The sequence below is a fragment of the Micromonospora sp. NPDC005163 genome (assembly GCF_053599835.1).
Genome location: NZ_JBSFYP010000034.1, coordinates 1 through 57671, shown reverse-complemented (window position 1 = coordinate 57671; position 57671 = coordinate 1). Strand labels below are relative to the sequence as shown.

Below are 57671 nucleotides of genomic sequence, written 5' to 3'. Positions count from 1 at the left end.
ACGACAATGGCGCAGGGCCTTCGCGGCGACAGCATCGCCGCGAAGGCCCTGTTGCGTGCACCCGCCGGCTCGCCGCCGCAGGATCGGGAGCGAAGGGTCAGACGACGGAGACGGCGACCAGGGCGACGGCGGATCCGGCGAACACCACCGTGTTGCGGAGGTAGGTCTGGGCGCGCACCCAGCGCGGGAAGGCGCCCTCGGCGGCCGCGAGGAAGGGCTCGACCTGGATGCGGGTCAGCTCCGGGTCGCCCTTGCGGCGGAAGGCGGCCTGGACGGACTTCACGGCGGTGCGGTTGCTGTAGACGATCACCACGTTCATCAGCATGACCAGCGAGGAGAAGATCCAGGTCAGCAGCTGGGCCGGGTCGGCGCCGGCGAGGTTCAGGGCCGCGGTGGCGGTCATCACCGCGGCGACGGCCACCGGGGCGGCGGTCTCGTGGCCACCGGCGTCGAACCGGAGCCTGTTCTCCTCCAGGATCCCCGGGCGGACGTTCTGGCGGCGGAGCTCGGCCTCCGCGGCGGCCTTCGCGACCGGGCCGAAGCGGTGACGGACCAGCGGGATGCTGACGAAGGCTGCGGCGACGAGCAGTTGCATCACGGCGGCGAGGGTGTTCACGGGGGCCTCCCTTGAGTTGCACATTGTTCAAGTAGCTGGCGGTGATGACGGTAGCGGACGACTTGAACAATGTGCAAGACGGTCGTTGAACTTTGTGCAAGCGAGTGCGTACCGTGAGGGGCATGGCACGCGACACCCTCACCCGAGACCAGATCGTCCGCACCGCCGTCGAACTCCTCGACGACGAGGGCCTCGAAGGCCTGAACATGCGCGCCCTGGGCAAACGCCTCGACTCGGCTGCCACGGCCATGTACTGGCACGTCAAGAACAAGGACAACCTCGTGCTTCTCGCCACCGACCGGGTGTGGGGCGAGCTCACGCTGCCCGACCTGGACGCGGTCGACTGGCGGACCGCGGCCACCGCCATGGCCGTCGACCTGTACGAAATGTTCACCCGGCACCCCTGGCTGGTGCAGGCCTTCGCCGCACACGTCCTCTACGGGGAGGGCAAGGCACGGCACGACGACCACACGCTCGCCGTCTACGAGGCCGCCGGCTTCCGCGGCGCCCAGGCCGACCAGGCCGCCTCCACGGTCTTCACCTACGCCCTCGGCAACGCGGCCGGCGCCGCCGCGACCGCCTCGCTCACCCGGAAACTCGCCCGGGACGACACCACCGCCGAGGAACAGTTCCAGGACGCCATGACCAGGGCCCAGGAGATCGCCATGCGCTATCCCCGCCTGCGCGCGCGCCTGGAGACCCCGGCGGCGGCCACCTATGCCGCCGCTCCCGACCGGGCCTTCGAGTTCGGTCTCCAGGCCCTCCTCGACGGCCTGGAGCGGCAACGGGCTGGGAGTTGAACAAGGCCCAGACGCGACCTCGCCGGCCGGTTTTTCCAGCGTGTCCCCACGACCGTGGGCCAGCAGGCGCCCAGTGCCGCCGTCGTCCGACGGCTACTCGGCCGCGCCGGTCGTCCGGGCGAGTCCGGACGTCGGCACCGGGTCTCCCTCGTACAGCGCGACGTACCGCCGGCGCAGGTCGGATCCGTCGGTGCCGAGCGCGCCGAGGTCCAGCACGTCGTGGCGGACGCCCAACGACTCCGGCAGTTCGCAGACCCGCAGTGGGATCGCGTTCGCCTCGGCGATCCGGGCCGGCACCGTCACCGCCGCACGCCGGTCCACCACCCCGTCGAGGGGACTGATCGCGACCGCCGCGGTCAGCAGACCGGTCCGTCGTGGTGGGCGCGGGAAATCGCGCGCGATCGCCAGGTACTGCGCGACCGCGGACAGGGAGTAGCCGCGCGAGGTGACACGGTCGGGCAGGATGCGGCGCCCGTACAGCAGGATGAGCGGCTTGACGGCGAACGCCGGCGCCTGACGCGGGTCAGGGCCGAAGAACGGCGACAGCAGCAGCAGACGCCGCACGACGTCGCCGCGGACCTGGGCCAACCAGGCGGCCAGAACCCCGCCGCCGGAGATCCCCACGACACCGACCTCGTCCCCGAGACCCGCCGCGACGGTCAGCGCCTCGGCGGCGTACGCGGTCAGGTCACCGGCCTCGACCTGATGATGGGCCCGCCGGTCCACCGTGCCGTGGTGGGGAGCGCGCGGAACCCAGACGTTGTAACCACGGGCGAAGAACTCCTCGGCCATCTCGTCGAACTGGTCCGGCGCGTGGGTGTATCCGTGCAGCAGCAGCACCGCCCGGTCGGTACGGGAGCCGTGGCTCAGCAACCGGCTGCGCGACTCCGGCCGGAGCAGCGGATCCGCGGCCTCGGCCGAGACGATGGTCTCGGCGACGCGGGTGGCGGCGGCGAAGTCGAGCGCGTCCGCGGGCGCGCTACGCGGCTCACGGCGGCGCGACGGCCAGAGAAGGCGCCCGACGACTGCCGCCACGACGAGCGTCAGCCCGTCGCCGATGAGCGCGACCCAGTAGTCGAGGAAGGTGTGGTGCCCACCGAACAGGTCCATCGACGTCAGGCCTGGTGGCAGGGGTTGACAACGATCTTGGACACGGCCAGATCCTCCCACCGGCCGTTCGGTCGATGCGGCGGTGGGTAGGGGTACGCCCTGGTGGCGCCAGGGCGTACCCCCGGTCGGTCAGCCCAGGCGGCCGGCGGCGGCGACCGCCGGATCGGGCGGCGTGCCGGTCGCCGGCGCGAAGAGGACCCGCGAGCGCAGCTGTCGGAACCCGGTCCGTTCCAACTCCGCCAGCACCGCCACCCGGTGGGCGTCCACGTCGGCGATCACCTCCCGCGCGCCACCGGCTGCCAGCACCCGGACCGCCTCGACCAGCAGCTCACTCCGGACGGCCTCGTCGAGCAGACCGAGGTAGGCGATGAGCGGGTAACAGGCGTCGCCCGCTGGTCCGACAAGCCCGACCGGCACGCCGTCGTCCAGCGCGACCCGCCAGTCCCCCGCCGGACCCCGCAGCCAGGCCAGCGGGTCGGTGGCCAGGTCGACGCCGCCGACCGCCCGCGCTATCTCCACACCGGTCAGCACGTCCGGCTCGGCGATCCGGGCGACCAGTGCGTTGATCTCGGTCGGGTCGGCGGCCGGGCGGAAGGCGTACCGCCCGGAGGTGGCCGGCAACGGCGTGCCCGTCCAGGAGCATCTCAGCCGCTCCCCCCGCTCGACCAGCCCGGCGAGCCGAGCCGCCGCCATCGGCGCCTCCACCACGGCCAGCACCTCGGGCCGCCGCCGCCAGTGCGCCGGCATGGCGGCGAAGTACAGGCCGGGACCGCCCAGCGCCTCGTGGGCGGCGCGCAGCAGTGCCGCGCCCACCTCCGGCTCGGCGTCCAGGTCGAACCGCTCCAACCAGGGCGCACCGACGGCACCCGGCGGAAGGAGCCAGGCCGCCCGGGCGACCACCCGGCCGCTTCGGAGGGCGACCCAGGTGGTCTCGGGTCGGTAGCCGCCGCCGGCGATCCCGTCGGCGTAGCCGACCTTGCGCAGTTGGGGCAGCGGATCGGGCATGGAGTCGAACATGTGTTCCTCGCCCGCGACGAGCGGACGGATGACCAGGTCGGTCATAGGTTGATCCTCCGGAAAGCGAGCGCCCCGGGTCAGATCCGCGTGGACGCCGGGGCGCGGAGGGGGCGCAGAACATCGGACATTGTTCTGACCTCCTCCCGGCTCGACGGCGTGCCCCAGAACCTATCCGAGGTTCTCGCCGGCGGCAAGACGCGCTCGGGCTGCCGTGCCCGCGCGGAGAGGTGTACCCCGAGGCCGGCTACAGCTGCGGATTGGTTTCCGGTCCGCGCCGGTGGGCGAACCCGTCGGAGATGGCGATCCCGGCCAGGATCGACCCGGCGGTGACAACCGCCGCGATCGGCGGAAGGAACACCATCGGCGGCGCGGCCACGACCAGCGCCAGCGCCCCGAGCAACAGCACCCGGCAGCGCGCCCCGGTGCGGGACAGTTGCTCCAGGTAGGTCCGCCCGATCAGGAACAGCGCCGGGCCGCCGAAGATGACGACCACCAGGGCCCAGTCGATCGGCGGATCCGGGTCCTCCATGATCTGTCCGAAGCCGACCGCGAGGCAGATGATGCCGCCGACGATGAGCAGCAGGCTGAAGCTCGCCCACCGGGACAGTTGCATCCCCTCCCCGGCCGAGCTGGCGGTCGTGTCCCGACCCGGGCCCGCGTGGTAGAAGTAGATCCGCCAGAACGCCACCACCGCCACGAACGCGGCGACAAGGGTGATGGTCCGCAGGGTCGAGAAGCCCGGGAAACTGATGGTGAGGCCGGCTTCGAGCACCACCTCGGCGAGCGCGATCATGAAGAACTGGTTGTACCGCTCGGCGAGGTGCATGTAGGAGACCCCGGACAGGGCGTTGCGGCGTGCCCCGGCAATCCCGAGGGCGGGCCAGTTGGTGGCCGCCCCGACGACCTCGATGGAGAGGGCGACGGTCCAGAAGACGCCGCGGCCGAGCCCTCCGCTGATGCCGCCGCCGATCCACAGCACGCCGGACACCGCGTGCCAGCTCAGCACCCGGGCCGAGACCTCCCGTATCGGATGGCCTCGCAGGGCCCACGTCAGGTAGAGCGGGCGGCCGACCTGAATGAGGACGTACGCGCACGCGAAGATCACACCGCGCTGCCCGAACGCCTGGGGCAGGGTGACCGACAACACCAGCGTGCCGAACATCGTCGCGAGCAGGAGGATCTGGATGTCGGTTCGGCGCGGGTCGTAGGTGCTCGCCATCAGGGCGTTCAGCGACCAGATCATCCACATCGCCGCGAAGAACAGCAGCGTCTGACCCGCCTCCGACAGCAGCGAGTGCCGGACGATGGTCAGGTCGTCGGCGACCCGTCCGGCGAGACGGGCGAGCGCGAAGACGTAGACGATGTCGAAGAGCAACTCCAGGACGGTTGCCCGTTGCGGGCTCCTGCTGTCCCCGAGCCCTCGGAACGCCGCGCCCGTCAGCACGGAGGGGTTCAGCTACCGGCCAGGGCCGCCGGCACGGGCACCGGGACGTCCAGCTTCCAAGCCTGGTGGCGATGCTCGGTGCTCTGCCCCGCCGCCATCGCCCCCGCGCCTCCTCGCCGACCGGTCCAGCCTCATCTGTGATGAGGCATTTTATCCCGGTATTTACCCCGCCTTGACGGTTATCGCGAATACGCCTTCGGTGACGGTCCAGCCCCCTCACCGCGCTGCGCGAGGGGCCGGGGTCGGTTCGACCCGGTCCGTCGCGCGGCCCTCGGCGGTACGCCGGATCATGCGGGTCGTCACCCTCCGGTAGGAGCGCGGGTCGACGGGCAACAGCCACTGTCGGGCCCGTGCCAACCGGCCGAGGTTGAGCCCCAGCTCATCGAGCACCTCGTCGATGTTGTGCATCGAGAACGGGATGACGTTCGTGCCCCGGGCGTGCCGCCCGCTGGTCCGCGCCGCCATCCAGGCCACCCGCGTGCGAACCTCCTCGCGCATCCGCTCCCGGGGCGGCAGTGCGATCCCGCCCCGCAGGTGGGCGGCGGTCCAGACCGCGGCCATCTCCGCGCTCAGCGGACTGAAGAACGAGGAGTTGTAGCCGGCGAAGGTCAGGCGTGGGACGTCGATCGGCAGGATCTGCCGGTAGAGCATGAAGTTGCCGGCGGCGTCCTGGAGCCGGGCGTGCAGCGCGTCATCGAAGAACGGAACGTGCTGCCGGAAACCGGTGCCACAGATCACCAGGTCCGCGGCGAGCACCGTGCCGTCGTCGAGGCGGGCGGCCGGTCGACCGTCGTCGACCAGGAGTTCTCTGATCGTCCGGTCCCGGTGGACGGTGATGTGGCCGTCCGCGACGCGCTCGAAGAAGCCCTCCGTCGCGAGGCTGACGGTGCTGCGGGCGATGTCCTGGAAGGTGCCGTTCGGCACGAGGCCCAGCTCGCGCAGCTTGAGCTGCCTGGTCGCGACCGACCCGACGCTGTCGAGCATGGTACGGCGCAGACCGTCTCCCGGACCGTGCAGGAACCGCTCGACGCCCTTCAGGCTGAGGTAGCGGAACAGCGCCTCACCCATCCTGGTGAGCAGGAGGTACTTGTAGTTGAGTAAGTTGCCGAGCTTCCTGGGCATCTTCCAGAGCAGCTCGCGGGCGACGAGGTGGGTCTGGGCGGCGACGTCGCTCAGCGGGACCGCCACGTCGCAGGAGGACTTGCCGTAGCCGACGACGAGGACGTTCTTTCCCCGGGCCGCCGCGAGGTCGTGGAAATCGCCCGCGGCCAGGACCCGTCCTCCGGCGGCGGTGAAGTCCTCGCGTCCGTCGAAGGACGGGACGAGAGGATCGGAGAAGATGCCGTTGGCGACGATGAGGTGGTCGTACCGCTCCACGGTCACCGGGTCCTGACCCGTCGGGCGCGACGCGAGCAGCCACCCGGTCTCGTCGTCCAGGAGTGCCGCGGAGACGACCTCCGTGGAGAGACGCAGGACAGCGTCGAGCCCGAACATCTCCACGTAGCTTTCCAGGTACTGCTGGACCTGCTCGCCCGTCGGCCACTGCGGGTAGTGCGCGGGCATGGGGAGGTCGGAGAGGTGGTAGGTGCCCTTGTCGTTCTGGGTACGAAGGCCGGGATACCGACGGGTACGGCTCCACACTCCGCCGACGTCGGGCGCCTTCTCGAACACGGTGACGTCGAAGCCACTCTGCCGCAGCACCTTCGCTGCGCTCAGGCCGGCGAATCCAGCGCCGACGACGGCGATCCTCATGGCAGCCTCCGGAGAGTGTGTGTGACCCGCTGGCGAGGTACCGCGGCAGCAGAGGCGCTGGCGGTGTCAGCACGCTAACGGGCACGGCGGACGGGCCGCTATCCGCCGTGCGCGAGGTGTGTCCGCCGCGCGCAGCCGGCACCCGAGCCGTTCCTTGTCGGGTCGGCGGCTTTCCCGTGCTGCCCGCCCGGGTCGCGTCCTAGGGTCAGCGCAGCGGGACGCCCGGGAGGTGTCGGATGGATGCCGTGACGGTCAGGACCGACGACGTCGAGCACGCTCGTGCCGAGGTGGGTCGCGTCTTCTGCCCGCACCGGCTCACACCACAGGCGGGTGTCCGCGACGTTCGACTGCGGATGGCGGCCCGTCGCGCGGGAGGCGTGGGCGTCATCGACCTCGACTACGGCCAGGCGGTCCGGATCCAACCCGGCCCGCTGGAGACCTTCTACCTCGTGCAGATCCCCCGCAGCGGCAGCACGATGGTGCGGCACGCCGGCCATAGCGTGACCTCGACGCCCGACGTCGCCTCCGTCCTCTCCCCCTACGACGCGTCCGACATGCACTGGTCCGCGGGTTCGCCGCACCGGATCTTCTACGCCGACCGGCGCACCGTCGACCGGGAACTCGCCCGCCTGCTGGGCCGGCCGGTGGACGGCCCGGTCCGCTTCGACATCGGCATGACCATGACCACGGCCGCCGCGATGGCGTGGGCACGCGGTGTGGACTTCCTCGCCGACGAGCTGTCGCAGCCGATGGACGCCTCCCTGCTCGACCACCCTCAGGTCGCCGCTCGGTTCCAGCAGGGACTCATCGGCAAGTTGTTGCTGGCCCACCGGCACACCCATTCCGACCAGCTCGCCGAGCCGGCACACCACACGGCCGCCGGGCGCCTCGTGCGCCGGGCCTGCGCCCTGATCGCGGACCACCACGGCGAGGCGCTGACGGTCGGGGATGTCGCGGAGGCGCTCCGGGTGAGCGTACGAACGCTGCAGGACTGCTTCCGCCGCGAGTTGCAGACGACGCCGACGGCGTACCTGCGCGCATGCCGGCTCGATGCGGTCCACCGTGCGCTGCGCGCGGCCGGCCCCGGCGCGTCCGTGACGACCGTTGCCCTGCACCACGGGTTCGTCCATCTTGGCCGCTTTGCCGGCGACTACCGGGTGCGCTTCGGCGAGTCGCCGTCCACGACCCTGCGCGGCTGAGGTCTCCGGCTGCCGGGTCGCTCGGCCGTCAGCGGTGCATGTGCAGGCGGATCGTGGTGGCACCCGGCACGGTGTGGACGCGCACGAGATCGCAGAGCTGGTTGACCAGGAGGAGCCCGCGGCTGCCGGGCTGCTGCGGCGGCACCGGGATCCGGCCGGCGAGTGGATTCGTGATGTGCCCGGTGTCGGTGAGCTGGCAGACCAGCCGGGTGTCGTCGGTCCAGACCGCGAGGGTGCCGCCGCCGGCGGTGTGCTTGATCGTGTTCGCGGCCAGTTCGCTGACCGCCAGGGTGAGGTCGGAGACCCGGTCGGGGGGCAGGCCGGCCGCGGTGGCCTCGGCGGTCACCACCCGACGGATGGCCGAGAGGGCGTGCAGGTCGATGGTGATGGTGGTCGCCTGGGCGGGCGGGTCCTGCAGCGGCAGATTGAACCCCGCGGCCACCGCGACCGGGTCGGCGTAGTGCGGGCTCTCCCGCACCACGCTGCCCAGCTGGACGACGGGATGGGTGCGGTGGGCGTCGTCGAGCCAGCGTCGGTCCAGGTGACGGGTGTCGTAGGGGCAGAGGATGGTGGCCGGCCGGCCGGCGAACGCGGCGTTGATCAGTGCCTCGTGCTGGGCGCAGGCGGGGTACTCGGTCGCGGTACGGCCGGCCCAGATCGGTTCGCCGATGATGCGCACCCGCTTCCCGGCGTGGGCGGCGGCGAAGGCGAGCAGGACACCCGGAATGATCCGGCCCGGGTTGCGCCCGGCCACGCTCATGTCGTGCAGCTGCACCCTGCCCGCGTCGGTGCCGAGCGCGGCGCGGATGTGGTCGAGGTTGTCCCCCGGGACGGCGACCATGACCGGCTCGTCGGCGGCGAGGCCGGCCTGGATGAACGGCAGCGTGCCGGCCAGGTAGTCATCGCGGTAGGCGTAGAAGAGAGCGGGGTGCGCGAAGCTGTCGGTCCTGGTGGCGACGGAGATACTCAAGCTGCGGCCTCCGAGGTGCGTGATCCGGCCGCCGCGTCGGCTCCGGCAGGATCAGTCCGGGGACCTGCGTGGCACCGGTCAGGTGCACTGTATGGGCGACAGCTCTGGAACAGCCGGTCAGAGTCGTTCACGGGACACGTCTGTTGGCCGAGTGGATGGCGAGCAGGGCGATGTCGTCGGTGGCCTGCTCGCCGGCGAGTGTGGTCATGACACGGGCGCAGACTTCCTCGGCGAGACCTGGTTCAACGGCTGCACAGAGCCGGTCGATGCCGACGTCGATGACCTCGCCGCGGCGTTCGACGAGCCCATCGGTGTAGCAGATCAGCAGGGCGTCGGAGGGGAACGCGACGTCGGTGCACCGGCGGGCCGGCTGACGTGAGCCGACACCCAGGGGAAGATCGACGGGAATCTGCAGCGTCTCGGCGGGGTGTCCTGGCCCGGCCAGGACGGGTTGCAGGTGGCCGGCGAGGGAAACCCGGATGACGGTGCGGTCCGGGGAAATCATGGCGTAGAGGACCGTGGCGAGGTTGCCGGTCTCGAAATGCTGGATCTTGCGGTCGAGCAGGGTCAACGCAGTGGCCGGGTCGTCGCAGACCAGCGCGTAGGCGCGCAGTGCGCTGCGGAGACGCCCCATGACGACCGCCGAGCGCAGGCCGTGCCCGGACACGTCGCCGATGACGACACCCAGCCAACCGGAGGGCAGGGTGAACACGTCGTACCAGTCGCCGCCGACGCCGGCGTCGTGGCCGGGCACGTAGCGGGCTGCCATGTCCACACCTGGCGCGTCGGGCAGGTGGGTGGGTAGCAGGCTTCGTTGCAGTGCGAGGGCGGCGCTGCGGTCGAGGCCACTGGCCCGGGTCCGGCTGGCGAGGCTCGCCCGGTCGGCGGTGAGTTGCAGCAACTGCACGTCGTCACCGGTGAATTGGTGCCGCCGCAGGCAGCCGACATGCAGGACGCCGATCAGCTCGCCGCCGGCGAACATCGGCACACCCAACAACGAGCGGACTCCGCGACCGAACAGAGCCGGGTCGTCCGCGGCGGTGACGTTCTCCACCAGGACGGGCTGCTTCTCCTGGGCGATCCGGCCGGCGAAGCCGCTGCCGACGGGGATCCGCGCACCTTCGCGGACGTCGTCCCCCAGGCCCTTCGTCGCGGTGGTCACCAACTGCTGGGCGTGCAGGTCCAGCAGCAGGATGGCCGCGGTGTCAACGCCCAGCACCTCGCGGATACGATCAACCAGCTCTTCCAGAAGGTCGTTGACGTCGAGCTGGGACAGCGCGGCGTCGGTAACCGCCTCGATGCGACGCAGCCGCTCGTCGCTCCCGCTCCCCTGCACGTCAATCACGGCAGGAAGCCTAACCCTTGCCCGGCCAGGAGCAGGTCATGAGGACGTCCCGTATCGGTCCGGCCCGTCGAGCGCCCATCAGTCACCCTGGGAGACGGAACTGACCCACCGGGTCGATCATCACGACCATTTGACGCTTTTCACCGTTTTTGACCGATGCCTGGTACGCCGAGAGCCGCCCCGGCCCACGTCAGCCGCACCGGCGCACGTCAGATGGCCGCTGCCTTGGCCACCTTCCACTCCCCGTCCACCGGGACCAGGGTGAGCACCACCCGGTTCTGGTCGACCTTCTCCCCGGCCGTGTTCACGTTGCGCCGGTACTGGTTGAGGTAGACGAGCAACTCGACCCGTTCGGCGGTCGCGGTCACCACGCCCGTCGCGGACACCTCCGCCGCCACGATCGCCTGCTGGGTGGCCGCGGTCTGCTTCAACGCCGTCGTGGTCTGCTCGTACTCCGTGCCGAACTGTCCGGTGGCGAAGGCGCGGCCGTTGGTGACGCTGTCGTCGAACGTGCGGTAGTCGTAGGAGAAGATCGCTTTGGCGGCGGCGGGCGCCGTGGCCAGCGCCTGGCGTACGGCGCTGTCCCGCCGCTCGGCGCGGTGGTCGCCCCACCAGCCGGCGCCGGCGACGGCGGCCGCGAGCACGATCGCGACGACCAGCGCCGGGACGAGCCGGATCCGGGTGGGGCGCAGCCGAGGAACGCGCGGCCGTCGCGGGAATCGGACCAGGGTACGCACGTGTCCTCCCTCTCTCATCCGACGAACTGCAGCCGCGACACGAGCCACCGCCCGGAGGCCTTGTCGTGGACGATGTCCAGCTGGATCCGGTAGTGCGACGGCCGTCCCTCGGGTGCCTTGATGTTCTTGACGGTGGCGTCGACGGCGACCAGTACGACCGCTCGACGGCGATCTCCAGAGACCAGCCCGGCCCGCAGCACCGTTCCGCGCGAGTCGACCTTGTTCTCCACGACCGCGGCGCGGACCTGCGACTGACCTCGGGTGAACTCGTCCTTGAAGTCGCCGGTGGCTCCGGCGGTGATCCGCTGGATGTCCCGGTCGACGCTGGCCGCGCTGACCGAGACAAAGTTGACGCTGGCCTGTTTGGCGGCGGCGAGGGCCTGCTGCCGGGCCTGGTCCGTCGCCCGGTCGACGTACCAGCGGTGCCCGGTCACGCCGCCGGCCACGACCGTGGCGGCGAGCACGGCCACGAGCAGGATGATCAGCGACCGTCGCCGGGGCGCCGACGGAGCCCGCTCGCCCGTGCGACGGTCGCCCGAGCTGTCCTCCGGCGAGCTGTCCGCGCTCGCGGGGTCGTCTCCTCTCGCCGGGTCCGCGGCATCCGCCGGGTCCTCGACCGGCTCCTGGTCGAGCCGCTTCAGCAGGTCCTCGATCGGCTCGACCGGTCGGGGGAACTGGCGGGGCACGATCCGGCGCTGCGACGCGCGGCCGGGCACCCCGGGCTTCGCCCCCTTGATGACTTTCAGCGTGTGGTCCCTCCGGGCCCGCATCTGCGCCTCCTTCTTCGCGTCGCTCACGGCGTCACCCCGGCCAGCAGCAACTGCTTCCACGACTGGTCCCCGGCCGTCCGGGACTGGCCCCCGGTGCCGCCGAACTGCAACGGCCGGCCGTCCGAGCCGAGCACCAGGCCGGTCGTCGGGTCGTACCCGGCGGTCGCGGCCCCGGCGGTCGGGGCGCCGCCGGACCGCCCCGGGTCGGGAGCTGGCTCCCGGCCGCCCGGTCGGGGGGCGTTGGCCGCGCCGCGCACGCTGGCGCCGGCCGCCCGCTCCCCCGCGTCGCAGGTGGTTCGCCCCCCGTAAACGCAGGACGGCGGATCGTCGACGTTGAGGACCAGGCCGAGGTGGGCGGTGCCGTCGCCCGGGGTGACGGTGAAACCGCCGGCGACGGCGATCGGGTACACCACCAGCAGTTGCTCGATGCCGGGCAGCCGCCGGGCGGCGATGCCGTTGACGGTCACCAGGTTGCCGAGCAGGGCGCCGACCGTCGGTTCCAGCCCCCGCAGCAACGCGACCAGTTCCCGACCGGCGGGAGGCCCGGCGGCGAGCAGCCGCCGCAGGTCGGGGTCGGCGGCGCGGACGGTGGCCGCCAACTGGGCAAGGCCCGCCGCCCACCGGCGCAGCGCCTGCGCCGACTCGGCCTGGGTGGTGAGCACGGTTCGCCCGTCGTTGATCAGCGCGAGGGTCTCTGGCAGGCGGGTGGTCGCATCGGTCAGCAGCGCGTCCCCGTCGTTCAGGATCCGGGCCAGGGCCAGCTCGTTGCCCTCGAACGCGGCGCCGAGTTCGGTGATCAGGACGGTGAGATCCTCCGGCCCGACGGAGCGCACCAGGGCGTCGAGGTTGCTCAGCAGGACCTCCGGCGCGAGCGGGACACCGGTCCGCTCGACCGGGATCACCGCGCCGTCGGTGAGGTACGGCCCGCTGTCGCGCTCCGGACGCAGGTCCACGTACTGCTCGCCGACGGCGGAGCGGTGCGCCACCACGGCCCGCAGGTCGTCCGGTACCCGGACGTCGCGCTGCAACCGTAGGTCGGCCCGGACCCCGTCACCGCGCAGGGCGACCGCGGCGACCCGGCCGACGGGCACGCCACGGTAGGTGACCGGGGCGTTGGGGAAGATGCCGCCCGCCCGGGCGAGGTCCAGGTGGACGACGTAGCTTCCGCCGAGCAGTCGGTCGCCCAGCCCGACGTAGCCGACGCCGACGTAGCTGACGCCGAGCACGCTCACCAGCAGGAACGCCAGCACCTGCACCTTCGCGGTACGTCCGATCATGGCTTCAACCCTTCGGACAGCAGGTCCGGCAGGGTACCGATCTGTCCGATCACCGCGCCGGTCAGCGGCAGGATGCACTGTGCCGCCAGGACCGTGCCGGCGGGCAGTTCGGTCCCGACGGGAAAGACCGTGCCCGGTGGCACGAGGCCCTTCGGCAGGATCAGCCCGCCGATGGGCACCTTCGAGCCGGGCTTGAGCAGGACGCAGCCCTCCGGCAGCAGACAGTCCTTCGGCGGCGTCCAGGTCGCGGGGAAGTTGAGCGGGTCGGGCAGGCACTTGAGGATCGGCAGGTCGGGCAGCGGGCGGGACCCGCCGCCGGGCCGCGGCACGGTCGGTGCGGCGCCACCGGCAGCCGGTGCCCCGCCGTGGGTGGCCCCCTTTGCCGGTGTGCGCGAACGGGCCGGCGCGGTGGGGGCGGCGGCGACCAGGTTCGCCAGGATCGACGCCGAGTCGAGGTCGGCGGTCATGGAGAGATTGACGAAGTCGCCGACGATCGCGCCGGTGACATTGGGTGGGAACGGGAACGACAGCATGAAGTCCAGCGACTTCGGCAGGTCGTTCCCGGCACGTGTCAGCTGCTCCAGGATCGGTTGCAGCGCCCGTACGTCGGCCAGCGTGTCGTCGCGGCTCCGGTTGACCACCCGGGTGCCGACGTCGCCCAACCGGTCCAGTGCGGTCAGCGCCCGGGTCAGTTGGGCGCGCTGCCCGGCCAGCACGGTCAGGCCCGGGGCGAGGGAGTCCACGGCATCGCCGAGCACCTGCTTCTGACGATCGAGCCGGCCGCTGAGCCGGTCCAGGGCGTCGAGGGCGCGGACCAGGTCGGCCTTCTGCTTGTCCAGCCCGCCAATGAACGTGTCCAGCTCGTCCAGCGCGTCCCGGACGGCGGGCTCCCGTCCGTCGAGTGCGGCGCCGAGCTCCTGGTTGATGGTTCTCAGCTGCGCCAGACCACCTCCGTTGAGCAGCAGCCCGAGGGCGGCGAGGACCTCCTCCACCTCGGCACCGCGAGCGGTCCGCGACAGCGGGATGAGGTCACCGTCGGCGAGTCGACCGGCGGCGGCGCCGGTGGGCGGCGGCGCGACCGTCACGTACTTCTCGCCCAGCAGACTGCTCTGCCGGACGGCGGCTGTCGCGTTGGACGGCAGATGGACGTCTGCGCCGATGCGCAGGGTGACCCGGGCGGTCCAGCCGGCCAGGGAGATCTTCTCCACGCTGCCGACCGTCACGTCGTCGACCTTCACGGCGGCCTGCGGCACCAGGTCGAGCACGTCGCTGAACTCGGCGGTGACGGCGTACCCGTCGCCCCTGGGGGCGCCGCCGGGCAGCGGCAGGTCGGCGAGGTCGGGCAGGCCGCACCCGGCCGGCAGGATCACCACCACGATCGCGCACGCCAGGGTCCGCAGGATGCGTGCGCTCATGACACACCCCGCAGGATGCCGCCGAGGGTGGGGTCGCTGGTGATGCCGGGGCCGCCCGGCGCCTGGTCGGGGATCGGCGCACCGGGGGAACTGAGGGGAGGTTTCCCCGGTGAGGACCCGCCGGTCGCCGGGGCGCCGGGCGGCAGCTTGAGGAGCTTGCGGAGTTGGTCGGTCATGGGCAGCCCGCGGGAGTGCAGGGTCTGCGCGAGTGCCCGGCACTTGGCGGGCACCTGCGCCCCGGGGAGCTGGTCCACTATCAGCGAGCAGGCGAAACCGGCGGGGTCGTAGGGACCCATCACGTTGTCGCGGGTGTCCAGGGTGCCGGAACGCGGGTTGTAGGCCAGGTTGAGGTTGTTCAGGGCCAGCGGGGCGACGTCGAGGATGTCGATGACGGCCTGTTGCTGGCGGACCAGGATGCCGGTGATGTCCGCCAGCGCGGCGACGTTGGACGTCAACGCGTCGCGGTTCTGCCGCACGAACGTGGTCACGTCGGCCAGCGCGGTGGAGAGGTTGCGCAGCGCGGCGGCCAGTTCGTCACGCTCCCCGGCCAGTTGTTGGGCGACGTCGGCCAACTGCTGGTTGAAGGTGCGCACCTCCCGGTCGCTGCGGGCCAGCGCGGTGGTGAAGCGCTGCAGGTTGGCGACCGAACCGAAGAGGTCCTGCCGCCCGTCAGAGAGGGTGGCCAGTGCCCGGGACAGGCCGTCGAGGGTGTCGTGCAGGTTCTGGCCGTTGCCCTCAAGGTTGGCGCGGCCGGTGGCGACCAGGTCGGACAGAGCGCCGTCGCGGTTGGCGCCCTCCGGGCCGAGGGTGCGGTTGAAGTCGTCGAGCGCCTGGTAGATGTCGTCGATCTCCATCGGAGCGGCGGTCCGCTCCAGCGGGATCTCGGCCCTGTCGGCCAGGGCTGCGCCGCCAGCGTAGGCGGGAGTGAGCTGGACGTAGCGGTCGCTGACCACGCTGGGCGGCACGATGAGCGCCTGCGCGTCGGCGGGAACCGTGATCCCCGGGTCGTAGGACATGGTCACCTGGACGGTGCGGCCCTGCGGGGTCACCGCGACCACTTCCCCGACGCGGACGCCCAGCACCCGGACGTCCGATCCGGGGTACACGCCGACGGCGCGGGTGAAGTGGGCGACGACCCGCCGTGTGGGTGTGCCGTCGCGGAGAACGACCACGCCGCCGGCGACGGCTACCAGGAGGGCGGTGGTGACGGCGATCGGCCGTCGCCGCCGCTGGATGGGACCGGGCATCAGCGGCCTCCCGTGGGCTGGTACGGCTGGAGCAGACCGGAGACGTACGAGTCGAACCAGCGGCCGTTGCCCACCACGTTGGCGAACGCGGTCACGAACGGCCCCATCCGCTGGATGGTCTTCTCCAGGTCGTCCCGGTTGCGTTGCAGGATGGCGACGACCTCCCGCAGCTTGTGCAGCGCGGGGGCGAGCTGGGCGCGGTTGTCGCTGACCAGGCCGGACAGTTGGGTGGCCAGTTCGTCGGTGCCGACGAGCAGCTTGTGGATGGCGTCCCGACGCCGACTCACCTCGCTCAGCAGCGCCTCGCCGTCGGTGACCAGTTCGCGGAACTCCTCGTCCCGGGTGGCGAGCACGGCGGTCACCTGGCGGGCACGGTCGAGCAGCGCCCGCAGTTCGGCGTCGCGCCCGGCGACGGTCCGGGAGAGCCGGGAAAGGCCGACCAGGGAGGCGTTGACGCTCCCGGGGGTGTCGGCGAAGGTCTCGGACAGGGTGGTGAAGGCGGCGGCGAGCTGGTCGGTGTCGACCCGGTCGAGCGTGTCGGCCAGCCCGGTGACCGCCTGCACCACGTCGAACGGCGCCGCGGTGCGGGCGAGGGGGATCTGCCCGCCCTCGCGCAGCCGACCCGGTCCGGCGGGCGAGAGGGCCAGATACTTCTGGCCGAGCACCGTCTTGATCCTGATCGTGGCGCCGGTGTCGGTGCCGAGCCGCACGCTGTCGTCGTCCACCCGGAACCCGACCCGTACGTACGCCGCGCTGTCGCGGGCGAGTTCCACGGCGGTCACCTTGCCGACCCGCACCCCGGCGACCCGCACCTCGTTGCCGGTGACGAGGCCGCTGGCGTCGTGGAAGGCCGCCTGGTAGCCGCGTCCGGTGAGGTCGGCCAGCCGGTCGAGCTGGAAGGCGCCCAGCAGCACGGCGACGATCAGCGCCAGCCCGAGCGTGCCGACGATCACCGGGTTGCGTTCCCGAAACGGTGTCACTGGCTGCCTCCGGCGCATCGGGCGGCCGGGGCGCTGAAGGTGGGCAGGTCGAGCGGTGCCCGGCCCGACACCGCCACGTTGCCGTCGAAGTCGCAGAGGTAGAAGTTGAACCACGAGCCGGAGGACGCGACGCGGGTCAGGGACTCGTACCGCTCCGGCAGCCGCCCGAGGGTGCCGTCGATGACGGCCGCGTTGCGGTTGAGGGTGCCGGAGAGCTCGTCCAGGGCGCGCACGTCCGCGGCGAGCGGTGGTCGTACGTCGCGCAGCAGCGACGACGTCGCGGTGGTGAGCTCACCGATGCTGACCAGGGACTCGCCGATGGCCGTGCGGTCGGCGGACAGCCCGGAGACGAACTGCTGGAGCTGGCTGATGCTCTGGTCCAGGTTCTGGTCCCGGTCGGCCAGCGTGCCCAGGACGCCGTTGAGGTTGGTGATGACCCGCCCGATGACGGCGTCCCGGTCGGCGAGGGTGTTGGTCAGCGACGCGGTGCGTTGCAGCAGGCTGCTGACCGTGCCGCCCTCGCCCTGCAGCACCTGGATGATCTCGTAGGCGAGTTTGTTGACGTCCTCGGGACTGAGCGCCGTGAACAGGGGCCGGAACCCGTTGAACAGCACCGTGAGGTCCAGGGCCGGTGTCGTCTGGCCGAGGGGGATGAGGCCGTCAGGCCGCAGTGGACGCCCCTCCCCCGGCCCCTCGCTCAGCGCCACGTACCGCTGGCCCACCAGGTTGCGGTAGCGGATCTTGGCGCGGACGCTGGTGGCCACCGGAACGTCGGAGGTGACCGTGAAGGCCACCTCGGCGAGCGTGTCGTCGACCACCGTGATGCCGCGGACCCGACCGACCTGCACACCGGCGACGCGGACGTCGTCGCCGGGGAGCAGGCCGGTGACGTCGGTGAACCGGGCCCGGTAGGTGACCCCGCCCGGTGGGAAGGCACCGAGGGTCTGCGCGAGCAGCGCCGTCAGCAGCAGGGTCACCGCGGCGAAGACCACCAGCTTCAGCAGGGGAGCCATGGCCTTGTTACTCATCGCGCGTTCACCACCCCTCCTCTCAGCAACGGCCCCCAGAGCAGGACCGCGATGTCGGGGACCTCCGCGGGCAGGATGCCGGTGACGGCACCGACCAGCGGCTTGACCAGCGCGCGCTCCTCGCCGGTGGCGGCCCGGCCCATCGCCGGGGAACCGGCGGCGGGCACGGCCGCCGCCAGGCCGACCGGCAAGGGGTCATGCGGGCGGGCGCCGCCGTGGTCGTAACCGTCGGCGACCGGCACGCTGGGCGCCGGCCGCCCCGGTTGGGGCAGGCCACGGCACTGCGGCCCGTCGTGCGCGCCGTAGACGGGCTCGTCGCGGCCCTTCTCGTACCTGCCGCCGTCGCGGGTGACCTCCAGGGTGACGTGCATCCGCCCGCCGGCGAAGACCTCCTCGACCTGGGGTTGCAGGGCGACCAGCCCGCTCATCAGGCACGGGTACTCGGGGGCGTACGTGGCGAGCAGTTCCAGCACCGGGCGGCTCACCTGGCCGAGCTCGATGATCTGATCGCCGTGTCGGTCGAGGAAGCCGCGGGTGGCGTCGGCGGTGTCGGTGGTGTCGGCGAGGAACGCCGCCAGCTGTGCACGTTGGTCGGTGACGGTGCGGGCGGTGACGGTGACGTCCCGCAGCAGGGCGAGCAGGTCGGGCAGGGCGGCGTCGTAGCTGTCCAGCACGACGGCGAGCTTGCGGACGTCCTCGGCGATGGCCGGCATCGCCGAGTTCAGCTGCCGCAGGTACGCACCGAGCCGCTCGATGTTCGCGCCGAGCTGCTCGCCGCGTCCGTCGAGGGCGGTGGCGATCGCGCCCAGCGTCGCGGCGAGCTGTTCGGGCCGCACCGCCTGGAGCAGCGGCAGCGCCTCGTCGAGGACGCGTTCCAGCTCGACGGCGGTGCGGCTGCGGTCCTGGGTGATGACCGCGCCGTCACGGATCGGTACGCCGTTGCCGCCGGCCGGCGGCACGAGTTCGACGTACCGCTCGCCGAAGAGCGTCTTGGGCAGCAGCCGCGCACTGACATCGGCGGGGATCCGCGGCGTGGTGGCCGGGTCCAGGGCCAGCCGGATGCTCGCGCCCGCGCCCTCGCTGCCGACCGAGCGCACCTCGCCGACGACGACCCCGCGGACCTTGACGTCGGCGCCCGGGCTGAGCTGCAGGCCGGACCGGCCGGCCTGCAGGGTGACCCAGGTGACCGGCGTGAACGCCTTGCGGTACTGCAGCACGGAGGCGGTCAACGCCGCGGTCAGCACGGCGATGAAGACGATGCCGAGAATGCGATGTCTCATGGTCACCCCGCGATCCGGACGGTGGTGGTGGCGCCCCAGATGGCCAGCGACAGGAAGAAGTCGACGATGTTGACCGCGACGATGGCGAGCCGCACGGCCCGTCCGACCGCGACGCCGACGCCGGCGGGCCCACCACTGGCGGTGTAGCCGTAGTAGCAGTGCACCAGCACCACGATCACGCTGAACACCAGCACCTTGCCGAAGGACCACAGCACGTCCTCCGGCGGCAGGAACAGGTGAAAGTAGTAGTCGTACGTGCCGGCAGACTGTCCGAAGTAGAAGACCGCGATAGTGCGGGTGGCCAGGTAGCTGGCGAGCAGCCCCACCACGTACAGCGGGATGACCGCGACGAACCCGGCGATCATGCGGGTGGTGACCAGGAACGGCAGCGAGGGGATCCCCATCACCTCAAGGGCGTCCACCTCCTCGGAGATCCGCATCGCCCCGAGCTGGGCGGTGAACCCGCAGCCGACGGTGGCCGACAGGGCCAGAGCCGCGACCAGCGGAGAGATCTCCCGGGTGTTGAAGTACGCCGAGACGAAACCGGTGAACGCGCTGCTGCCGAGCTGGTTGAGCGCCTGGTAGCCCTGGAGGCCGACCTCGGTGCCGGTGAAGAAGGTCAGGAAGCAGATGACACCGACGGTGCCGCCGAGCACGGCGAGCGCGCCGGAGCCGAAGCTCACCTCCGCCAGGAGGCGGATCACCTCGCGCTTGTAGCGGCTTACGGTGCGCGGCGCCCAGGCGAACGCCCGCAGGTAGAAGGCGAGCTGTCCGCCCAGGTTGTCGAGGTGGCGCAGCGCCGGCACGTCAGCTTCCCTTCTGCGGTACGACCTGGAAGTACACGGCCGTGACGATGAAGTTCAGCGCGAACAGCAGCATGAAGGTGATCACCACGCTCTGGTTGACCGCGTCGCCGACCCCCTTCGGCCCGCCCTTGGCGGTCATCCCCTTGTACGACGCGACCAGCGCGGCGGCGGCGCCGAAGAGCAGCGCCTTGACCTCGCCGACCAGCAGGTCGGGCAGTTGTCCCAGGGCCTGAAAGCTGGCCAGGTACGCGCCGGGTGTGCCGCCCTGCAGGACCACGTTGAACAGGTAGCCACCGGTCACCCCGACCACACTGACCAGGCCGTTGAGCAGCACGGCGACCAGCATCGAGGCGAGTACGCGGGGCACCACGAGGCGGTGGATGGGGTCGATGCCCAGCACCTGCATGGCGTCGAGCTCCTCGCGGATCTTCCGGGCGCCGAGATCGGCGCAGATCGCCGAGCCACCCGCGCCGGCGATGATCAGCGCGGTGACGATCGGCCCCGCCTCGCGGACCACCGCGAGCACCGACGCCGCGCCGGTGAACGACTGCGCGCCGAGCTGGCGCACCAGCGAGCCGAGCTGCAACGCGATGACCGCGCCGAAGGGGATGGAGACGAGCGCGGCGGGCAGGATCGACACCGAGCTGATGAACCAGGCCTGCTGGACGAACTCGCGGACCTGCACCGGTCGCCGGCCGAGGCCGCGCAGGGTGTCCAGGCAGAACGCGAAGAACTCGCCGGTGTGGCGTACGGCGGTGACGGGTCCGCTCATCGGGGTCACCGCCGCCCGTTTCCGGCCGGCGTGACGGTGGGCGCCCCGGTGTCGGCCAGCCGAGCGAACGAGCCGGGGGGCGGCGTGACGCCGTGCTCCCGGCACCACTGCCCCGGGGGCCGCTCGGCGGCGCGGGGCAACCCGTCCGACGGCGGCAGTTGCAGCGGGATGGGCGGCAGCGGTGGCAGCTCCACGCCGGCGTCCGCCTCGGCCTGCAATTCCTCGGCGTCCTTCTCCTCGGCCATGCCGATCGGTCCGAAGCGCTGGGCGTTGAGGAACTGCCGCACCACCGGCTCCGTGCTGGACAGCAGCAACTCCCGCGACCCGAACATGGCCAGGTGCCCGTGGTAGATCAGGCCGATGTTGTCCGGCACCGTGCGCGCGGTGTTGATGTCGTGCGTGACGATCAGGAAGGTCGCCCCGGTCCGCTGGTTGAGGTCGATGATCAGCTGATTCAGGTACGCGGTGCGCACCGGGTCCAGCCCGGAATCGGGCTCGTCGAAGAGCACGATGCGGGGGTCGAGCACGAGCGCGCGGGCCAGGCCGGCTCGTTTGCGCATCCCACCGGAGATCTCCCCCGGCAGTTTCCGCTCGGCACCGACCATGCCGACCATGTCGAGCTTCTCGGTGACGACCTCGCGAATCTGGGACTCGGACTTGCGGGTGTGCTCCCGCAGCGGGAAGGCGACGTTGTCGTAGATCGTCATCGAGCCGAACAGCGCGCCGTCCTGGAACAGCACCCCGAACAGCTTGCGCACCTCGTACAACTCCCGCTCGGAGAGCCGGGGCAGATCCTTGTCCTCGATCCAGATCGACCCGGCATCCGGGCGGAGCAGGCCCACCAGTGTCTTGAGGAACACCGACTTGCCGGTGCCGGACGGACCCAGCAGCACGGATATCTCGCCGGCCGGCAGGGTCAGGTTGACGTCCGACCAGACCGGCTGGCCACCGAAGGACTTGGTCAGACCCTGCACCGCCACCTCGACGCCCATCCACCCCCCTCTCGCCTCGCTACCTGTGACATCGCGGCGATCCGGCCGGGCGTAACAACTTCTTTGGGCTACCTCTTCGGCACACAAGGTGAACTAGGCAAAGTGGCGTACGTCTCGATAGCGTGCGGTTAACCGGCCGGTAACGAAGGTGCCTGCATCCCCCATGACCACAGCGATCGAGCCAGAGCTCGTCCACCTGGCCGCCAACGGCGACCGGGCGGCGGTCGCTGCCCTGCTCACCAGTGTGCGGCCGGGGCTGGTCCGGTACTGCCGGGCGCGGCTGGGCCGCGTCGGTGGGGCGTACACCACCGCCGACGACGTAGCCCAGGAGGTCTGCCTGGCGGTGTTGAAGGCGCTTCCCCGCTATCGCGACCAGGGCCGGCCGTTCTCCGCGTTCGTCTACGCAATTGCGGCGAACAAGGTGGCCGACGCCCAGCGCGCGGCGGTCCGCGGCGCGGCCGTCACCGACGCCGACCTGGAGCAGGTGGACACCACACCCGGGCCGGAGCAGCAGGCCGTCGCCACCGATCTGGCCCGACGTCTCTCGGTGCTGCTGCACCGCCTCCCCGACGTCCAGCGGGAGATAATCACCCTCCGCGTGGCGGTTGGTCTCACCGCCGAGGAGGTCGGCTCGATCCTCGGAATGTCGGCGCCGGCCGTACGGGTGGCCCAGTCCCGCGCCCTGGCCCGGCTCCGTACCCTTGCCGGCGACGGACTTGACGAGGTGGCGGCATGAGCGAGCCCCGACCGGACGGTGGCGAGGACCTGGACCTCGCCGCGATCGACCGCGACGACCTGCTCCTCGACGCGCTCGGCCGCGGCGAGCAGGAGGCCGACGCCGACGGCCTCACGGCGATGCTGGCCGCCTGGCGTGCCGACGTCACCCCGGACCAGCCGGACACCGTGGTCGACGGCGAACTCCACGTCGTCCCGCCACGTCCCGAAGGTTGGGCCCGCACGCTCCGGACCGGCGCCCCCACCGCCCCCGTTCCCGGCCCACCCCGGTGGGAAGCGTCCGGACGGCGAGCCCTCGGGTTGGCCGCCGCCGTGCTCGCCGTGCTCATGCTGGCGACGGGGCTGGGGGTGGCCAGCCACGACGCCGGGCCGACCAGTCCTCTGTGGTCGCTGACCAAGGTGCTCCATCCTGAGCGGGCCGAGGTGCTCGGCGTCGAACACAGCACCGCCCGTGCCCGCGCGGCCGTCGCGGCGGGACGGTACGACGAGGCCCGGGAGCTGATCGACCAGGCCCAGCGGGACCTGGGCCGAGTCACCGATCCAGCCGACGCCACTCGCCTGCGCGCCGACATCGATGCCGTCCTGCGAGACCTGGCCGCGCACCTGTGCCCCGGCTGGCCTCGCTGTGCGACGTCCCCGGTGGCTCCGGCGCCGTCGCCCGCGATGTCGACGGCCGCCGCCACCGAGCCCTCCGGCGCCGCGCCACCGGGCGGGACGGCACCAGCGCCACAGCGTCCCGCGCCGACGGACTCGCCGACATCCGGCGCCAACCCGACGCTGCCCCGACTTCCGCTGCCGTCGGTGCCGCTCCCGTCGGTGCTGCCGTCGCTACCCGGACTGCCACTGCCGCTGCCACTGCCGACCGGCGATCTGCTCGGTTGACCGAACCACGAGTCCGGTCAGCCCTGCTGCTCGTCCAGCTAGCCGCCGCGCTGGGCATCCAGGTCGAGCAGCGTCGCGACGACCTTGGCCACCCGCCGTTGCCCCCAGTTGTTGGCGCCGTCGACCAACGGCGGCACTCTCTCCCATTCCAAGCAGCGATGGCACTTTTGTGAACAACCGATACCGTCTCGCGAAAAGACACGTAGACGAGTCACCGAGGACGCTAACGGCGCAGACAGCCTGCCCGAACGCGAGGACCCGACGTGCTTTCGCCAATCTGACCGGCGCCAGCCCTGCTGACGATTACGTTCGTTGACGTGACCGACTTTCGGTTTGCCGCCGTGACGCTCAGCGCCATGCTGGTCATGCCCGCTGTGGCGATACCACTACCAGTGCGGGCCTCAGCCGCGCCGTACGTGCCGTGCCCGGCCGTGAAGCCGCCGACTCCACCGCCCGCCATGCCGTCCCCGCCACCGGTCGACCCCGCTGACCGGGCGATCGGCGGGGCGGCGCTGGCGACGACAGGTCTGGCCATTCCGGCGCGCGCGCCGACGGCGCCGGCAGTGACCGCCACCTCCTGGCTCGTGGCGGACCTCAACAGTGGCGAGGTCTTGGGCGGGTGCGGCCCCCACGAGCGCCGAACGCCGGCGAGCGTCCAGAAGCTGCTGCTGGCGGCGTCCCTGATGCCCCGCCTGGACCCGACCCAGATGGTTGAGGTGACCAGGGCCGATCTGCGCGATCTCGACCCGGCCAGTTCGCTGATGGGCGCGGTCGCGGGTGGCCGTTACTCCGTCGAGAGCCTGTGGCTGGGGCTGCTGCTCAAGTCCGGAAACGACGCGGCCAACGTGCTGGCTCGGGTCGGCGGCGGCAGTGCGGGCAGGCCGGGCGGAGTCGAGGCGATGAACGACGAGGCACGCCGGATGCGCGCCAACCAGACCCACGCCGCGACGCCCTCGGGCCTGGACGGCCCCGGTCAGTACACCAGCGCGTACGACCTCGCGCTGATCGCACGGGCCACCTTCGCCAGGGAGGACTTCCGGCGGTACATCGCCACCACGGTGGCCCAGATACCGGCGCAGCCGGGAAACCCGGCATTCGCCATCACTCACGACAACACGCTGCTGGGCCACTATCCCGGGACGCTCGGGGGGAAGACGGGCTTCACCGACCTGGCCCGCCAGACGTACGTCGGTGTGGCCGAACGCGACGGTCGACGGCTCGCAGTGACCCTGCTCGGCGCGGAGACCGCGCCGCTGGGGAGCTTGGGAGAGGCCGCGGCGCTGCTCAACTGGGGCTTCGCCCTGCCTCGTGACGCCTCCGTCGGCCGCCTGGTCACGCCCGAGGAGAAGAAGCACGACAGCCCCGTCGTTCCCGTCAAGGGCGAGCGCCCCGCCTCGACCGGCGGATCCTCAATCCCGCTGCACACCGGGCTCGGTGTCGGCGCTGCCGTCGTGCTGGCCGTCCTGTTCCTGGCGGCCCCGTGGCGGCGCAGGGGTGTGCGGCAGGAAGCCGGCCGACGGTAGGGAGCGGGCACCGCCGACCGTCGACCAAACGGCGGTCACACGTTGTGACGGTCGTCAGCCGGCAGGTGTGGCGGCTCCGGGGGCTCCGGGGCCTGGTCGGGCTGACCAAGCTGCGCGACGTGGGTCGGATCGAGGACCCGGGAGAGGAACGAGCGGGTGCGTTCGTGCTGCGGCGCGCCGAGCACCTCCCGCGGCGGCCCCTGCTCGACCACCACGCCGCCGTCCATGAACACGACCCGGTCGGCGACGTCCCGGGCGAACGCCATCTCGTGGGTGACCACCAACATCGTCATGCCGTCCTCGGCCAGCTTGCGCATGACGGTGAGCACGTCGCCGACCAGTTCCGGGTCGAGGGCGGAGGTCGGCTCGTCGAAGAGCATCAGCTTGGGCTCCATCGACAGCGACCGGGCGATCGCCGCGCGCTGCTGCTGCCCGCCGGAGAGCTGGGCGGGGAACGCGGCGGCCTTGTCGGTCAGGCCGACCCGCTCGAGGTTGTCCCGCGCGATCCGCTCGGCCTCGCCACGGCCGCGGCGCAGGACCCGGCGTTGGGCGATGGTGAGGTTGTCCAGCACGGTCAGGTGCGGGAAGAGGTTGAACGACTGGAAGACCATGCCGATGCCGCGGCGTACGGTGTCGATCTCGACATCCGGGTCGGTCATCTCGACACCGTTCACCCAGATCTTGCCGGCGGTCGGCTCCTCCAGCAGGTTGACGCAGCGCAGCAGCGTCGACTTGCCGGACCCGGACGGCCCGATGACGCAGACCACCTCGCCGTGGCCGACCTCGAAGTCGATGCCCTTGAGCACTTCGAGCGGCCCGAACGACTTGTGCAGGTCGCGGATCTCGACGGCGGGCCGGGGTTGAGTGGTCGTCATGCGGGTCACCGGGCCTTGGCGTAGCGGAGTTCGAGGCGTCGTACCACCTGGGACAGGGGCAGGGTGATGGCCAGGTAGGCGAGGCCGGCCACCAGCAGCGGGGTGGCGTTGACCCGGTCGTTCAGCATGTCCCGGCCGAACTTGGTGACCTCGATGGTCTGCGCCGTCACGCCGAGCACGTAGGCGAGCGACGAGTCCTTGGTCAGCAGGATGAGCTCGTTCGTCAGCGGCGGGATGACGATCCGGAACGCCTGCGGAATGACGATGGTGCGCATCGCGGTGAAGTGCGACATGCCGAGGGTGCGCGCCGCCTCCATCTGTCCCTTCGGCACCGCCTGGATGCCCGCCCGGATGGTCTCGGCCATGTACGCCGCGGCGGTCAACCCGAGACCGATCGCGATCGAACCGAACACGCCACCGGGAATCTCCCGCTCGGGGAAGGCGATGGGGATGCCGTACCCGACGAGGAAGAGCACCAGCAGGGCGGGCAGACCCCGGAACAGCTCGATGTACGCCGTCGCCACCCACCGGTACGGAGCCACCCGGGACAGCCGCATCAACGCGAGGATCGTGCCGAACACGAGGCCGAAGGCGAAGGCGCCCAGCGTGTAGAGGATCGTGTTGCGCAGCGCGACGGTGATGATCGTCGGGAACATCGACTCGATGATGTCGACGCGGAAGAACGCCGCTCTGAGCCTGCCCCAGTCCGCGGCGTAGATCGCCACGGCGATGACGGCGATGAAGGCCAGGTACTGGAGCCAGAGGGACAGCCGCTCTCGCTGGCGGCGTCGCAGCTTCACGTTCGCTCCTTGCGTTCCCGGGGGGTGCCTACACGGAGGGCGCGCGAGTCGCGCGCCCTCCTGCCATCAGCTTCGATCACGCGCTCGGCCGCTTGCCGATCCACTTCTCGTAGATCGTGTCGTACGTGCCGTCCTGCTTGGCCTTGCTCAGCGCCTCGTTGATCTTCTTGAGCAGTTCCGGGTTCTCGTCCTTCTTCACCGAGAACCCGTACTGCTCGCCGGTGTCGAACTCGGCCGCGACCGCGAAGCCGCCCGGGTTCTCCTTGAGGTACTCGGTCCAGACCGGCAGGTCGTTGATGGCGGCCTCGACCTGACCGTTGGAGACGGCCTGCTGCAGGGCGGCGAGGTCCTCGAACTCGACGAGTTGGAGGCCCTTCTCCTTCTCGAACTTGCGGGCGTAGTCACGGCCGGTGGTCGCCGCCTGGACGCCGAGCTTCTTACCCCTGAGGTCGTCGAGCGACTTGTAGGGCTTGCCGGTCTTGACCAGCATCGCCTGCGTGGCGTCGAAGTAGGGATCGGAGAAGTTCATGACCTTCTGCCGTTCCTCGGTGATCGTCATGCCGGCGGCGGCAGCGTCGCACTTGCCCGTGTTGAGGTCCTGGCCGGACTTGATCCCCTCGAACGGGGTGTCGACGATCGTCTGCTCGACGCCCAGTTCCTTGGCGACCAGGTCCATCAGGTCGACGTCGAACCCGACGACCTTGCTGCTGGCGTCCTTCGACTGGAACGGCGGGTACGGCAGGTGGGTGCAGACGGTCAGCTTGCCGGCCTGGACGAGCTTGACCCCGTTCGCCTGGACCTGGCCCTCGTCCTTCTTGGCGCATCCAGCGCTCAGCGACAGGGCGGCAATCGCCGCGACGAGGCCGGCCTTGCGGGCTGCGCTGTGAAACCTCACGGCTGTGTCCCTCCGGTTCGGCTCCCCGTGCGGGCGGGCAGCCAGGGTTGGTGCGAAGACGGTGTGACAGGCGACGCTACCTGATCGGCCAAGCCGTACCTAGATCACGTCGAGCCGTTGTGAGCAGTGCGGCACCCGTCACGGTCAGTACACCCGACAGTCGGTCCGTAACGGGACGGCGGTGCCGGATCCGCCACCCACGGTGACTGGTCAGCCGGGAACGATGACCACGTGCAGGCGCCGGGGGCCGTGGACGCCCTCGACCCGGTTGAGTTCGATGTCGCTGGTGGCGGACGGGCCGCTGACCCAGGTGAGCGGGCGGTCCGGGTCCAGACGCGCGAGGGCGTCCGGCACCCCGGCGACGACCTGATCGGTACGGAGCACGCAGATGTGCACGTCGGGCAGGAGCGTGATGACCCGCCTCCCCTGGGCCGGACCTGCGTCGAGGATGACGGTCCCGGTCTCGGCGACGGCCACCGCCGCCGCGGTGACCACCCCGTCGGCCGCGTCGACCTGGTCCCTCGGAAGATCGTCGTCGGTCAGCACCTCGACGGTGTCGGGCAGCCAGTGCCGGGGCAGCCCCGGCGGAACCACGACACGTCGGCCGCCGAGGACCGCGTCGACGACCTGAGCCACCTCGTCGTCGGAACACCGGTGCACGGTGGCCCGGTAGTCGGTGAGCCGGTGCACCAGGACGTCGAGGTCGACCGCGCCGCCGGCCGGCCGGTAGTCCCGCGCCACCTCGGCAGGGGTGGTCGGGGAAGGGCCGAGAGTGGCGCGGAGGCGGCCGAGGATCAACTCGCGGGAGGTCATCGTTGGGCCCACCATTCCCGGAAGGTCTGCGGCGGCGGCTGCGGTAGGTCCCGGCCGATGGTCCAGCCGGACAGCGGCGGGGGAAGGCCGCCACCTCGCCGGCCGGCGAAGCGGCTGACCCGCGCGGCGCGCTGGGCAGCCTCGTACAACGGCAGGTGGTCCATGGTGTACGCGGCCGCGGCCATGGTGACCGCCTCGGCGCTCGGCAGGCGGTGCTCGCTCCGGTAGGCCGCCGTGTGCTGGGCACGAAGGTGCACCAGGATCGACGGGATGTCGATCATCACGGGGCAGGCGTCGAAGCACGCGCCGCAGAGCGAGGAGGCGAAGGGCAGGGAGGCGTTGTCCTCCACGCCGGTCAGCTGCGGTGAGAGCACGGCGCCGATCGGCCCGGGATAGACCGAACCGTACGCGTGCCCGCCGGTGCGCTCGTAGACGGGACAGACGTTCAGGCAGGCGGAGCAGCGGATGCAGTGCAGCGCCTGACGGCCGACCTCGTCGGCGAGGACCGCGCTGCGGCCGTTGTCCAGCAGCACGAGGTGGAACGCCTGCGGCCCGTCGCCGGGCGTGACACCGGTCCACATGGAGGTGTACGGGTTCATCCGCTCCCCGGTGGAGGCCCGGGGCAGCAGTTGCAGGAACACTTCAAGGTCCGCCCAGGTGGGGATGACCTTCTCGATGCCCATCACCGTGATCAGGGTGTCCGGCAGGGTGAGGCACATCCGGCCGTTGCCCTCCGATTCGACCACCGCGAGGGTGCCGGTCTCGGCTACCGCGAAGTTCGCACCGGAGACGGCGACCCGGGTGCTGAGGAACGTGCGGCGCAGGTGACGCCGGGCGGCCGCCGCCAGGATCGCCGGCTCGTCGGTCAGCGCCGGGTCGACGCCGGGCATCTCGCGCAGGAAGATCTCCCGGATCTCCGCCCGGTTGCGGTGGATCGCCGGTACCAGAATGTGGCTGGGCTTGTCCCGCCCGAGCTGGACGATCAGCTCGGCGAGGTCGGTCTCCACCGGTTCGATGCCGGCGGCCTCCAGCGCCTCGTTGAGGCCGATCTCCTGGGTGGCCATCGACTTGACCTTCATGACCCGGTCGCTGCCGGTGGCCCGGACCAGGTCGGTGACGATCCGGTTGGCCTCGACGGCGTCGGCGGCCCAGTGCACGGTGCCACCGGCGGCGGTGACCGCCGCCTCCAGTTGTTCGAGCAGCTCGGGCAGGCGGGCCATCACGTCGGTCTTGATGGCCCGGCCGGCCTCGCGCAGCTCCTGCCAGTCGGGGACCTCGTCGATCACCGCCGCCGACTTCGCGCGGATCGTGGCGGTGGCGTGGCCGAGGTTGCGGCGCAGTTGGGCGTCGGCGAGGCTGCGCCGGGCCGCGACGGGGAAGGGCTCGTCTCCGCGCAGATGCCCGACGCCGCGCGGCGCGGTGGCCGGCATGCCGAGGAAGATCTCGCTCACGCCGTCACCCCGTCCCGCTGCGCCTGCTCGGCCGCGTTGCCGGCGGGCTCGGTGCTGGCCAGGATCTCCGCGAGGTGCACGGTCCGTACGCCGGCCCGGAGCCGGGACAGTCCACCGCCGATGTGCATCAGGCAGGAGGCGTCCCCGGCGGTGCAGACGTCGGCCCGGGTGGACAGCACGTGGCGCATCTTGTCGGCCAGCATCGCCGTCGACGTGTCCGCGTTCTTCACGGCGAACGTGCCGCCGAAGCCGCAGCACTGCTCGGCCTGCGGCAGCTCCACCAGGTCCAGGCCGCGCACCTGGCGCAGCAGCCGCAGCGGCCTGTCCCCCACCCGGATCATCCGCAGTGAGTGGCAGGTCGGGTGGTACGTCACGCGGTGCGGATAGAAGGCGCCCACGTCGGTCACCCCGAGCACGTCGACGAGCAGCTCCGACAGCTCGTACGTGCGTCGGGCGACCTCCTCGGCGCGGCTGGCCAGGCGCTCGTCGCCGGCCCCCCGGGCCACCATGGCGTGCTGGTGCCGCACGGAACCTACGCACGAGCCGGACGGGGCCACCACCACGTCGTACGGCGCGAAGGTCCGTACGTGCCGGCGAACCAGGCGCAGCGCGTCATCCGGATAGCCGGTGTTGATGTGCATCTGCCCGCAGCAGGTCTGATCCTGCGGAAAGACGACCTCGTGACCGAGCCGTTCCAGCAGCCGCACCGTCGCCTTGGCCGCCTCGGGGAACAGGGTGTCGGCCAGACAGGTGACGAACAGGGCTATTCGCATACTCAGTCCTCCCATCCGAGGCGCCGGGCAGCGGCCCGCCAGGCCGCCTGGGTGGCGCGTGGCTCGTACCGGACGATCTGTTGGGTGTCGCGAAGCACGGCCCGCAACGCCGCCAGGTCGCCGCCGACCACGCCGAGGGCGCGGGCCTGCACCAGAACGTTACCCAGCGCGGTGGCCTCGACGGGCCCCGCGAGCACGGGCAGTCCGCAGGCATCGGCGGTGAGCTGGCACAGCAGGTCGTTGCGCGCGCCGCCGCCGACGACGTGCACGGCGTCGACGTGCCGACCGGCGAGCAGTTGCGCCTGGTTGACGGCGCGCCGGTGCGCCAGCGCGAGGCTGTCGAGGATGCACCGCACGGTGGCCTCCGGGGTGGCCGGCACCGGCTCTGCGGTGCGGCGGCAGGCGTCGGCGATGTGCGCGGGCATGTCGCGTCGGCCGCGGCAATCAAGCATGTGATGACCTCGGTGGCTGAGGAGATGCAAGAGGTGGGTCCCTCCCCGAGGACGGGCCCACCTCTTACATGGACGAGGATGTTCCTACTCCTTGGCCACCTTGCCCGTCGTGTCGGTCTGGACCGTCAGCGGCGGACGGGTCCCGAAGGAACCGGTGACTTCGACGTAGATCCGGCGGTTCTTGTCCCGGTCGGTGAGCACGTAGCTGTCCGACGTACCCGACTGGATCGGAGTCGGCGCGCCGATCCGGTACCAGTCGTAGGTGAGCTGGGTGCTGTTCGGCGACCAGTCACCTGTCACGGTCAAGGTGCCTCCGACCTTGAGGTCACCCTCGATCACGGGCGTGTCGGCCTTGATCGTGACCGCCGACGTGAACGAGTAGTCTCCGCCGTGCGCGACCTCGTAGACGTCATATCCGCCCTCACGGCCCTTGAAGGTCGCGCCTTCGGAACCCACGCTGACGCTGTTCTCGGCCGCCAACGGCACCCAGATCTCTCCGCTCGTCCCGTCGGGAACGGTGACGTCGAGCTCGACTACTTCGTCGTCGTCCTGAGACCACTTGACCTTGATGTCGCCACTCGGCGTGGGCACCTGGCCTTCGCTCCACTCGAGGTCCGAGAGATGCGGCTTGACCGTCCAAGTCGCGAACCCGGGCTCGACCGGCTTCACGCCGAGAAGGTACGCCGACATGTTCCAGGTCGGGCCGCTCGCCCAGCTGTGCGCGAGGCTCTTGTTCGCATCGGTCAGGTCGCCGTTCTGCTGGTGGTTCTCCCAGAAGGCGCCGGTGTAGAACGGGTCGCTCGGATTCGCCATCCGCGCCCAGAGCGTCTTGGTCAGCGCCAGGGCGTCCTCAGTGTTCCCGGCCTCGTAGCGCGCGGCGAGCTCGAACCCGGAGATGTGGGTGCTGATTAAGGTCGAGTTGTTCGCATCCGGTGAGAACGGTTGCGGACCCTGCTCACCCCACAGGTTGTTCTTGAGGTAGTCGAGGATGCCCGAGACCTTCTCCTCGGGCGCGACGCCCCAGAGCACGGCCATAGAGTTCGCGTCCTGCGGCACTGCGTTCCCCGACCTGTTACCCGTATTGACGTTGGACATCCTGTAAACGCCGCGTTCGGCATCGAAGAGGGTCGCATTGATCGAGGCCTTCACCTGATTCGCACGCGCTTCCCAGGCGGCCTTGTCAGCTGCCCAAGTGGCTGCTTCGGCGTTCGTCGGAACGTCCTCGATCATGTGACCGGCAAGCCATGCCGCCTCCGAGAGCGCGCGGTAGTACAGCACGTTCGTCGCGGTCACCGTTCCCGCACGACCGCCGTCGTAGAAGTCCCAATCGCGACCGTCGCTGCCCGAGGTTGTGACGATGAGACCATCCGCGTTCGTCAGGCTCAGGTTGTAATCCATCTGCGCCCTGAGCCTGCCGTACTGGGAGATCGCGAAGTCGAGATCTCCCGTGTAGCGGTAGTTGTCGACGAGTCCGACCGGGAAGTAGATCGAGTAGGCCGTCGAGTAGAACTGTGCGACCGCCGGGACCGAGGTCCAGTTGGCCGACTCACCCGGCACCGATCCGTTCGCCGCCTGGCGCGATCCGAGGACCCCGATCGAGTTGCTGATGTACTCCGATCCCTGAGGACCGTACCCGAATGCCGTGTAGGTCGACCGCCCTGCGTTGAAAAGGTCGCCGGCCCAGATGCGCCGGTCCCGCTTCGCGCCATCAAGGATCACGGGGAGGGTGCTGTTGTTCTGCGCGCCCGCCGGCACCATGTTGGTGTCGACCGTGTACGCGCCCGTGTACCAGATGTCGTTCAGGACCTCGTCGCTGGAGAGGAACCATCCCTTGTAGTCGTCCGGTCCGTAATTCGGGAACTTCGAGACCACGCCGACGTCAGAGATCGACACCGTGCCGGGCGTCGTCAGCGTCACGGCGTGGAAGCGGATGCCGCCCTGAAGCGCGTTCGCCGGTGTCGTGTAGGTCCCTGCACCCGACACCTGCGTGACGCGGTTGCGCGGCGACCCCACTCCGGCGCCGAGATAGCCGGCGTTGTCGCCGACGACGTTCCCGGGCGAACTGGTCACCGCGCTGTCCGTGGCGTGGTCTTTGGTGAGCGGGCTGACCGTGACGCCGGTCCGCGGGTTCCGGAGCGTGGTGCCGGCGTCGAACGCCGCAGTGACGGCAGGGGTGAACGAGAGGCCCGAGCCGTGGAAGATGACCGGTGACGTGGCGACGTGGTTCGCGGTCAGCGCGGTCACCCCGAGCCCGGTGCCTGCGGCACCGGCGGTCCCCACACTGGTGACCGTCACGTTCTCTCCGCCCACATCCAGGACGTCGCCGACCTGACGGCCGACAACCGATGCAACCTTGATGTTGGTCGCGCCAGCCGAGGCATCCGCGACCAGCGTGGTCTGGCTCGAAGTCCGGCCCACTGCCGTGATGGTGACCGACTGCTGGGCAGCGCCGGTGCCGATGAGCAGCTCGGCCCCCACCGGGAGGTTGGCCGTTGTGGTCACCTCGACGTTGGTCGCACCTGCAGCGATCGGCGCGAATGCCGTCGTCGTGACGGCGGCCTGTCCGACGGCGAGAACCGTCGCAGACTCTTGGTTCTCGCCAGTGCCGATCAGGAGCGACTGGCCGACGGTCATCTGGGTGGTGTTGGTCACGTAGACCGTCTCCGCTCCTGCGGAGGCGGCCTTCACCAACTGTGATTCGTTCTTGCGAATCACGTATTTGAGGCTCTCGCTGTACGCGGTGCGAACGCCGACGTCGCCCGACGTCGATTCGACCGTGAAGTACGGCAACCCGCCGACGACCGGCCCGTAGTCGAGGATGACGTACGGGGCGACGCCGGTGCCATCCCAGGTCAGGGTCGCGGAGCCGCTTCCTCCGGCGGTGAGCGCCTCAGCGTTGGCCACATCTCCGAACGCGCCGGCGACGACTTCGGGTCGGAGATCGGTCTCCCCGGTACCGAGGACCTCGCCTTGCCATTCTGGCTCCTCGGCTGCGTGTGCCGGCAGAGCGTCGGCTGCGTGTGCCGGCAGAGCGGCGAGCGTCGTGAACGCCATGGCCGCGGCAACGGTTCCCGCGGTGCACAGACGCCCGAAGCGAATACCTGTCGAGGGTGGCCGCTCGACCGTTGGTCGAGTCGACTTGCTGTTCGATCGCATGTTTTCTCTCCCTTGAGACGGCTGGAAGTTCGCCGCACGGAGCTGCAGGGTCGATCTCCCACCGGCTCGGATTGTGGTTGAACTGAGTTGAATGGATTCATTCTTGGGTCCTGTTAGGAGCCGGTCAGTGGGTGGGCGTTGCTCGGCTGCCCCCACCGTTGGTGTAGCGGTGCAGGGTCGGGTTGAAGAACCGTGCGTTCAACGCATCCCTGCTGGCATCAGCGAACTCTCGCAACTCGGCCGCATCCTCATGCTTGCCCAACGCCTCCGCGAGCCCGGCCAGCTTGTCGGCCATGGTGTAGTAGCCGGCCATTCCGTGAGAAGTCCGCTGGTACGCAAGTCGACGGCGGCCCAGTCGGCGAGCCCGCCGTTCACCCGATGGGCGGCCGTGACAACCGCGATCGCTGTGGGCAGGTGGTACGGATGGCTACCCCGTGGCGCGGCGCCTCCTCCGGTGACCTCTTGCATCGGCCTGAATCGTTTCATGCATGTTACGTGCCGGGATCATGCCGGTGAAGACGTGGCGAGTGGCCGGATCCGGTCACACGCGCCGAGTCGCCAGGCGTGAAGGGCTCGAATACTCGGTTAAGCATTGAGCCTTTTCCAACTTCATGATCCAGTGCCCCGTTCGAGGACGAGCCTGTGTTCAACCTCGACGTGTGGGGCTCGTAAATCTGGTCCGTAGGCTGTGACGTGCGGTTTTGTACGAGGTCCACCAAACGACGTCGACGAAAGTCCGGACCATGAGTGCGTCGCTGGTGTACCTGCTCCTGCGTCAGATTCTGCCGATGTTGACACAGCTCGCCGGGACGGTGGCGCAAAGGACGTCGAGCTGCTGGTGCTACGGCATCAGGTGGCCGTGCTGCGCCGGCAGGTGCACCGCCCCGACCTGCAGCCCGCTGACCAGGTGGTGTTGGCGGCGCTGTCGCGGCTGCTGCCCCGGCAACGCTGGACGGCGTTCTTCGTCACCCCCGCGACCCTGCTGCGCTGGCACCGGCAGTTGATCGCCCGACATTGGACCTATCCGAACACGCGACCCGGCCGGCCACCGGTCGGTAAGGGTCTTCGTGAGTTGGTGCTGCGCCCGGCAGCTGAGAATCCGACCTTGGGCCACCGCCGCGTGCAGGGCGAGCTGGCTCGTCTGGGCTACCAGATCGCGGCCAGCACCGTATGGAAGATCCTGCACCACGCTGGTGCCGCACCGACCCGACGCATGAGCCGGACGGGGCCACCACGTCGTACGGGGCGAAGACGCGCACGTGCCGGCGTACCAGCCGCACCGCCTCGTCCGGGTAGCCGGTGTTCACGTGCATCTGCCCGCAGCAGGTCTGGTCGGCGGGGAACACCACCTCGTGGCCGAGGCGCTCCAACAGCCGTACGATCGCCTTCGCCGCCTCGGGAAAGAGCGTGTCGGCAAGGCAGGTGACGAACAGCGCGACGCGCATCTTCAACCACCCATCCGGTCCTCGGCGGCCCGCCAGGCCACCTCGTCACCGCACGGCTCGTACCTCACGATCTGCTCAGTTTCGCGCAGAACGGTCCGCAGGGCAGCCAGGTCACCGTTGATCACACCGGCGGCGCGGGCCTGTACCAGGATGTTGCCCAGCGCGGTGGCCTCGACGGGACCGGCGAGCACCGGCAGTCCGCAGGCGTCGGCGGTGAGCTGGCACAGCAGTTCGTTGCGGGCGCCGCCGCCGACGATGTGCACGGCGTCGACGTGCCGGCCGGAGAGCTGCTGGGCCTGTCGGACGGCCCGCCGGTGCGCCAGCGCGAGGCTGTCCATGATGCAGCGGACGGTAGCCGCTGGGCCTGCGGGCACCGGCTCGCCGGCGCGCCGGCAGGCGTCGGCGATACGCGTGGGCATGTCGCCGGGCGGCAGGAACGCCGGGTCGTCCGGGTCCACGACGGAGCGGAAGGCCGGTTCACGGGCCGCCCGGCGCAGCAGGTCGGTCAGGTCACCGCCGCCCCAGGCGCGCAGCGCTTCCTGCAGCAGCCACAGGCCCATCACGTTGCGCAGGTATCGGAACGTGCCGTCGACGCCAGACTCGTTGGTGAAGTTGGCCCGGCGGCTCGCCTCGCTGAGTACCGGGGCGTCGAGTTCGACGCCCACGAGAGACCAGGTTCCGCACGAGATGTAGGCGAAGTGGTGCCCCGCCGCCGGCACGCCCACCACCGCCGATGCCGTGTCGTGCGAGCCGACGGCCACCACCTGCGGTGAGCCCGGCAGGGCCAGGTCGGGCCGGACCGGGCCGATCCGGGTGCCCGGCTCGCGCAGCGGCGGGAACAGCTCGCTGCGGATGCCCGCGTCGGCCATCAGGCCGGTGGCCCAGGCCCGCCGCCGTAGGTCGTACAGCTGGGTCGTGGAGGCGTTGGTGAGCTCGGCGCCGAGCTGGCCGGTGAGCCAGTACGCGATGAGGTCCGGGATCAGCAGCAGCCGGTGGGCGACGTCCAGCTGCGGCGTGCCGGCGGCCGCGGCGAGCTGGTAGAGCGTGTTGAACGGCAGCTGCTGCAGGCCCGTGGTCGTGTAGAGCCGCTCCTCGCCCAGCTGTTTGGCGACCCGCTCGGCGACCCCGTCGGTGCGGCCGTCCCGGTAGTGCACCGGGTTGCCGAGCAGCGTCCCGGAGGCGTCGACCAGCCCGTAGTCGACCGCCCATGAGTCGACGCCGATGCTGGTCACCGGCCCGGCGGCCCGCAGGCCGTCGAGGACGCCCCGCCAGAGGGCGAGGATGTCCCAGTGCAGGGTGTTCCCGACGCGCACGGGTTCGTTGGCGAACCGGTGCACCTCGGTCAGGTCCAGGCGGCCCGGTCCGACCTGTCCGAGCATGACCCGGCCGCTGGACGCGCCCAGGTCCACGGCGGCGAGCTGGACGCGGCTCACAGCATCCCCCGCCGGACTGCCCACACGACCGCCTGGATCGGGGCGGTCACGCCGAGGCGGTCGCAGATGGCGCGGATCCGCCGCCGCACGGTCCGCTCGGACAGGCCCGACCGGCGGGCCACCGTCTCGAGCGGCAGGCCCGTGGCGAGCAGCCGCAGCAGCCGCAGGTCCGCCTCGTCGAGCACGGGATTCTCCACGGGAATCGTCGTCCTCACCCGGCACCGCCGCGGATCACCGGAGAAAGGCCGCGGCGACGCCGGCGTCCACGGGCACGTGCAGACCCGTCGTGTGGGACAGGTCTCCGCCGGTGAGCACGAAGACGGCGTTGGCGACGTGCTCGGGCAGCACCTCACGCTTGAGCAGCGTGCGCTGGGCGTAGAACTCGCCGAGCTTCTCCTCCGGCACGCCGTAGACGGCGGCCCGCTTGGCGCCCCAGCCGCCGGCGAAGATGCCGGAACCGCGGACCACGCCGTCCGGGTTGACGCCGTTGACCCGGATGCCGTGGCCGCCCAGCTCCGCGGCGAGCAGCCGGACCTGGTGCGCCTGGTCGGCCTTGGCCGCGCCGTAGGCCACGTTGTTCGGGCCGGCGAACAGGGAGTTCTTGCTGGAGATGTAGACGATGTCCCCGCCCATCCCCTGTGCCAGCAGCACCCGCGCGGCCTCGCGGGAGACGAGGAAGGAGCCCTTGGCCATCACGTCGTGCTGGATGTCCCAGTCCGCCTCGGTCGTCTCCAGCAGCGACTTGGACAGCGACAGCCCGGCGTTGTTCACCACCAGGTCCACCCCGCCGAAGGCGAGCACCGCGTCGCGCAGGGCGCCGGCGACCGCGTCGCCGTCACTGACGTCGGCGGCGACGGCGACCGCCACGTCGGTGGTGCCGATCTCCGCGGCGACGGCGGCGGCCGCCTCCGCGTCACGGTCGGCGACGACGACGCAGGCGCCCTCCACGGCGAGCCGGTGGGCGATCGCCCGGCCGATGCCGGAGCCACCGCCGGTGACGAACGCGATCCGAGTGGCGAGAGCCTTCGGCTTCGGCATGCGCTGGAGCTTCGCCTCCTCCAGGGCCCAGTACTCGATCCGGAACTTCTCGGCCTCGTTGATCGGCGCGTACCGCGAGACGGACTCCGCGCCGCGCATCACGTTGATGGCGTTGACGTAGAACTCCCCGGCGACACGGGCGGTCTGCTTGTTGGCCCCGAAGCTGAACATGCCCACACCCGGCACCAGGACGACGGCCGGGTCGGCGCCGCGCATCGGAGGGCTGTCCGGGCCGAAGTGCCGCTCGTAGTAGGCGCGGTAGTCGTCGCGGTAGGAGGCGTGCAGTTCCTTGAGGCGGGCGATCACGGCCTCGATCGGGGCGGTGGGTGGCAGGTCGAGCACCATCGGGCGGACCTTGGTACGCAGGAAGTGGTCCGGGCACGAGGTGCCGAGGGCCGCGAGCGCGGGGTGCTTCTCCCGGGCGACGAAGTCGAGCACCACGTCGCTGTCGGTGAAGTGGCCGACCTGCGGCCGGTCGGTGGACGCGAGGCCCCGCAGCACCGGGAACAGCGCCGCCGCCCGACGTCGACGGTCGTCGGCCGGCAGCGGCTCGTAGCCGTCGATGACCGGGCCGAGCGGCTCGGCCCGACCCCGCTCGTCGAGGAAGGCCTGCGCACTGCGGATGATCTCCAACGAGTTGCGCTCGCACTCGTCGCTCGTCGCGCCCCACGCGGTGATGCCGTGCCCACCGAGGATCACGCCGATCGCCTGCGGGTTGGCCCGCGCCACGGCGGCGATGTCCAGACCGAGCTGGAAGCCGGGCCGCCGCCAGGGGACCCACAGCACCCGCTCGCCGAAGATCTCCTTGGTCAGTTCGGGCCCGTCGGCGGCGGCGGCGATCGCGATGCCCGCGTCGGGGTGCAGGTGGTCGACGTGCGCCGCGTCGACCAGGCCGTGCATCGCCGTGTCGATGGACGGTGCGGCGCCGCCGCGGCCGTGCAGGCAGTAGTCGAACGCGCCGACCATCTCGTCCTCGCGCTCGATCCCGGGGTACACGTCGACGAGAGCGCGGAGCCGGTCCAGCCGCAGCGCGGCCAGACCGGACCGGGTCAGGGTGCCGAGATCGCCGCCCGAACCCTTGACCCACAGCAGTTCGACGGGCCCACCGGTGACCGGATCGGTGTCCGCGCCCTTGGCGGAGGTGTTGCCCCCGGCGTAGTTCGTGGTGGTCGGGTCGGCGCCGAGCCGGTTGCTGCGCGCGATCAGCGCCTGAACCTCGGGTTGCATCGTCCTCACGTCCCCAGTCTGCGTTCTTCGGTGGTGGTCAGGCGCCCCAGCCGGCCTGCTGGCCGTCGGCACGTTCGGCGCGGATCTTGTCGAAGTAGCCGGAGCGGGCGTACGCGGCCATCGGGTCCGGGTCCAGGCCCAGGTCCGTACGCAGCTCGGCGAGCAGCGGCCGGACGTCGGTGTTGTACGCGTCCATCAGCACCGCGTTGGCGGCGAGCACGTCGCCGGTCCGCTGCGCGGCGGCCAGCGCGTCCGGGTCGACGAGCAGCGCCTTCGCCGTCGCCTCCTGCACGTTGAGCACCGAACGGATGATGGCCGGGATCTTCGGCTCGATGTTGTGGCACTGGTCGAGCATGAAGGCGATGCCGGCCTCCGGCGCCAACGCGTCGCCCCGGACGATCTCATGCATGATCCGGAACAGCTGGAACGGGTCCGCGGAGCCGACCATCAGGTCGTCGTCGGCGTAGAAGCGGGAGTTGAAGTCGAAGGCGCCGAGCTTCCCGACGCGCAGCAGGAACGCCACGATGAACTCGATGTTCGTGCCCGGCGCGTGGTGCCCGGTGTCGATGACCACCTGCGCCTTCGGGCCCAACTCCAGGCAGTGCGCGTACGCGGTGCCCCAGTCCGGCACGTCCGTGGCGTAGAAGGCCGGCTCGAACAGCTTGTACTCCAGCAGCAGCCGTTGGCCGTCACCGAGCCGGTCGTAGGTCTCCCGCAGCGCCGTCGCCAGCCGGTCCTGCCGGGCGCGAAGGTCGTCCTGGCCGGGATAGTTCGTCCCGTCGGAGAACCAGAGCTTCAGGTCCCGGGAGCCGGTGCGGTCCATGATGTCCACGCACTCGAGCAGGTGGTCGATCGCCTTGCGTCGTACACCCGGATCCGGGTTGGTGACGCTGCCCAGCTTGTAGTCGTTGTCCTGGAAGACGTTGGCGTTGATCGCGCCCAGGCTGACTCCCTGGTCGGTCGCGTACGCGGCCAGGTCGGCGTAGTCGTCGACGCGGTCCCACGGAATGTGCAGGGCGACCGTCGGCGCGACGCCGGTGAGCCGGTGCACCACCGCCGCGTCGGCGATCTTCTCGTACGAGTCGCGCGGCACGCCCTCCTGGGGGAACACCTTGAACCGGGTGCCGGAGTTGGCGTACGCCCAGGACGGGGTCTCGATGCGCTGCGCGCGCAGGGCTGACCGGACCCGCTCAAGGGTCTGCGCGTCGAACTGCGTCATGGGGTTTCTCCCGTCTGTGCGGCGAGCCGCGTCTCACGCTCTGCGCTGAGCTGCGCCTCAAGGTTGAAGACCTCGTCCAGCGGCCGGATGGCCCGGTCGGCGGCGCCGTGGTCGAGGCCGACGAAGTAGGGCGCCATCTCCGCCTGCCAGCGGGTGTTGACGTCACTGGTCTGCATGGCGGCCTGGGCCGCCGCGAAGTCGTCGGTGACCAGGTAGCCCACGAGCAGGCCGTCGTCGCGGAGGAAGAGCGAGTAGTCGTGCCAACCGCTCTCGGCCAGGGCGGCGAGCATCTCCGGCCAGACCCGTGCATGGCGGGCGCGGTACTCGTCCAGTCGGTCGGGGTCTACCTGGAGGGTGAAGCAGACGCGGGGCATGGTTCTCCCGTCGGCTCCCCCGGTCGGTGCGGCGCGGTGTACGCCGCACCGACCGGGAGGGCGATCAGAACTGGAACTGGTCGATGTTGCTCTTGTCGAAGACGGTGGGCGGGCCGAGGATGACCACCCCCTCCTTGCCGACGGTGAACTCGCCGAGCTTGCCGGCCTTGAACTTGTCGCCCTCGGCGCCGGTGATCTGGCCGGAGGCCAGCGCCGCGCCGGCGTACGCCGCGAGGTAGCCGAGGTCGGCCGGGCTCCACAGGGCGAACGCGTCGACGGTGCCGTCCTTGACGTACTGGCGCATCTGGTTGGGGGTGCCCAGACCGGTCAGCTTGACCTTGCCCTTGTACTGCGATCCGCTGAGGTAGCGCCCGGCAGCCGCGACGCCGACGGTGGTCGGGGAGATGATGCCCTTGAGGTTCGGGTACGACTGGAGCAGACCCTGGGTCTCCTGGAAGGACTTCTGGTCGTCGTCGTTGCCGTACGCCACGGTGACCAGCTTGATCTTGCTGTACTCGGGCTTCTTCAGCTCCTCCTTCATCAGCGCGATCCAGGCGTTCTGGTTGGTCGCGTTGGCGGTCGCGGAGAGGATCGCGATCTCGCCCTCGCCGCCGATCTGCTGCGAGATCAGCTTGACCTGGTTCTCCGCGATGCCTTCGGCGGTGACCTGGTTGACGAAGATCTGCCGGCACTCCGGCTTGGTGTCGGAGTCGAAGGTGACGATCTTCGCGCCGGCCGCCTTCGCCTGGTTGAGCGCGCCGCAGATGGCGTTCGGGTCGTTGGCCGAGGTGACGATCACGTCCATGCCCTGCTGGGACAGGGTGTTGATGTAGCTGACCTGCGACGAGGCGCTCGCCTCGGACGGGCCGACCTCCTTGAACTCACCCTTGAACTCGGTGACCGCGTCCTTGCCGCCGTTGTCCGAGACGGTGAAGTAGGGGTTGTTCAGCTGCTTCGGCAGGAAGGCGATCTTGAGACCTTCCTTGATGGCGGCGTCGGGGTTGGCGGCGCCGCTCGCCTGGTTGCCGGCGCCGGCGTCGTTACCGGAGTTGTCACGGGTGGTGCCGCCGCACGCTGCGGCGCTGAGCAGCAGTGCGGCCAGGGCGAGGCTGGTGGCCCCGACACGGAGGCCTCTGCGGTATGCGGACATCGTCATCCTTCCGGGGGTGGTTGGTGAGCGGGGGACCTCACGAAGCGACGGAGTGCCGCTGTCGTCGACGGTGCAGCCGGGCGCGGATGTCCGCGACGGCGTTGGGCAGCACCACGGATGCGATGAGCAGGGTGCCGGTGACGATCGTCAGGGCGTTGGCGTCGACGTCGGCGAGCTGCAACGCGTTGCGCAGGACGCCGAGGAGCAGGACGCCGGCCAGCACACCGAGCAGGGCGCCCCGGCCGCCGAAGATCGAGACCCCGCCGAGCAGCACAGCGGTGACGACGGTCAGCTCCAGGCCGGTGGCGTTGTCGCCGCGGGCGCTGGCGTACCGCAGGGTCCAGAAGATGCCGACCAGCCCGCACACGGCGCCGGAGACCACGAAGAGCCAGAACTTCGTCCGGGCCACCGAGACGCCGGTGAACGTGGCGGCCTGGTCGTTGTTGCCCATGGCGTAGAGCGCCCGGCCGGCTGGGGTGGCGTGCAGCACGACCCCGAAGACCAGGGCGAGCAGCAGCAGCGGCACCAGCACGACCGGGATCGACGTGCCGGGGATGTTCCGCACCACGGCGGCCGTCCAGTCGGCCGGGAAGTCCGCGACCGCCTGGTCGCCGAGCACGACGAAGGACAGCCCCCGGTAGAGGGCGAGCGTGCCGATGGTGACCGCCAGGGACGGCAGGCCGAAACCGGTGACGAAGAGACCGTTCACCGCGCCGAGCGCCGCCCCGAGCAGCACCACGAGGACGCAGATCAGCTCCAGCGACAGTCCACTGGAGAGCCAGAGCTGTCCCATCAACGTGCTGCACAGGCCCACCATGCTGGCCACGGACAGGTCGATCTCGCCGGTGATCACGATCAGCGTCATCGGCAGCGCGATGAACGCCAGCGGCACCAGGTCGAGCAGCAGGAACTGGGCGTTGCGGCCGGTGGCGAAGTTCTCCACGGTCAACCCGGCGACCAGCACTGCCACCACGAGGGCGCCGACGATCACCGCGTCCCAGGAGCCGAACAGCCCGCGCAGGGTGGCGAGTCGGCCCGCGCCGGGCTCGGCCTCGACGGTGGGTGGTGCGGCGTACAGGCTGTCATGCGCCATGGGCGCTTCTCCCTCGGAGGCGGGCCGCCACCCGCAGGGCCAGGAGCCGGTCCAGCCCGATGGCGGCGAGGATGAGCGCGCCGACCACGGCCTGCTGCCAGAACGGGTCGATGCGCAGGACGGCGAGCGAGCTGCCGATCGTGGTCAGCAGCACGGCGCCGAGCGCCGCGCCGTAGGCGCTGCCGCTGCCGCCGAAGATCGCCACCCCGCCGACCACGGCGGCGGCGACGACCTGGAGTTCCAGGCCGGTGCCGGCGGCCGCGTCGAGGGTGCCGAACCGGGCCGCGTACAGCACGCCGGCGAGGCCGGCGAGCGCGCCGTTGGCGACGAAGACGGCGAACACCCGGCGGCCCACCGGGATGCCGGAGAGCCGCGCGGCGGCCGGTTCCGAGCCGATCGCGTAGAGCTCGCGGCCGCTGCGGTAGGAGCGCAGGTAGAACCCGACGACGGCGACGACGACCAACGCGATGAGGAACAGCACGGGTACGCCGAGCACGGTCTGGTTGCCCAGCTGCAGGAACGACGAGGGCATGTCGGCGGCGTTGATCTGCCGCCCGGACGCCCAGTAGTAGTCGACGCCGCGGAAGGCGTAGAGGGTGCCCAGGGTGATGACCAGGGCGGGCACCCGGGCCACCGCGATCAGGCCGCCGTTGACCACGCCGCAGAACGCGCCCAGCGCGATACCCAGGACGAGCGCCACCGGCCACGGGGTGCCGGGCGCGGAGAGGAACAGCGAGCCGGTGGCGAAGGCGACCAGACCGAGGATCGAGCTGACGGAGAGGTCGACGTTGCGGGTGACGATGACCAGGGTCTGCCCGACCGCCAGGATCACCAGGATCGCGCAGCCCAGCAGCAGGTCCTTGACGCTCTGGCCGCTCAGGAACCGGTCGTTGCGCACGGTGGTCACCAGGATCAGCAGCCCGAGCGCGATCAGGAGGCTCAGCTCGCGTACGGCGAGCAGCCGCTCGGCGAGGCCGCGGCGCTGCCGACCGCGGTCGGTCGGGGCGTTCCCGGCGACCTGCTCGGGCGCGGCGGCGTCGGTGCGGCTCATGCGGGCACTCCTTGACCGGTGGCGGCGAACATGATGGAGGTCTCGTCCGCCTCGGCCCGGGACAGCTCACGGACCAGTCGCCCCTCGTGCATGACCAGGACCCGGTCGGCCATGCCGAGCACCTCGGGCAGTTCGCTGCTGATCATGAGGATGGCCAGGCCCTCGCCGGCCAGCTCCGAGAGCAGCCGGTGCACCTCGGCCTTGGTGCCGACGTCGATGCCACGGGTGGGCTCGTCGACGATCAGGATCCGTGGTTCGGTGGCCAGCCACTTGGCGAGCACGACCTTCTGCTGGTTGCCGCCGGAGAGGGTCGCCACCGGGGCGCCGAGCCGGGCGGCCTTCACCTGCAGCCGCCGCGTCCAGCTGCGGGCCTCGGCGCGCTCCGCGCCGCCGAGCAGGAGGCCGAGGCGGCTCAGCGCCCGGCGGCGGGCCAGCGTCGCGTTGCGCTCCACCGACAGCTCCATGACCAGGCCCTGCTGCCGCCGGTCCTCGGGGACCAGCGCCATGCCGGCGGCGATCGCCCGGCCCGGCCTGCCCGCCGGGACACCTCGCCCGGCCACCAGCACCTCGCCCGCGTCGTAGCGGTCGACGCCGAAGACGGCGCGGGCGACCTCGCTGCGGCCGGCGCCGACCAGGCCGGCGAGCGCGACGATCTCCCCACCCCGGACGGAGAACGACACGTCGGTGAAGACGCCGGCCCGGGTCAGCCCACGGACCTCGAGAAGCGTGTCGCGCGGCTCGGCGGCCTGCTTGGGGTAGAGCGAGGAGACGTCCCGGCCCACCATGCGCCGCACCACCTCGTCGACGGTGAGGTCGGCGGCCCGGTCGCTGGAGACCCAGGCGCCGTCGCGCAGCACGGTGACGCGGTGGCAGAGGTCGAACACCTCGTCGAAGCGGTGCGAGATGAACAGCACCGCCGCGCCGCGTTCGCAGAGCGACCGGGCGACCGCGAAGAGCCGCTCGACCTCCACACCGGAGAGCGCGGCGGTGGGTTCGTCCATGACCAGGACGCGGGCGTCGAAGGAGATCGCCTTGGCGATCTCGACGAGCTGCTGGTCGGCGATGGAGAGCCCTCGGGCGGGGCGGGTCGGGTCGATCCGGACCCCGAGCCGCTGGAACAGCCGCTCGGCGTCGCGGTGCATCGCCGCGCTGTCGATGCGGCGCAGGCCGCGAAGCGGTTGCCGGCCCATGAAGATGTTCTCCGCCACGGACAGATCCGGAAAGAGCGTCGGCTCCTGGTAGATGACGGCGATGCCGGCGGCCCGGGCGTCGGCGGGACCGCGCAGCCGCAGTGGTTGCCCGTCCAGGGTCATCTCGCCGGCGTCCGGCGGGTGCGCACCGGCCAGGATCTTCACCAGGGTGGACTTGCCCGCCCCGTTCTCGCCGACCAGGGCGTGGGCCTCGCCGGCGTGCAGCGCCAGGTGCACCCCACGCAGCGCGGCGACGGCCCCGAAGGACTTCGTCACGCCGTCGAGTACCAGCAGCGGAACGCCGTCCGTGCCCGGTGCGTCGGCGGTCATTCGATCCCTCCTGAATCGTTTCATGAGTCGTGCATGGACCGTAGGGGGAGGCATTCGCGAGCGTCAAGGGTTTCGCCATGATTTCCTCCCTGTTGCTGATGCGGGCTCCAGGCCCCATCCGACCCGTGCCGTCGCTTGGCGACGCGACGCGCGGGGCCGCCGGGCGGCTGGATGAAACGTTTTAGCCGCTATACACTGCCGGAACTACCCGGTCCAGCCGTCCCCGCGACGGGCTTTCCGGGGATCACCGCGACCGCGACCCGCGCCGGGCTCGGGGCCGCGACCACCGCACGGAACGTCGAGGGAGTCATGGCAACGGCGAACATCAAGGAGGTCGCCCGGCACGCCGGCGTCTCCCTCGGCACGGTGAGCAACGTGCTCAACCGGCCCGACACGGTCGCCCCCGCCACCCGACAGCGGGTGCTCGACGCCATCAGCACGCTCGGCTACGTCCGCAACGACTCCGCGCGCCAACTACGCGCCGGGCACAGCCGCACCGTCGCCATCGTCGTCCTGGACGTGGCCAACCCGTTCTTCACCGACGTCGTGCGCGGCGCCGAACAGGTGGTCGAGGAGGCCGGCGCCATGGTCGTCGTCTGCAACAGCGGCGAGGACAGCGCCCGCGAGCGCCGCCACCTGGAGCTGCTGGAGGAACAGCGGGTCCGCGGCGTCCTCATCACCCCGGTCGGCCACGGCCCCCAGCCCAACCTGGACAAGCTCATCGACCGGGGCATCCCGGTGGTGCTGGTGGACCGGGGCACGGGCCGGGCGAACCGTTGCTCGGTGGCGGTCGACGACGTCCTCGGCGGCCGGCTCGCCATGGACCACCTGCTGGACCAGGGCCACCACCGCATCGCCTACCTCGGCGGCCCGCTCTCCCTCGCCCAGGTCGCCGACCGGCACGCCGGTGCCGCAGCGGCCCTGGAGGAACGCGGCAACGGCGCCGAACTCCGGGTGGCGGTGACCACCAGCCTGACCGTCGCCGCCGGCCGGCGCGCCGCCGAGGAGTTGCTGACGCTGCCGGCCCGGCAGCGCCCCACCGCCGTCTTCTGCGCCAACGATCTGATCGCACTCGGCGTACTCCAGGAGCTGACCGCGCGCGGCCTGCGGGTGCCGGCCGACGTGGCCATCGTCGGCTACGACGACATCGAGTTCGCCGACGCGGCGGCGGTGCCGCTGTCATCGGTACGCCAGCCCCGCGACCAGCTCGGCCGCACCGCGGCTCAGCTGCTGCTGGAGGAGGCCGAGCCCGGCGACACGCACCGGCACCGGCACGTGGTCTTCCAGCCGGAGTTGGTCGTCCGCCGCTCCAGCGACCACCCCCGGCGGGCCCGGCGCTGACCGCCCGAACCGCACCAGTTGGCTGGCGCGGCGGCCTCCGGTAGCCGGGCTGGCCGGGTGGCCGAGCTGGCCGGGTGGCCGAGCTGGCCGGGTGGCCGAGCTGGCCGCCCCTTGCTCTGCTTCAACGGGCGCAACGACAAGGCACCGCCGGTGTTGCGCCGATTGAAGCAGAGCAAAGGGCGTCTGGGCCAACCCGGGCATGGGGACGGCGAGAGGCAACGGGTCTGGCGTCGGGAGGACGACAGCGGCGCGGGTGCGTCAGGCCGCCGGGACCGGCGTAGCCCAGACGTCGGCGACCGACGGGTCGTAGCCGTCACCCGTGTCCCGGAAGCGCACCCGCACCGCCCCGTCGCGGGTCGCGTCCGGCAGGTCGACCACGAACTGGTAGCTGACCGTGCCGGCTCCACCCACCGTCCGTCGCCACGAGCGGCTGTACGCCACCACCCCGTCCACGACCACCTCGTAGTCCTTCAGCTGCGGCCCGTCGTAGGTCTCGATCGAGCGCAACACGAACGGCTCGCCGGGCTCGACGGCGAGGTCGAACTCGAACCAGCCACCGGGGCGGGTCGTGTCGGTGTACCGGCGGGTCAGGCCGGCCTCGGTGCTGGTGGCCGAGTAGGTCGAGGCGGTGAGGCCGTGGGCCTGCTCGGAGGCCGGATCGCCGAGGTCGACGTGGTCGTACGCGCCCGGCGGCGGATTGTCGAACCGGACCGGGATCGCGAGCGTACGCCGTTCGGCCGCCGTGTCGCCGGTGGCCACCGTGATTTCCACCGGCCCCTGCGTCACGGACACCGGCGCGGTGAGGACGGTCGACACGGTGGTCTGCGCGCCGGGGGCGAGGTCGTACCCGGCGGTGGCCGGCGCCACCCGCCAGCCGTCCGGCGCGATGACGGTCAGCTGCCCCGTCACCCGCACGGCGGCCCGGTTGCGCAGCACCGTGCCGACCGTCGTCGCGGCGCCCGGCGCGACGTCGGCCGGGACCGGGACCGCCGACACGACCTGCACCGCCGGCGCGACGGTGACCGTTCCCGCGACGGGCAGTGTGGCGGCGCCACCCCGGTGGCGGTAGCTGGCGGAGCCGTCGATGGCCCCGCTCACCGGCGCCTGACCGGCGGGGATCCGCAGGTCGTAGCCGTGGCTGACGGTGCCGCCCGGTGCGACCGTGGTGGCCCGCCTGCCGACCGGCGTGACCGTCCAGCCGTCGGGTGCCCGCAGATCGGAGGTCACGCCGGTCAGCGGGTCCCGCCCGCCGTTGGTCACCGTGACGGTGGCGCGTACGACCGCGCCGGGCAGCCGCTCCCCCACCGGCAGGTCGAGTCTGACCACGGCGCCGACCAGGGTCGACGACGCCGCGGAGAGCCGCTGATCGACCCGGGTGAGCAGCACGGTGAACCGGTCCGCGTGGGCCTGGTCGAGGCGACCCGCGGCGACCTGGGTGCGCAGCCACCGGGCCGTGTCGGCGGCGCTCGCCAGGGCTCGGTGCACGTCACCGGCGGCGGAACGGGAATTGCCCGCCAGGTACGCCGTGCGCGCCGCCGTCGTCTCCGCGGCGAGTCGGCTGAACCGGCCGCGCAGGTACTCGGCCACCGGCCGGCCCAGCTCAGCGGCGAGCTGGTCGGTGAGCGTCACCAGCTCCCGCACCGTGTCGCCGGCGTCGCCCAGGTCGCCGAGCACCCGGTCGATCGCGAAGGAGTACGAACCGGAGCCGATCTCGTAGACGGCGACCGTGCCGTCCATCCGGACGAACCGCACGCCGTCGGCCTGATCCGCCGGCCGGCCGCCCTCGGTGACCGCGTTCCGCCCCGGTGCCGGCAGGCGTACGGTCGCCGTGGTGTTCGCCGGCACGGTGAGCCGCAGCCGCATGTCCCCGCGCGCGTCGAGATCCCAGTCGCTGCCGATCGTCCCGTACGCCGAGCGGTACGACGCCCTGGCCGAGGTGAGGTCTCCACCCGGCTGCGGGGCGAACGTGAGGTGCGCGTACCCGGGATTGCCTGCGTCGGGTTGGATGCCGGCCACGGTCCGGTACATCCAGTCGCCCACCGCGCCGTACGCGTAGTGGTTGAAGGAGTTCATCCCCACGTCGCCGAAGCTGCCGTCGGGTTTGATCGAGTCCCAACGCTCCCAGATCGTGGTCGCGCCCTTGGCGATCTCGTAACCCCACGACGGATACGTGTCGTTGAGCAGCAGCCGGTACGCGACGTCCAGATGCCCGGTCTCACTGAGCGCCGGCAGCAGGTCCGGGGTGCCGAGGAAGCCGGTGGAGAGGTGCCAGTCGTGCCGTTGCACGTTGGCGACCAGCCGGTCGGCGGCCTTGGCCCGCAGCGTGTCGGGCAGCAGGCCCATGCCGATGGCCAGCACGTACCCGGTCTGGCTGTCGCCCTGCACCGTGCCGTCGGCGGAGACGTACGCGTCGACGAACGCCTGCGCGATGTCCTTGGACAGCGCCGCGTAGCGGGCCGCGTCGGCGTCCTTGCCGATGGCGCCGGCCAGCTGGCCCAACAGCCGGATGCTGTAGGCGTAGTAGGCCGTTCCGACGACGCCGGCGGGCGTCGGATCGTCGAGGTTGAGCCAGTCGAGGTACGGGCCGGCGTTGGTACGCAGGTGACCCGAGCTGGTGCTCTCCAGCCAGGACGCGTACCGCACCATCGACGCGTAGTGCTCCTCGACGACCCGGGTGTCGCCGTAGCGCTGCCAGAGGGCGTACGGCACGGTGATCCCGGCGTCGGCCCATCCGGTCGCGCCGTCCCCGCAGCAGGCCCGGGGCGCGACGTCGGGGTAAGCGCCGTTGGCCGACTGCGCGTCCCGCAGGTCCTGCAACCACTTGGTGAGGAACGTCAGGCTGTCCATGTTGAACGTGGCGGTGTTGGCGAAGACGTTGATGTCGCCGGTCCAGCCGAGCCGCTCGTCCCGGGCCGGGGTGTCGGTCGGGATGGACAGGAAGTTGCCGCGCTGCCCCCAGGTGATGTTGCTGTGCAGCTTGTTCACCATCGCGTTGGAGGTCTCGAACTCGCTGGTGAGCTCCCCGTCGGTGTGCATGACCAGGCCGGTGACGGTGGACAGATCGGGCGTGCCCGGATAGCCGGTCAGCTCGACGTAGCGGAAGCCGTGGAAGGTGAACGTGGGCTGGTAGACCTCGGCCCCGCCGCCGCGCAGCGTGTAATGGTCGGTGGCCCTGGCCGTGCGCAGGTTGGCGGTGTAGGCGGTGCCGTCCGGGTTGAGCACCTCGGCGTGCCGGATGCGGACCGTCGCGCCGGCCGGGCCGTCGACCTTCAGCCGGACCTTGCCCACCATGTTCTGGCCGAGGTCGACGATCCAGGTGCCGGGGGTGGGCTGGGTCAGCGCCTTGGCCGGCAGCTCCTGCGTGACCCGCACCGGCGGGTCGACCTGGGCGACGATCCAGTCGGTGGCGTCGACGTCGTCAACGGTGGCGGGCGACCAGGCGGAGTCGTCGAACCCGGGCCGGTCCCAGCCGGCCGGCAGTCGCCGCGCGTCGTAGGTCTCACCATGGATGAGGTCGCTCTGCAGGAAGGGCCCGGCGGTGGCGCGCCACGAGCCGTCGGTGCCGATCGTCTCGCTGCGCCCATCGGTGTAGTCGATGACCAGCTGCGCGCTGAGGTGCGGCCGGGAGCCGTAGTTGTCGGTGCCGAACCAGGCGATGCTGCCGGCGTACCAGCCGTCGCCGAGCAGCGCGCCGAGCGCGTTGTCGCCCGCGCGGAGCTGGCGGGTGACGTCGTACGTCTGGTACTGCACCCGCTTGTCGTAGTCCGTCCAGCCGGGTGCCAACTCGTGGTCGCCGACCCGCTGGCCGTTGAGTGACAGCTGGTAGACCCCGAGTGCGGTGGCGTAGACCCGGGCCCGGGAGACCGTACCGTCGACCCGGAAGCCCCGGCGCAGCAGCGGGTTCGCGTCCAGCGCGGTGAGCATGGCCTCGGCGTCGCCGCTGACCCGCAGGCCGCCCGGGGTGGCCGTGCCCGCCCCGAACGGGTTCGCGCCGTCGGTGAGCGGGGCCGCGTAAAGGGTGTCGCTGCCGCTGGTCACCGAGAAGTCGGAGAAAACCCCGCTCTCCACCCCGTTGGTGCGCAGGCCCACCGACCCGGCCCGGTGGGCGGTGCTGCGGGTGACGTCGACCTGGGTGCCGTCGACCCAGGTGGTGATGGTGTCGCCGGCCGCGGTGATGCGCAGGATGTGCGGCGCGGTCAGCTTGTCGGCCGGTACGACCGCACCGAGCGGCACCTCCTTGAGCAGGGTCCAGGCGCCGTCGACCCGTACGTGCGGGCGCAGTTTCGCGCTGCCGCCGGTGCTGGAGAACTGCCACATGTACGCGTTGCCCGCGCCACGGGCCCGCAGGAAGATCCCCGCCGCGTCGCGTTCGAGCCGGACCGTCGTCTGCACCGTGTAGTCGGCCCAGGACTCGGTGGGCGACGGCATGCCGACCCAGTCGGCCTGCCAGCCGTCACCACCCCGTACGCCGGTCTCCCAGGACGCCGGCGCGCTCCACCCCGAGTCGCGGCCCGCGGTGTCCCAGACGCGGACCTGCCAGGCGTACCGGGTGCGCGGCTGCAGTTGCGGGCCCGCGTACGGGACGAGGGTGCTCTGTCGCGACCGGACCCGGCCGCTGTCCCAGACGTCCGCGTCGCCCAGCCGGTCCGGACTGGTGGCGACGCGCACCTGGTACGACTCCTGGAGCACGCCCCGGGTGGTGGCCTCGATGCGCCAGCCGAGGCGGGGCTTCTCCACGTCCAGCCCGATCGGCTCGATGGCCCGTTCGGTGGTCAGGCCGGTCACCGTCGGCGCGGGGGCCGCCGGCGCGGCGGCCGCGGCCGGGCCCGGCACCACCGTCGGCGTCAGGCCGAGCAGCAGCACGAGAAGCGCGGAGGGTGCGGCGCGGCGCCGCGTCATGCGCATCATTCCTGGTCCTCATCCTTCCGGTGGTGGCGGGCCGGTGACCGGCCCCGAACGGGACGTCAGCGGGGCTGGGCCGCCGGACCGGCGACCGGGTGGAAGCTGGACCGACCGGAGCCGACCTGGAAGACGGCCCGGCCGTCCTCGATCCCGACGAAGGTCGCCTTGCTCGGACCGGCCGCCCGGTAGGACTTTCCGGGGATGACCGGCAGGGCAACCCGGGCGGTGACGTTGACCGGCACGTCGAGGTCGACGCGGAGGCCGCCCTCGGTACGCCGCCAGTCCAGGCGGACCGGTCCGCGCTGGGTGGACACCGTGCCGCTCGCCCGGTCGAGCCCGGCGGCGGGCGGCACGACGTCGACCACGGCGGCCCCAGGGCTGGCGGTGCGGACGCCGAGCAGGGTCTCCTGCACGTCGACCACCGCCTGCGCTCCCCAGCCGTGCGACTGGCTGAAGTTGCTGCCGGGATCGAGTGTCCAGGCCTCCCAGGTGAAGGTGCCGCCCTGGGCGAGGATGTTCGCCCAGCCCAGGTCATCCGGGTTGGTCAGCAGCCGCAGCACCGCCTCGGGCCGGTCGGCGTCGGCGAGCGCCCGCAGCAGCCAGTGGGCGGTCATCGGCCCCTGCTTCATCCCCATCGACGCGACGTGGTCGGCCAGCGCGGGCAGGTCGGCCCGCGGGGCCAGCCCGTGCGCGATGGCGTACGACGTGGCGTGCTGCCCGGCGTGGGCACTGCGCGCACCGGTGGCCGACAGCCCGTCGACGTAGCTGCCATCGGCGGCGCGCAGCGTGGCGTTGACCGCGTCGGTGAGGTCGGCGGCCCGCCCGTCGTACGCGGTCACCTCGGCGGCAGGCCGACCGACTGCCTCGGCCATTCGGGCGGTGGTCCGCAGCACGTCGACGCTCTGGGCGTTGATGGTGGTCCGCGCGGCGGCGGTCATGTCGTAGCCGAAGCGGCCCGGCTCGGGCCAGTCGATGATGCCGAAGCGGTAGGCGCCGCTGCCGCCGGACAGATCGGTGACCAGGCCGGCGGTGGGGCCGGTGGCCGGAATGTGGCGCAACACGTACTCGGCGGTGTCCCGGATCGCCGGGTACGCCTCCGCCAGCAGCTCCCGGTCGCCGGTCTCGGTCCAGTACCGCCACACCCAGTCGACGAACATCAGCGAGTAGTCGGGGATGTCCCGCTTGCCGTCGCCGTTGGGATAGACGGCGTTGTAGCGACCACGGTCGCCCTCGGCGGTCCAGTAGCGGGCGGCCGAGCGGAGGAACTCGCGGATGGCCTGCTGAGTCGCGTCGCGCTCGCCGAAGGCGGCCATCGTGGCGTACGAGATGTTCGCGGCGTCGCCGAGGAACTGGCCCTTCTCCCGGGTGGGAGTGTCGACGAACGCCTCCTGGACAGAGTAGATCGCGGACCGTTTCATCATCGTCCACACCGCGTCGAGGGTGGCGTTCGAGCTGATGAAGCTCGCCTCCCGGCCGGACGGGACGTCGGTGTGCACCACGACGGCGGAGACGTCGTGCGCCGAGATCTGCTCGCCGGCGCCGGGGATCTCCAGGTAACGGAAACCGAGGTGGGTGAAGGCGCGGAACTCCTGCGGCCCGTCCTTCTGCAGGTACGGGAAGCTCATCGTGGTGCCCTGCGACTGGAGGGTGGACGTGTCGACCCGGCCGGTGTCGGTGAGGGTGTATCCGGCCCGCAGATCGACCGTGCGCCCGGCCACGCCGGCGTCGAACCGGACGACCGGGCGCGCGGGGATGACCACGCCGAAGTCGGCGACGACCGTGCCGTCGGCGGCGGTACGCAGCGCGACCGGCTCGACGGAGGTCTCGACCAGCCGGGTCTCCTGCCCGATCAGATGCGGAGACGACGCGGTCGGATGCGCGCCGAGCACCTCGGCGGCGGCGAACCCGGCGGCGCTGTCGTCGTAGCCGGGCCGCATCCAGCCGGCGACCTCGGCGCGGGCGTCCTGCCGCTCGACCCGGTCGCCCTCGCCGTTGCGGCGCTCGGCGTTCGCGACGAACTGGGTGTCCCGGGCGACCCGCCAGGAGCCGTCCGTGCCGTACACCTCCCGGGAGCCGTCGGCGTGCTCGACGACCAGCTTCACCAGCAGGCCACGGGCACCGGCGGGGCGACCCTGACCGCTGCCGTACCAGTGGTAACGCACCCCGATGACCAGCGGCGCACCGGCTTTCACCAGCCTGGTGACGTCGGCAGCCTGGTAGTAGTCCTCCCCCGGGTAGCCGAAGGAGGTGCCCCGGTCGGCGCGGGTGCCGTTGAGGTAGAGCTCGTAGGTGTGGTCGGCGGCGGTGTAGGCGCGGGCCCGGACCACGCGGCTGGCGTTGGGGCGTACCTCGGTGCGGGCCAGGGTGTAGTCGTCGGCCTCGGTGGTGGCGCGCCGGATCCAGCTGGCGCCCTCCCACTGGCTGTCGTCGATGCCGGTCTCGAACGCGCCAGCGGCGGGCGGGGACTGCCGGCCGGTGCGGTCCCAGGTGCGGACCGTCCACTCGTACGCCGTGCCCGCACGCAGGGCCGGTCCGACGTACGGCACGTAGGACTGCTGGCCGGAGGCGACCTTGCCGGAGTCCCAGACCCGGTCGCCGCCGGTCGCGGTGACGGTGATCCGGTAGGCGGTCTGCGCCTCACCGGGGTCGGCGTCGCGGGGCAGCCAACCGAACCGCGGGACGCCCTCGACGTTGAGCGGGCGACTCCGGTCGCCGACCGTCAGCGAGGCCGGTGCGCCCGGCGCGTGCCCCCGTGCGGCGAGCGCCGGCGGCGCCCCGCCGAGGACCACCGCGACGACGGTCGTCGCCGCCAGGAGCACCGCTGTCCGGCGCCGCCGGGCAGCCGGCCAGAATCCGAGAGTACGACGAGTCACGCGGGCCTCCGCTCTATGAATCGTTTCAGGCAGGCTACGCGCTCTTTGTGGCCAAGTGAAGACGTTCACTGTGATGGATCCGAAATCGACGGACGGGCGGGAGAGCGACCGCCGCGCCTGGTTCCGTCCGGCCCGGCCGTGGAAACTGTTATCCCGCTGCGGCCCGCCGGTCTCCTGAGGGGAGGCATTGGTGGTGAACCACCACGGTCTTCCACTGGGTAGCGATGCGACCACACGAAGGAGTGGAAACGATGCGCGGAACCGGTCGAGGTGAAGCCGACACCGACCTGGTGGTGGCCGCCCGCAACGGCGATCCGCAGGCGCTCGACGCCCTGGTGGCAGCGTCGCTCCCCCTCGTCTACAACGTGGTCGGCCGGGCGCTGCGGGGGCACGCCGACGTCGACGACGTGGTCCAGGAGACCCTGCTACGCGTCGTCCGGCACCTGCCCGACCTGCGAGATCCGACCGCGTACCGGTCCTGGCTGATCGCCATCACCGTGCGGCAGGTGCGCGACCGCGAGCAGCAGCGCCGCGACGCGCTGACCCACACCGCCGACCTCGACACCGCGTACGGGGTGCCCGACCCGGCCGCGGACTTCGCCGGGATCACGATCCTCCGGCTCGGCCTGACCGACCAGCGCCGCGAGGTGGCCGAGGCGACCCGCTGGCTCGACGACGACGACCAGACGCTGCTCGCCCTCTGGTGGCTGGAGGCCACCGGCAACCTCGACCGAGCCGACCTCGCCTCGGCACTCGGCCTGACCGAGGGCCACGCGGCGGTACGGATCCAGCGAATGAAAGAACAGCTGGAGGTGTCCCGGAGCGTGGTCCGCGCGCTGCGCGCCACCGCCGCCTGCCCCGCCCTGCGCGACGTGACCCAGACGTGGGACGGCCGACCGAGCCCGCTGTGGCGCAAGCGCCTTGCCCGCCACGTACGGGAATGCGGTGCCTGCGGCTCCTGGGCCCGCGACCTGCTCCCGGTCGAACGCCTGCTCGCCGAGCTTCCGCTACTGCCGATCCCACCCGGAATGGCCGAGAACCTCGCGGCCGGCATCCCGGCGGCGACCGCCCTGCCCACGCCCGCCGAGCCCCTTGCCGGCGGTGCGCTCCGGGGCACCGGCGGGCTGCGCAACCGCTTCTCGTTCGGGTCGAAGGGCGTACTGGGGCCGATCTCCGCAGCCGCCGCGGTCGCCGCACTGGTGATCGGGGCGATCGTCGTGGCACAACCGACCGGATCAACCCCCGCCCCCGCGGCGGCCCCGGCGGTCGAGGCGCTGCCGGCCACCACCCCACCGGCCAGCGCGCCCGCCGCGACCACGCCAGCCACCACCACGCCCTCAGCGGCGACCCCGAAGCCGAAGCCGACGACGGCCCGCCCGGCCGCGCCGGCGCCCGCGGTGACCTCGAAGAAGAAGGGCGTCGGCGTCTGGACCTTCAACGGCGTCAGCGAGGCGCTGGCCAACTCCACGGCTCGTTGGTACTACACCTGGAACGTGGGCCACCCGGGCGTCACCAGCCCGAAGGGCAGCGAGTTCGTCCCCATGATCTGGGGCGCGAAAAGCGTCACCGCCAATAGCCTGCAACAGGCCAAGAAGAACGGGCGACAGCTGCTCGGCTTCAACGAGCCGGACATGGGCGGTCAGGCGAACATGAGCGTGGAACAGGCGCTGGACCTGTGGCCGCAACTGGAGTCAACCGGCCTCCCACTGGGCAGCCCTGCCGTAGCCTGGGGCGGGGACCGACCGGGCGAATGGCTCGACCGCTTCATGACCGGCGCGAAGGAGCGCGGCTACCGGGTCGACTTCATCGCCCTGCACTGGTACGGCGGCGACTTCACCACCGCCAACGCGGTCAACCAGCTCAAGTCGTACCTCCAGGCGGTCCACGACCGCTACAAGCTGCCGATCTGGCTCACCGAGTTCGCCCTGATCGACTTCTCCAACGGCGTCCGCTTCCCCAGCCAGGCCCAGCAGGCCGCGTTCCTCACCGCGGCGACCCGGATGCTCAGCTGGCTGAGCTGGCTGCACCGGTAACGCCTGGTTCGGCCTGCCCGCTACCGACAAGGACCAGACCGGGCTCTTCCGTACCGGCAGCACGGCGACCGCCGTCGGCCGCGCCTACCAGGCCGCACGCTGAAACCTTCCAGGGTGTGCCACCCACCAAAAGGTAAGTACCTGAGGAAATAGTGCGTACTTGATGCCCCGAACCTGACGGACGCAGGATGGGACCGGCCCTGCCGAACGGTCCACACACGTTGCGGCGCCATCCCGTCTCTTTGAGGAGCACCTCCATGTCCGAGCACGTCCGTCCCCCCGTCACGATCTCGGACTCGGGCCGATGGGTCAGGCGCTGGCCGGCGCCATGCTGGCCGCCGGGCACCCCACCACCGTCTGGAACCGGACCGCCGCCCGGGCCGACCCACTCGTCGCCCGAGGCGCGCGACGAGCGACCACCGTGGACGAGGCGGTACGCGCCAGCCCACTGACGCTCGCCTGCGTCATCGACAATGCGGCGGTTCGCGCGATCGTCGAACCGGCCGCTGCCGCGTTGAAGGGCCACACCCTGGTGAACCTCACCGCCGACACGCCACGTAGCACTCGCGACATGAGCGGAGTGGGCGGGCTCGCGCGGCGTGGACTACCTCGACGGCGCGATCATGACCCCGGCCCTCACCATCGGCGGACCTGCCGCGCTCGTGCTGTACAGCGGCCCGGAGGACATCTGGCAGACCCACCGGGCGACCCTGGCCAGCATCGGCGGAGCCGCCGACTGGCTCGGACCGGAGCCCGGCCGCGCCGCCGCCCACGACATCGCACTGCTCGACATGTTCTGGACCGCGTTGACATCCTCCACCGCCCTGAAGGGCGGGGATTCCCTCGGTCACCCGAGGGGGTTCCTGTTTCACCGGGCCGCGCCTTCACCGCTTTCGCGGGTCGGGTCTCACCGGCCCTCCACAGGCGTTTCACCTCTCCGCCAGCCCGGCGGCGAGAAGGTTCCTGGCGGCGTTGACGTCCCGGTCGTGCACGGCATCGCAGCCGGGGCACGTCCAGACGCGAACGCCGAGGGTCATGGCGGTGTTGATCCGACCGCACG

46 protein-coding genes and 2 pseudogenes are annotated in these 57671 nt (G+C 71.4%); 8 read left to right on the top strand and 40 right to left on the bottom strand.

All coding sequences use genetic code 11. From position 1 onward, the window contains the following. Positions 1 to 97 precede the first annotated feature (97 nt). On the bottom strand, positions 98 to 616 hold the full coding sequence (locus tag ACWD6N_RS22690; protein ID WP_450005159.1) for a hypothetical protein: 519 nt from the start codon (positions 614 to 616) through the stop codon (positions 98 to 100). A gap of 122 nt (positions 617 to 738) precedes the next feature. Between ACWD6N_RS22690 and ACWD6N_RS22685 the strand changes: the two genes are divergently transcribed. Continuing rightward, positions 739 to 1416, top strand: a complete 678-nt coding sequence (locus tag ACWD6N_RS22685) for a TetR/AcrR family transcriptional regulator (protein WP_354967460.1) — start codon at positions 739 to 741, stop codon at positions 1414 to 1416. A 93-nt stretch (positions 1417 to 1509) separates the two neighbouring features. On the opposite strand, the gene ACWD6N_RS22680 is transcribed toward ACWD6N_RS22685, so the two are convergent. From ACWD6N_RS22680 to ACWD6N_RS22665, 4 genes are all read right to left on the bottom strand, one after another. Beyond that, positions 1510 to 2526 (bottom strand): alpha/beta hydrolase, encoded by a 1017-nt coding sequence (locus ACWD6N_RS22680; protein ID WP_387322067.1) that lies wholly within the window; start codon positions 2524 to 2526, stop codon positions 1510 to 1512. A 129-nt stretch (positions 2527 to 2655) separates the two neighbouring features. Continuing rightward, positions 2656 to 3588 (bottom strand): acetyltransferase, encoded by a 933-nt coding sequence (locus ACWD6N_RS22675; RefSeq protein WP_354967458.1) that lies wholly within the window; start codon positions 3586 to 3588, stop codon positions 2656 to 2658. Between the two features lie 199 nt (positions 3589 to 3787). Further along, positions 3788 to 4987 carry a low temperature requirement protein A gene (locus ACWD6N_RS22670; RefSeq protein WP_354967457.1) on the bottom strand — a complete coding sequence of 400 codons (1200 nt, stop codon included), beginning with the start codon at positions 4985 to 4987 and terminating at the stop codon, positions 3788 to 3790. Between the two features lie 216 nt (positions 4988 to 5203). Next, positions 5204 to 6739 (bottom strand): flavin-containing monooxygenase, encoded by a 1536-nt coding sequence (locus ACWD6N_RS22665; protein WP_387322064.1) that lies wholly within the window; start codon positions 6737 to 6739, stop codon positions 5204 to 5206. A 245-nt stretch (positions 6740 to 6984) separates the two neighbouring features. Between ACWD6N_RS22665 and ACWD6N_RS22660 the strand changes: the two genes are divergently transcribed. Further along, positions 6985 to 7938, top strand: a complete 954-nt coding sequence (locus ACWD6N_RS22660; protein WP_354967455.1) for an AraC family transcriptional regulator — start codon at positions 6985 to 6987, stop codon at positions 7936 to 7938. A 28-nt stretch (positions 7939 to 7966) separates the two neighbouring features. On the opposite strand, the gene ACWD6N_RS22655 is transcribed toward ACWD6N_RS22660, so the two are convergent. From ACWD6N_RS22655 to ACWD6N_RS22595, 13 genes are all read right to left on the bottom strand, one after another. Beyond that, the gene (locus ACWD6N_RS22655; protein WP_354967454.1) at positions 7967 to 8908 is read right to left on the bottom strand and encodes a sensor histidine kinase; all 942 of its coding nucleotides are present in this window, start codon (positions 8906 to 8908) and stop codon (positions 7967 to 7969) included. A 127-nt stretch (positions 8909 to 9035) separates the two neighbouring features. Then, positions 9036 to 10253 (bottom strand): PP2C family protein-serine/threonine phosphatase, encoded by a 1218-nt coding sequence (locus ACWD6N_RS22650; RefSeq protein ID WP_354967453.1) that lies wholly within the window; start codon positions 10251 to 10253, stop codon positions 9036 to 9038. Between the two features lie 209 nt (positions 10254 to 10462). After that, positions 10463 to 10990: a hypothetical protein gene (locus tag ACWD6N_RS22645; RefSeq protein WP_387322061.1), complete on the bottom strand. Its 528-nt coding sequence runs from the start codon at positions 10988 to 10990 to the stop codon at positions 10463 to 10465. 14 nt (positions 10991 to 11004) lie between these two features. Next, positions 11005 to 11787, bottom strand: a complete 783-nt coding sequence (locus tag ACWD6N_RS22640; RefSeq protein WP_387322060.1) for a hypothetical protein — start codon at positions 11785 to 11787, stop codon at positions 11005 to 11007. Further along, positions 11784 to 13037, bottom strand: a complete 1254-nt coding sequence (locus ACWD6N_RS22635) for an MlaD family protein (RefSeq protein ID WP_354967450.1) — start codon at positions 13035 to 13037, stop codon at positions 11784 to 11786. Before ACWD6N_RS22635 ends, ACWD6N_RS22640 begins: the two co-directional genes overlap by 4 nt. After that, positions 13034 to 14452: an MCE family protein gene (locus ACWD6N_RS22630; protein WP_354967449.1), complete on the bottom strand. Its 1419-nt coding sequence runs from the start codon at positions 14450 to 14452 to the stop codon at positions 13034 to 13036. Before ACWD6N_RS22630 ends, ACWD6N_RS22635 begins: the two co-directional genes overlap by 4 nt. Then, positions 14449 to 15699, bottom strand: coding sequence for an MCE family protein (locus tag ACWD6N_RS22625; protein WP_354967448.1), 1251 nt, complete (start codon positions 15697 to 15699; stop codon positions 14449 to 14451). Before ACWD6N_RS22625 ends, ACWD6N_RS22630 begins: the two co-directional genes overlap by 4 nt. Beyond that, positions 15699 to 16679 (bottom strand): MCE family protein, encoded by a 981-nt coding sequence (locus ACWD6N_RS22620; protein WP_387322053.1) that lies wholly within the window; start codon positions 16677 to 16679, stop codon positions 15699 to 15701. The genes ACWD6N_RS22625 and ACWD6N_RS22620 overlap by 1 nt, the downstream gene beginning before the upstream one ends. Further along, positions 16676 to 17707: an MCE family protein gene (locus ACWD6N_RS22615; protein WP_354967446.1), complete on the bottom strand. Its 1032-nt coding sequence runs from the start codon at positions 17705 to 17707 to the stop codon at positions 16676 to 16678. The genes ACWD6N_RS22620 and ACWD6N_RS22615 overlap by 4 nt, the downstream gene beginning before the upstream one ends. Beyond that, a complete protein-coding gene (locus ACWD6N_RS22610) occupies positions 17704 to 18987 on the bottom strand; it encodes an MCE family protein (RefSeq protein ID WP_387322051.1) in 1284 nt (427 codons plus the stop codon). The genes ACWD6N_RS22615 and ACWD6N_RS22610 overlap by 4 nt, the downstream gene beginning before the upstream one ends. A gap of 2 nt (positions 18988 to 18989) precedes the next feature. Next, entirely contained in the window at positions 18990 to 19793 is an 804-nt protein-coding gene (locus tag ACWD6N_RS22605; RefSeq protein ID WP_354967444.1) for an MlaE family ABC transporter permease, read from the bottom strand. Position 19794: 1 nt separating this feature from the next. Continuing rightward, positions 19795 to 20565, bottom strand: a complete 771-nt coding sequence (locus ACWD6N_RS22600; protein ID WP_354967443.1) for an MlaE family ABC transporter permease — start codon at positions 20563 to 20565, stop codon at positions 19795 to 19797. Between the two features lie 5 nt (positions 20566 to 20570). Beyond that, entirely contained in the window at positions 20571 to 21557 is a 987-nt protein-coding gene (locus ACWD6N_RS22595) for an ABC transporter ATP-binding protein (RefSeq protein ID WP_354967442.1), read from the bottom strand. A 163-nt stretch (positions 21558 to 21720) separates the two neighbouring features. Here ACWD6N_RS22595 and shbA point away from each other — a divergent pair, with 163 nt between their 5' ends. From shbA to ACWD6N_RS22580, 3 genes are all read left to right on the top strand, one after another. Continuing rightward, complete coding sequence (shbA, locus tag ACWD6N_RS22590) at positions 21721 to 22293, top strand: RNA polymerase sigma factor ShbA (RefSeq protein ID WP_387322048.1); 573 nt, start codon at positions 21721 to 21723, stop codon at positions 22291 to 22293. Further along, positions 22290 to 23174: an anti-sigma-D factor RsdA gene (locus ACWD6N_RS22585; RefSeq protein ID WP_387322046.1), complete on the top strand. Its 885-nt coding sequence runs from the start codon at positions 22290 to 22292 to the stop codon at positions 23172 to 23174. Before shbA ends, ACWD6N_RS22585 begins: the two co-directional genes overlap by 4 nt. 356 nt (positions 23175 to 23530) lie before the next feature. Next, on the top strand, positions 23531 to 24697 hold the full coding sequence (locus tag ACWD6N_RS22580) for a D-alanyl-D-alanine carboxypeptidase family protein (protein WP_387322794.1): 1167 nt from the start codon (positions 23531 to 23533) through the stop codon (positions 24695 to 24697). A gap of 35 nt (positions 24698 to 24732) precedes the next feature. On the opposite strand, the gene ACWD6N_RS22575 is transcribed toward ACWD6N_RS22580, so the two are convergent. The 19 genes and pseudogenes from ACWD6N_RS22575 to ACWD6N_RS22485 form a co-directional block, all read right to left on the bottom strand. Further along, positions 24733 to 25572, bottom strand: a complete 840-nt coding sequence (locus ACWD6N_RS22575) for an amino acid ABC transporter ATP-binding protein (protein ID WP_354967439.1) — start codon at positions 25570 to 25572, stop codon at positions 24733 to 24735. A 5-nt stretch (positions 25573 to 25577) separates the two neighbouring features. Further along, positions 25578 to 26372 (bottom strand): amino acid ABC transporter permease, encoded by a 795-nt coding sequence (locus tag ACWD6N_RS22570; protein ID WP_074311141.1) that lies wholly within the window; start codon positions 26370 to 26372, stop codon positions 25578 to 25580. Between the two features lie 76 nt (positions 26373 to 26448). Then, the gene (locus tag ACWD6N_RS22565; RefSeq protein WP_354967438.1) at positions 26449 to 27267 is read right to left on the bottom strand and encodes a basic amino acid ABC transporter substrate-binding protein; all 819 of its coding nucleotides are present in this window, start codon (positions 27265 to 27267) and stop codon (positions 26449 to 26451) included. 210 nt (positions 27268 to 27477) lie between these two features. Further along, positions 27478 to 28080, bottom strand: a complete 603-nt coding sequence (locus ACWD6N_RS22560; protein WP_354967437.1) for a LutC/YkgG family protein — start codon at positions 28078 to 28080, stop codon at positions 27478 to 27480. After that, positions 28077 to 29510 carry a lactate utilization protein B gene (locus ACWD6N_RS22555; RefSeq protein WP_354967479.1) on the bottom strand — a complete coding sequence of 478 codons (1434 nt, stop codon included), beginning with the start codon at positions 29508 to 29510 and terminating at the stop codon, positions 28077 to 28079. Before ACWD6N_RS22555 ends, ACWD6N_RS22560 begins: the two co-directional genes overlap by 4 nt. Positions 29511 to 29527: 17 nt before the next feature. Further along, on the bottom strand, positions 29528 to 30304 hold the full coding sequence (locus ACWD6N_RS22550) for a (Fe-S)-binding protein (RefSeq protein ID WP_354967436.1): 777 nt from the start codon (positions 30302 to 30304) through the stop codon (positions 29528 to 29530). 2 nt (positions 30305 to 30306) lie between these two features. Continuing rightward, the gene (locus ACWD6N_RS22545; RefSeq protein WP_354967435.1) at positions 30307 to 30756 is read right to left on the bottom strand and encodes an FGGY-family carbohydrate kinase; all 450 of its coding nucleotides are present in this window, start codon (positions 30754 to 30756) and stop codon (positions 30307 to 30309) included. Between the two features lie 84 nt (positions 30757 to 30840). After that, a complete protein-coding gene (locus ACWD6N_RS22540; protein ID WP_387322039.1) occupies positions 30841 to 33912 on the bottom strand; it encodes an alpha-L-rhamnosidase C-terminal domain-containing protein in 3072 nt (1023 codons plus the stop codon). Positions 33913 to 34036: 124 nt separating this feature from the next. Continuing rightward, entirely contained in the window at positions 34037 to 34225 is a 189-nt protein-coding gene (locus tag ACWD6N_RS22535) for a hypothetical protein (RefSeq protein WP_354967433.1), read from the bottom strand. 877 nt (positions 34226 to 35102) lie between these two features. Then, positions 35103 to 35357 (bottom strand): annotated as a pseudogene (locus tag ACWD6N_RS22530) (heterodisulfide reductase-related iron-sulfur binding cluster); the annotation flags it as partial. 2 nt (positions 35358 to 35359) lie between these two features. After that, entirely contained in the window at positions 35360 to 36790 is a 1431-nt protein-coding gene (locus ACWD6N_RS22525) for a rhamnulokinase (protein WP_354967432.1), read from the bottom strand. Further along, entirely contained in the window at positions 36787 to 36987 is a 201-nt protein-coding gene (locus tag ACWD6N_RS22520; RefSeq protein WP_354967431.1) for a helix-turn-helix domain-containing protein, read from the bottom strand. The genes ACWD6N_RS22525 and ACWD6N_RS22520 overlap by 4 nt, the downstream gene beginning before the upstream one ends. A 34-nt stretch (positions 36988 to 37021) precedes the next feature. Continuing rightward, positions 37022 to 39055 (bottom strand): bifunctional aldolase/short-chain dehydrogenase, encoded by a 2034-nt coding sequence (locus ACWD6N_RS22515; RefSeq protein WP_354967478.1) that lies wholly within the window; start codon positions 39053 to 39055, stop codon positions 37022 to 37024. 37 nt (positions 39056 to 39092) lie between these two features. Then, positions 39093 to 40274 (bottom strand): L-rhamnose isomerase, encoded by a 1182-nt coding sequence (gene rhaI, locus ACWD6N_RS22510; protein ID WP_450005158.1) that lies wholly within the window; start codon positions 40272 to 40274, stop codon positions 39093 to 39095. After that, positions 40271 to 40648: an L-rhamnose mutarotase gene (locus ACWD6N_RS22505; protein WP_354967429.1), complete on the bottom strand. Its 378-nt coding sequence runs from the start codon at positions 40646 to 40648 to the stop codon at positions 40271 to 40273. Before ACWD6N_RS22505 ends, rhaI begins: the two co-directional genes overlap by 4 nt. A gap of 64 nt (positions 40649 to 40712) precedes the next feature. Further along, on the bottom strand, positions 40713 to 41798 hold the full coding sequence (rhaS, locus tag ACWD6N_RS22500; RefSeq protein WP_354967428.1) for a rhamnose ABC transporter substrate-binding protein: 1086 nt from the start codon (positions 41796 to 41798) through the stop codon (positions 40713 to 40715). Positions 41799 to 41835: 37 nt separating this feature from the next. Further along, complete coding sequence (locus ACWD6N_RS22495) at positions 41836 to 42891, bottom strand: ABC transporter permease (protein ID WP_354967427.1); 1056 nt, start codon at positions 42889 to 42891, stop codon at positions 41836 to 41838. Further along, positions 42881 to 43942: an ABC transporter permease gene (locus ACWD6N_RS22490; RefSeq protein ID WP_354967426.1), complete on the bottom strand. Its 1062-nt coding sequence runs from the start codon at positions 43940 to 43942 to the stop codon at positions 42881 to 42883. The genes ACWD6N_RS22495 and ACWD6N_RS22490 overlap by 11 nt, the downstream gene beginning before the upstream one ends. Then, positions 43939 to 45462, bottom strand: a complete 1524-nt coding sequence (locus ACWD6N_RS22485) for a sugar ABC transporter ATP-binding protein (protein ID WP_387322033.1) — start codon at positions 45460 to 45462, stop codon at positions 43939 to 43941. The genes ACWD6N_RS22490 and ACWD6N_RS22485 overlap by 4 nt, the downstream gene beginning before the upstream one ends. 309 nt (positions 45463 to 45771) lie before the next feature. On the opposite strand from ACWD6N_RS22485, the gene ACWD6N_RS22480 reads away from it, so the two are divergent. Continuing rightward, positions 45772 to 46803 (top strand): LacI family DNA-binding transcriptional regulator, encoded by a 1032-nt coding sequence (locus tag ACWD6N_RS22480; RefSeq protein WP_450005157.1) that lies wholly within the window; start codon positions 45772 to 45774, stop codon positions 46801 to 46803. Positions 46804 to 47061: 258 nt separating this feature from the next. Here the strand turns inward: ACWD6N_RS22480 and ACWD6N_RS22475 are convergent, their stop codons facing one another. After that, positions 47062 to 51702: a family 78 glycoside hydrolase catalytic domain gene (locus ACWD6N_RS22475; RefSeq protein ID WP_450005156.1), complete on the bottom strand. Its 4641-nt coding sequence runs from the start codon at positions 51700 to 51702 to the stop codon at positions 47062 to 47064. 65 nt (positions 51703 to 51767) lie between these two features. Then, positions 51768 to 54578 carry a family 78 glycoside hydrolase catalytic domain gene (locus ACWD6N_RS22470; RefSeq protein WP_450005155.1) on the bottom strand — a complete coding sequence of 937 codons (2811 nt, stop codon included), beginning with the start codon at positions 54576 to 54578 and terminating at the stop codon, positions 51768 to 51770. Positions 54579 to 54829: 251 nt separating this feature from the next. On the opposite strand from ACWD6N_RS22470, the gene ACWD6N_RS22465 reads away from it, so the two are divergent. Both ACWD6N_RS22465 and ACWD6N_RS22460 read left to right on the top strand, forming a co-directional pair. Then, entirely contained in the window at positions 54830 to 56611 is a 1782-nt protein-coding gene (locus ACWD6N_RS22465) for a sigma-70 family RNA polymerase sigma factor (RefSeq protein ID WP_450005154.1), read from the top strand. Positions 56612 to 56912: 301 nt separating this feature from the next. After that, a pseudogene (locus ACWD6N_RS22460) lies at positions 56913 to 57587 on the top strand (NAD(P)-binding domain-containing protein); the annotation flags it as partial. On the opposite strand, the gene ACWD6N_RS22455 reads toward ACWD6N_RS22460, so the two are convergent. After that, a complete protein-coding gene (locus ACWD6N_RS22455) occupies positions 57541 to 57648 on the bottom strand; it encodes a zinc ribbon domain-containing protein (protein WP_450005161.1) in 108 nt (35 codons plus the stop codon). The pseudogene ACWD6N_RS22460 and the gene ACWD6N_RS22455 sit on opposite strands and share 47 nt — an antisense overlap. Between the last annotated feature and the right edge of the window lie 23 nt (positions 57649 to 57671).

Coding starts and splice junctions, on each gene's coding strand:
- ACWD6N_RS22680 (WP_387322067.1), bottom strand. CDS start 2,526: ATGGACCTGTTCGGTGGGCACCACACCTTCCTCGACTACTGGGTCGCG.
- ACWD6N_RS22615 (WP_354967446.1), bottom strand. CDS start 17,707: ATGAGTAACAAGGCCATGGCTCCCCTGCTGAAGCTGGTGGTCTTCGCC.
- ACWD6N_RS22630 (WP_354967449.1), bottom strand. CDS start 14,452: ATGAGCGCACGCATCCTGCGGACCCTGGCGTGCGCGATCGTGGTGGTG.
- ACWD6N_RS22455 (WP_450005161.1), bottom strand. CDS start 57,648: ATGACCCTCGGCGTTCGCGTCTGGACGTGCCCCGGCTGCGATGCCGTG.
- ACWD6N_RS22600 (WP_354967443.1), bottom strand. CDS start 20,565: ATGAGCGGACCCGTCACCGCCGTACGCCACACCGGCGAGTTCTTCGCG.
- ACWD6N_RS22555 (WP_354967479.1), bottom strand. CDS start 29,510: ATGCCGGCCACCGCGCCGCGCGGCGTCGGGCATCTGCGCGGAGACGAG.
- rhaI (WP_450005158.1), bottom strand. CDS start 40,274: ATGACGCAGTTCGACGCGCAGACCCTTGAGCGGGTCCGGTCAGCCCTG.
- rhaS (WP_354967428.1), bottom strand. CDS start 41,798: ATGTCCGCATACCGCAGAGGCCTCCGTGTCGGGGCCACCAGCCTCGCC.
- ACWD6N_RS22635 (WP_354967450.1), bottom strand. CDS start 13,037: ATGATCGGACGTACCGCGAAGGTGCAGGTGCTGGCGTTCCTGCTGGTG.
- ACWD6N_RS22485 (WP_387322033.1), bottom strand. CDS start 45,462: ATGACCGCCGACGCACCGGGCACGGACGGCGTTCCGCTGCTGGTACTC.
- shbA (WP_387322048.1), top strand. CDS start 21,721: ATGACCACAGCGATCGAGCCAGAGCTCGTCCACCTGGCCGCCAACGGC.
- ACWD6N_RS22685 (WP_354967460.1), top strand. CDS start 739: ATGGCACGCGACACCCTCACCCGAGACCAGATCGTCCGCACCGCCGTC.
- ACWD6N_RS22545 (WP_354967435.1), bottom strand. CDS start 30,756: ATGCTTGATTGCCGCGGCCGACGCGACATGCCCGCGCACATCGCCGAC.
- ACWD6N_RS22595 (WP_354967442.1), bottom strand. CDS start 21,557: ATGGGCGTCGAGGTGGCGGTGCAGGGTCTGACCAAGTCCTTCGGTGGC.
- ACWD6N_RS22575 (WP_354967439.1), bottom strand. CDS start 25,572: ATGACGACCACTCAACCCCGGCCCGCCGTCGAGATCCGCGACCTGCAC.
- ACWD6N_RS22540 (WP_387322039.1), bottom strand. CDS start 33,912: ATGCGATCGAACAGCAAGTCGACTCGACCAACGGTCGAGCGGCCACCC.
- ACWD6N_RS22580 (WP_387322794.1), top strand. CDS start 23,531: ATGCTGGTCATGCCCGCTGTGGCGATACCACTACCAGTGCGGGCCTCA.
- ACWD6N_RS22535 (WP_354967433.1), bottom strand. CDS start 34,225: ATGGCCGGCTACTACACCATGGCCGACAAGCTGGCCGGGCTCGCGGAG.
- ACWD6N_RS22515 (WP_354967478.1), bottom strand. CDS start 39,055: ATGCAACCCGAGGTTCAGGCGCTGATCGCGCGCAGCAACCGGCTCGGC.
- ACWD6N_RS22675 (WP_354967458.1), bottom strand. CDS start 3,588: ATGACCGACCTGGTCATCCGTCCGCTCGTCGCGGGCGAGGAACACATG.
- ACWD6N_RS22505 (WP_354967429.1), bottom strand. CDS start 40,648: ATGCCCCGCGTCTGCTTCACCCTCCAGGTAGACCCCGACCGACTGGAC.
- ACWD6N_RS22550 (WP_354967436.1), bottom strand. CDS start 30,304: ATGCGAATAGCCCTGTTCGTCACCTGTCTGGCCGACACCCTGTTCCCC.
- ACWD6N_RS22465 (WP_450005154.1), top strand. CDS start 54,830: ATGCGCGGAACCGGTCGAGGTGAAGCCGACACCGACCTGGTGGTGGCC.
- ACWD6N_RS22610 (WP_387322051.1), bottom strand. CDS start 18,987: ATGAGACATCGCATTCTCGGCATCGTCTTCATCGCCGTGCTGACCGCG.
- ACWD6N_RS22560 (WP_354967437.1), bottom strand. CDS start 28,080: ATGACCTCCCGCGAGTTGATCCTCGGCCGCCTCCGCGCCACTCTCGGC.
- ACWD6N_RS22490 (WP_354967426.1), bottom strand. CDS start 43,942: ATGAGCCGCACCGACGCCGCCGCGCCCGAGCAGGTCGCCGGGAACGCC.
- ACWD6N_RS22585 (WP_387322046.1), top strand. CDS start 22,290: ATGAGCGAGCCCCGACCGGACGGTGGCGAGGACCTGGACCTCGCCGCG.
- ACWD6N_RS22480 (WP_450005157.1), top strand. CDS start 45,772: ATGGCAACGGCGAACATCAAGGAGGTCGCCCGGCACGCCGGCGTCTCC.
- ACWD6N_RS22625 (WP_354967448.1), bottom strand. CDS start 15,699: ATGCCCGGTCCCATCCAGCGGCGGCGACGGCCGATCGCCGTCACCACC.
- ACWD6N_RS22475 (WP_450005156.1), bottom strand. CDS start 51,702: ATGACGCGGCGCCGCGCCGCACCCTCCGCGCTTCTCGTGCTGCTGCTC.
- ACWD6N_RS22665 (WP_387322064.1), bottom strand. CDS start 6,739: ATGAGGATCGCCGTCGTCGGCGCTGGATTCGCCGGCCTGAGCGCAGCG.
- ACWD6N_RS22495 (WP_354967427.1), bottom strand. CDS start 42,891: ATGGCGCATGACAGCCTGTACGCCGCACCACCCACCGTCGAGGCCGAG.